55 protein-coding genes (1 of these 55 running past the window's edge) are annotated in these 54,230 nt (G+C 69.6%); 35 read left to right on the plus strand and 20 right to left on the minus strand.

Going from position 1 to position 54,230, the window contains the following annotated elements; all coding sequences use genetic code 11:
* Positions 1-216: 216 nt before the first annotated feature.
* Positions 217-579 carry a BA14K family protein gene (locus ACE3TA_RS11440; protein WP_374573705.1) on the plus strand — a complete coding sequence of 121 codons (363 nt, stop codon included), beginning with the start codon at positions 217-219 and terminating at the stop codon, positions 577-579.
* A 78-nt stretch (positions 580-657) separates the two neighbouring features.
* Here the strand turns inward: ACE3TA_RS11440 and ACE3TA_RS11445 are convergent, their stop codons facing one another.
* Entirely contained in the window at positions 658-870 is a 213-nt protein-coding gene (locus ACE3TA_RS11445) for an alkylphosphonate utilization protein (protein ID WP_374574804.1), read from the minus strand.
* Between the two features lie 250 nt (positions 871-1,120).
* Between ACE3TA_RS11445 and ACE3TA_RS11450 the strand changes: the two genes are divergently transcribed.
* Positions 1,121-1,423, plus strand: a complete 303-nt coding sequence (locus ACE3TA_RS11450) for a hypothetical protein (protein WP_374573707.1) — start codon at positions 1,121-1,123, stop codon at positions 1,421-1,423.
* A gap of 50 nt (positions 1,424-1,473) precedes the next feature.
* On the opposite strand, the gene ACE3TA_RS11455 is transcribed toward ACE3TA_RS11450, so the two are convergent.
* A complete protein-coding gene (locus tag ACE3TA_RS11455) occupies positions 1,474-2,382 on the minus strand; it encodes a hypothetical protein (protein ID WP_374573709.1) in 909 nt (302 codons plus the stop codon).
* A gap of 220 nt (positions 2,383-2,602) precedes the next feature.
* On the opposite strand from ACE3TA_RS11455, the gene ACE3TA_RS11460 reads away from it, so the two are divergent.
* Together ACE3TA_RS11460 and ACE3TA_RS11465 are read left to right on the plus strand one after the other, a co-directional pair.
* Positions 2,603-3,013 carry a hypothetical protein gene (locus ACE3TA_RS11460; protein WP_374573711.1) on the plus strand — a complete coding sequence of 137 codons (411 nt, stop codon included), beginning with the start codon at positions 2,603-2,605 and terminating at the stop codon, positions 3,011-3,013.
* 324 nt (positions 3,014-3,337) lie between these two features.
* Positions 3,338-3,679 carry a hypothetical protein gene (locus ACE3TA_RS11465; protein WP_374573713.1) on the plus strand — a complete coding sequence of 114 codons (342 nt, stop codon included), beginning with the start codon at positions 3,338-3,340 and terminating at the stop codon, positions 3,677-3,679.
* A gap of 12 nt (positions 3,680-3,691) precedes the next feature.
* Here ACE3TA_RS11465 and ACE3TA_RS11470 read toward each other — a convergent pair whose 3' ends face one another.
* A complete protein-coding gene (locus tag ACE3TA_RS11470; RefSeq protein WP_374573715.1) occupies positions 3,692-4,576 on the minus strand; it encodes a LysR substrate-binding domain-containing protein in 885 nt (294 codons plus the stop codon).
* Positions 4,577-5,020: 444 nt separating this feature from the next.
* On the opposite strand from ACE3TA_RS11470, the gene sdhC reads away from it, so the two are divergent.
* Genes sdhC through ACE3TA_RS11500 form a run of 6 tightly spaced genes read left to right on the plus strand, consistent with a single transcriptional unit; the run spans position 5,021 to position 10,081 of the window.
* On the plus strand, positions 5,021-5,428 hold the full coding sequence (gene sdhC, locus ACE3TA_RS11475; protein WP_374573717.1) for a succinate dehydrogenase, cytochrome b556 subunit: 408 nt from the start codon (positions 5,021-5,023) through the stop codon (positions 5,426-5,428).
* Positions 5,428-5,817 carry a succinate dehydrogenase, hydrophobic membrane anchor protein gene (gene sdhD / locus ACE3TA_RS11480; protein ID WP_374573719.1) on the plus strand — a complete coding sequence of 130 codons (390 nt, stop codon included), beginning with the start codon at positions 5,428-5,430 and terminating at the stop codon, positions 5,815-5,817. Before sdhC ends, sdhD begins: the two co-directional genes overlap by 1 nt.
* Before the next feature lie 8 nt (positions 5,818-5,825).
* Positions 5,826-7,613: a succinate dehydrogenase flavoprotein subunit gene (gene sdhA, locus ACE3TA_RS11485; RefSeq protein WP_374573721.1), complete on the plus strand. Its 1,788-nt coding sequence runs from the start codon at positions 5,826-5,828 to the stop codon at positions 7,611-7,613.
* Between the two features lie 55 nt (positions 7,614-7,668).
* On the plus strand, positions 7,669-8,451 hold the full coding sequence (locus tag ACE3TA_RS11490) for a succinate dehydrogenase iron-sulfur subunit (protein WP_374573723.1): 783 nt from the start codon (positions 7,669-7,671) through the stop codon (positions 8,449-8,451).
* Positions 8,452-8,511: 60 nt separating this feature from the next.
* Positions 8,512-9,741 carry an NAD(P)/FAD-dependent oxidoreductase gene (locus tag ACE3TA_RS11495; protein ID WP_374573725.1) on the plus strand — a complete coding sequence of 410 codons (1,230 nt, stop codon included), beginning with the start codon at positions 8,512-8,514 and terminating at the stop codon, positions 9,739-9,741.
* A 19-nt stretch (positions 9,742-9,760) separates the two neighbouring features.
* Complete coding sequence (locus ACE3TA_RS11500) at positions 9,761-10,081, plus strand: 2Fe-2S iron-sulfur cluster-binding protein (RefSeq protein WP_374573727.1); 321 nt, start codon at positions 9,761-9,763, stop codon at positions 10,079-10,081.
* A 124-nt stretch (positions 10,082-10,205) separates the two neighbouring features.
* Here ACE3TA_RS11500 and ACE3TA_RS11505 read toward each other — a convergent pair whose 3' ends face one another.
* Positions 10,206-11,507: a hypothetical protein gene (locus ACE3TA_RS11505; RefSeq protein WP_374573729.1), complete on the minus strand. Its 1,302-nt coding sequence runs from the start codon at positions 11,505-11,507 to the stop codon at positions 10,206-10,208.
* Between the two features lie 310 nt (positions 11,508-11,817).
* Positions 11,818-12,558, minus strand: a complete 741-nt coding sequence (locus ACE3TA_RS11510; RefSeq protein WP_374573731.1) for an SDR family oxidoreductase — start codon at positions 12,556-12,558, stop codon at positions 11,818-11,820.
* 114 nt (positions 12,559-12,672) lie between these two features.
* Here ACE3TA_RS11510 and ACE3TA_RS11515 point away from each other — a divergent pair, with 114 nt between their 5' ends.
* Positions 12,673-13,242: a TetR/AcrR family transcriptional regulator gene (locus ACE3TA_RS11515; RefSeq protein ID WP_374573733.1), complete on the plus strand. Its 570-nt coding sequence runs from the start codon at positions 12,673-12,675 to the stop codon at positions 13,240-13,242.
* A 90-nt stretch (positions 13,243-13,332) separates the two neighbouring features.
* Here ACE3TA_RS11515 and ACE3TA_RS11520 read toward each other — a convergent pair whose 3' ends face one another.
* The 3 genes from ACE3TA_RS11520 to ACE3TA_RS11530 are packed head-to-tail and all read right to left on the minus strand — an operon-like array spanning position 13,333 to position 17,622.
* Positions 13,333-14,730, minus strand: coding sequence for an amidase (locus ACE3TA_RS11520; RefSeq protein ID WP_374573735.1), 1,398 nt, complete (start codon positions 14,728-14,730; stop codon positions 13,333-13,335).
* Between the two features lie 9 nt (positions 14,731-14,739).
* Positions 14,740-15,447 carry a cysteine hydrolase family protein gene (locus ACE3TA_RS11525; RefSeq protein WP_374573737.1) on the minus strand — a complete coding sequence of 236 codons (708 nt, stop codon included), beginning with the start codon at positions 15,445-15,447 and terminating at the stop codon, positions 14,740-14,742.
* A gap of 30 nt (positions 15,448-15,477) precedes the next feature.
* Complete coding sequence (locus ACE3TA_RS11530; protein WP_374573739.1) at positions 15,478-17,622, minus strand: TonB-dependent receptor; 2,145 nt, start codon at positions 17,620-17,622, stop codon at positions 15,478-15,480.
* Positions 17,623-17,893: 271 nt separating this feature from the next.
* On the opposite strand from ACE3TA_RS11530, the gene ACE3TA_RS11535 reads away from it, so the two are divergent.
* The 3 genes from ACE3TA_RS11535 to ACE3TA_RS11545 all read left to right on the plus strand — a co-directional run bounded on the left by ACE3TA_RS11535 (position 17,894) and on the right by ACE3TA_RS11545 (position 20,192).
* Positions 17,894-18,523: a TetR/AcrR family transcriptional regulator gene (locus tag ACE3TA_RS11535; RefSeq protein ID WP_374573741.1), complete on the plus strand. Its 630-nt coding sequence runs from the start codon at positions 17,894-17,896 to the stop codon at positions 18,521-18,523.
* A gap of 86 nt (positions 18,524-18,609) precedes the next feature.
* Complete coding sequence (locus ACE3TA_RS11540; protein ID WP_374573743.1) at positions 18,610-19,188, plus strand: histidine phosphatase family protein; 579 nt, start codon at positions 18,610-18,612, stop codon at positions 19,186-19,188.
* Positions 19,189-19,268: 80 nt separating this feature from the next.
* On the plus strand, positions 19,269-20,192 hold the full coding sequence (locus ACE3TA_RS11545; RefSeq protein WP_374573745.1) for an alpha/beta fold hydrolase: 924 nt from the start codon (positions 19,269-19,271) through the stop codon (positions 20,190-20,192).
* Here ACE3TA_RS11545 and ACE3TA_RS11550 read toward each other — a convergent pair.
* The 3 genes from ACE3TA_RS11550 to ACE3TA_RS11560 all read right to left on the minus strand — a co-directional run bounded on the left by ACE3TA_RS11550 (position 20,189) and on the right by ACE3TA_RS11560 (position 23,924).
* A complete protein-coding gene (locus tag ACE3TA_RS11550) occupies positions 20,189-21,163 on the minus strand; it encodes an amidohydrolase family protein (protein WP_374573747.1) in 975 nt (324 codons plus the stop codon). The genes ACE3TA_RS11545 and ACE3TA_RS11550 overlap by 4 nt on opposite strands.
* Positions 21,164-21,182: 19 nt before the next feature.
* Entirely contained in the window at positions 21,183-22,148 is a 966-nt protein-coding gene (locus ACE3TA_RS11555) for an MBL fold metallo-hydrolase (RefSeq protein WP_374573749.1), read from the minus strand.
* 159 nt (positions 22,149-22,307) lie between these two features.
* Positions 22,308-23,924 carry a sulfatase-like hydrolase/transferase gene (locus ACE3TA_RS11560; protein ID WP_374573751.1) on the minus strand — a complete coding sequence of 539 codons (1,617 nt, stop codon included), beginning with the start codon at positions 23,922-23,924 and terminating at the stop codon, positions 22,308-22,310.
* Between the two features lie 111 nt (positions 23,925-24,035).
* Between ACE3TA_RS11560 and ACE3TA_RS11565 the strand changes: the two genes are divergently transcribed.
* Positions 24,036-24,686, plus strand: a complete 651-nt coding sequence (locus ACE3TA_RS11565; protein WP_374573753.1) for a TetR/AcrR family transcriptional regulator — start codon at positions 24,036-24,038, stop codon at positions 24,684-24,686.
* A 28-nt stretch (positions 24,687-24,714) separates the two neighbouring features.
* The gene (locus ACE3TA_RS11570) at positions 24,715-25,527 is read left to right on the plus strand and encodes an acyl-CoA thioesterase (protein ID WP_374573755.1); all 813 of its coding nucleotides are present in this window, start codon (positions 24,715-24,717) and stop codon (positions 25,525-25,527) included.
* On the opposite strand, the gene ACE3TA_RS11575 is transcribed toward ACE3TA_RS11570, so the two are convergent.
* On the minus strand, positions 25,511-26,137 hold the full coding sequence (locus tag ACE3TA_RS11575; RefSeq protein ID WP_374573757.1) for a TetR/AcrR family transcriptional regulator: 627 nt from the start codon (positions 26,135-26,137) through the stop codon (positions 25,511-25,513). The genes ACE3TA_RS11570 and ACE3TA_RS11575 overlap by 17 nt on opposite strands.
* A 69-nt stretch (positions 26,138-26,206) precedes the next feature.
* Between ACE3TA_RS11575 and ACE3TA_RS11580 the strand changes: the two genes are divergently transcribed.
* The 3 genes from ACE3TA_RS11580 to ACE3TA_RS11590 all read left to right on the plus strand — a co-directional run bounded on the left by ACE3TA_RS11580 (position 26,207) and on the right by ACE3TA_RS11590 (position 30,635).
* A complete protein-coding gene (locus ACE3TA_RS11580; protein ID WP_374573759.1) occupies positions 26,207-27,061 on the plus strand; it encodes a metal-dependent hydrolase in 855 nt (284 codons plus the stop codon).
* Between the two features lie 168 nt (positions 27,062-27,229).
* Positions 27,230-29,308 (plus strand): TonB-dependent siderophore receptor, encoded by a 2,079-nt coding sequence (locus tag ACE3TA_RS11585; protein WP_374573761.1) that lies wholly within the window; start codon positions 27,230-27,232, stop codon positions 29,306-29,308.
* A 4-nt stretch (positions 29,309-29,312) separates the two neighbouring features.
* A complete protein-coding gene (locus ACE3TA_RS11590) occupies positions 29,313-30,635 on the plus strand; it encodes a PepSY-associated TM helix domain-containing protein (protein ID WP_374573763.1) in 1,323 nt (440 codons plus the stop codon).
* Here the strand turns inward: ACE3TA_RS11590 and ACE3TA_RS11595 are convergent.
* Positions 30,632-32,953, minus strand: a complete 2,322-nt coding sequence (locus tag ACE3TA_RS11595; RefSeq protein ID WP_374573765.1) for a PAS-domain containing protein — start codon at positions 32,951-32,953, stop codon at positions 30,632-30,634. The genes ACE3TA_RS11590 and ACE3TA_RS11595 overlap by 4 nt on opposite strands.
* Before the next feature lie 143 nt (positions 32,954-33,096).
* Here ACE3TA_RS11595 and ACE3TA_RS11600 point away from each other — a divergent pair, with 143 nt between their 5' ends.
* The 5 genes from ACE3TA_RS11600 to mmcB all read left to right on the plus strand — a co-directional run bounded on the left by ACE3TA_RS11600 (position 33,097) and on the right by mmcB (position 36,651).
* Positions 33,097-33,666 (plus strand): hypothetical protein, encoded by a 570-nt coding sequence (locus ACE3TA_RS11600; RefSeq protein ID WP_374573767.1) that lies wholly within the window; start codon positions 33,097-33,099, stop codon positions 33,664-33,666.
* 14 nt (positions 33,667-33,680) lie between these two features.
* The gene (locus tag ACE3TA_RS11605) at positions 33,681-34,091 is read left to right on the plus strand and encodes a metallopeptidase family protein (protein WP_374573769.1); all 411 of its coding nucleotides are present in this window, start codon (positions 33,681-33,683) and stop codon (positions 34,089-34,091) included.
* Positions 34,092-34,258: 167 nt separating this feature from the next.
* On the plus strand, positions 34,259-35,386 hold the full coding sequence (locus ACE3TA_RS11610; RefSeq protein ID WP_374573771.1) for a ferritin-like domain-containing protein: 1,128 nt from the start codon (positions 34,259-34,261) through the stop codon (positions 35,384-35,386).
* Between the two features lie 189 nt (positions 35,387-35,575).
* The gene (locus ACE3TA_RS11615) at positions 35,576-36,100 is read left to right on the plus strand and encodes a lipocalin family protein (RefSeq protein ID WP_374573773.1); all 525 of its coding nucleotides are present in this window, start codon (positions 35,576-35,578) and stop codon (positions 36,098-36,100) included.
* Between the two features lie 92 nt (positions 36,101-36,192).
* Positions 36,193-36,651, plus strand: a complete 459-nt coding sequence (gene mmcB / locus ACE3TA_RS11620; RefSeq protein ID WP_374573775.1) for a DNA repair putative endonuclease MmcB — start codon at positions 36,193-36,195, stop codon at positions 36,649-36,651.
* Positions 36,652-36,778: 127 nt separating this feature from the next.
* On the opposite strand, the gene ACE3TA_RS11625 is transcribed toward mmcB, so the two are convergent.
* The 3 genes from ACE3TA_RS11625 to ACE3TA_RS11635 form a co-directional block, all read right to left on the minus strand.
* Positions 36,779-38,914 (minus strand): M3 family metallopeptidase, encoded by a 2,136-nt coding sequence (locus tag ACE3TA_RS11625; RefSeq protein WP_374573777.1) that lies wholly within the window; start codon positions 38,912-38,914, stop codon positions 36,779-36,781.
* A gap of 83 nt (positions 38,915-38,997) precedes the next feature.
* Complete coding sequence (locus ACE3TA_RS11630) at positions 38,998-39,651, minus strand: TetR/AcrR family transcriptional regulator (RefSeq protein ID WP_374573779.1); 654 nt, start codon at positions 39,649-39,651, stop codon at positions 38,998-39,000.
* The gene (locus ACE3TA_RS11635) at positions 39,648-39,896 is read right to left on the minus strand and encodes a hypothetical protein (protein WP_374573781.1); all 249 of its coding nucleotides are present in this window, start codon (positions 39,894-39,896) and stop codon (positions 39,648-39,650) included. Before ACE3TA_RS11635 ends, ACE3TA_RS11630 begins: the two co-directional genes overlap by 4 nt.
* A gap of 218 nt (positions 39,897-40,114) precedes the next feature.
* On the opposite strand from ACE3TA_RS11635, the gene ACE3TA_RS11640 reads away from it, so the two are divergent.
* Complete coding sequence (locus tag ACE3TA_RS11640) at positions 40,115-40,966, plus strand: glutamate racemase (RefSeq protein WP_374573782.1); 852 nt, start codon at positions 40,115-40,117, stop codon at positions 40,964-40,966.
* Between the two features lie 71 nt (positions 40,967-41,037).
* Positions 41,038-41,934, plus strand: coding sequence for a hydrogen peroxide-inducible genes activator (locus ACE3TA_RS11645; RefSeq protein WP_374573784.1), 897 nt, complete (start codon positions 41,038-41,040; stop codon positions 41,932-41,934).
* 159 nt (positions 41,935-42,093) lie between these two features.
* On the opposite strand, the gene ACE3TA_RS11650 is transcribed toward ACE3TA_RS11645, so the two are convergent.
* Positions 42,094-42,732 carry a COQ9 family protein gene (locus ACE3TA_RS11650; RefSeq protein WP_374573787.1) on the minus strand — a complete coding sequence of 213 codons (639 nt, stop codon included), beginning with the start codon at positions 42,730-42,732 and terminating at the stop codon, positions 42,094-42,096.
* Positions 42,733-42,905: 173 nt separating this feature from the next.
* On the opposite strand from ACE3TA_RS11650, the gene rpsU reads away from it, so the two are divergent.
* The 5 genes from rpsU (at position 42,906) to ACE3TA_RS11675 (ending at position 47,575) form a co-directional block, all read left to right on the plus strand.
* A complete protein-coding gene (rpsU, locus tag ACE3TA_RS11655; RefSeq protein WP_374574806.1) occupies positions 42,906-43,139 on the plus strand; it encodes a 30S ribosomal protein S21 in 234 nt (77 codons plus the stop codon).
* 200 nt (positions 43,140-43,339) lie between these two features.
* The gene (ftsH, locus tag ACE3TA_RS11660) at positions 43,340-45,223 is read left to right on the plus strand and encodes an ATP-dependent zinc metalloprotease FtsH (RefSeq protein ID WP_374573789.1); all 1,884 of its coding nucleotides are present in this window, start codon (positions 43,340-43,342) and stop codon (positions 45,221-45,223) included.
* Between the two features lie 98 nt (positions 45,224-45,321).
* Complete coding sequence (gene folP / locus ACE3TA_RS11665) at positions 45,322-46,143, plus strand: dihydropteroate synthase (RefSeq protein WP_374573791.1); 822 nt, start codon at positions 45,322-45,324, stop codon at positions 46,141-46,143.
* 44 nt (positions 46,144-46,187) lie between these two features.
* Positions 46,188-47,009 carry a bifunctional hydroxymethylpyrimidine kinase/phosphomethylpyrimidine kinase gene (gene thiD / locus ACE3TA_RS11670; protein WP_374573794.1) on the plus strand — a complete coding sequence of 274 codons (822 nt, stop codon included), beginning with the start codon at positions 46,188-46,190 and terminating at the stop codon, positions 47,007-47,009.
* Positions 47,006-47,575: a nucleotidyltransferase family protein gene (locus ACE3TA_RS11675; RefSeq protein WP_374573796.1), complete on the plus strand. Its 570-nt coding sequence runs from the start codon at positions 47,006-47,008 to the stop codon at positions 47,573-47,575. Before thiD ends, ACE3TA_RS11675 begins: the two co-directional genes overlap by 4 nt.
* A gap of 59 nt (positions 47,576-47,634) precedes the next feature.
* Here ACE3TA_RS11675 and ACE3TA_RS11680 read toward each other — a convergent pair whose 3' ends face one another.
* The 3 genes from ACE3TA_RS11680 to ACE3TA_RS11690 all read right to left on the minus strand — a co-directional run bounded on the left by ACE3TA_RS11680 (position 47,635) and on the right by ACE3TA_RS11690 (position 51,299).
* Positions 47,635-48,003, minus strand: a complete 369-nt coding sequence (locus ACE3TA_RS11680) for a hypothetical protein (protein WP_374573798.1) — start codon at positions 48,001-48,003, stop codon at positions 47,635-47,637.
* 121 nt (positions 48,004-48,124) lie between these two features.
* A complete protein-coding gene (locus ACE3TA_RS11685; protein WP_374573800.1) occupies positions 48,125-49,336 on the minus strand; it encodes a cytochrome P450 in 1,212 nt (403 codons plus the stop codon).
* Positions 49,337-49,409: 73 nt separating this feature from the next.
* Entirely contained in the window at positions 49,410-51,299 is a 1,890-nt protein-coding gene (locus tag ACE3TA_RS11690) for an ATP-binding protein (protein WP_374573802.1), read from the minus strand.
* A 198-nt stretch (positions 51,300-51,497) separates the two neighbouring features.
* On the opposite strand from ACE3TA_RS11690, the gene ACE3TA_RS11695 reads away from it, so the two are divergent.
* The 4 genes from ACE3TA_RS11695 to serA all read left to right on the plus strand — a co-directional run.
* Positions 51,498-51,830, plus strand: a complete 333-nt coding sequence (locus tag ACE3TA_RS11695; RefSeq protein WP_374573804.1) for a hypothetical protein — start codon at positions 51,498-51,500, stop codon at positions 51,828-51,830.
* Positions 51,831-51,896: 66 nt separating this feature from the next.
* Entirely contained in the window at positions 51,897-52,331 is a 435-nt protein-coding gene (locus ACE3TA_RS11700; RefSeq protein ID WP_374573806.1) for a hypothetical protein, read from the plus strand.
* A gap of 124 nt (positions 52,332-52,455) precedes the next feature.
* On the plus strand, positions 52,456-53,640 hold the full coding sequence (locus tag ACE3TA_RS11705) for a phosphoserine transaminase (RefSeq protein ID WP_374573808.1): 1,185 nt from the start codon (positions 52,456-52,458) through the stop codon (positions 53,638-53,640).
* Between the two features lie 117 nt (positions 53,641-53,757).
* Positions 53,758-54,230: the start of a phosphoglycerate dehydrogenase gene (serA, locus tag ACE3TA_RS11710; RefSeq protein WP_374573810.1), read on the plus strand. Its footprint extends 1,108 nt past the window's final position; 473 of the gene's 1,581 nt are visible here — the first part of the coding sequence; its start codon is at positions 53,758-53,760; its stop codon lies beyond the right edge, outside the window.

Here is a 54,230-nt window from a genome sequence, read left to right on the forward strand (position 1 = left end):
GCGGCCCGCCCCCCTGCAAGGCGGGGCCAGGAGTCGAAGTCCCCCTCAGTCCCTGCGGGACAGCTCCCCCAGAGGGGGAGCATCTTGGCCGGCGCGCGGGCGGCGGGGGGGGATGTGGCGGCGGCGTTACATGGCGTCGGCTTGCGGTCGCACGACGGCCCCAGTGGGCCGTCAGGGTGGCCGGCGATGAAAGACCTAGAAGGAGACTGTCACCCTATGCGCCGTTTCGCCCTGATCGGCCTGGCCGCCGCCGGCCTCGCCCTCCCGTCCGCCGCCGCGTTCGCCCAGGCGCCCCGCCAGGACCAGCCCAAGGCCGAGACGGCCAAGCCGCAAACCGGCAAGCAGGAGGCGCCCGGCAAGCCGGCGGCGCAGGCCGCGCCGGGCAAGGGCGAGACCGAGCGCTACGGCCGCTGGGAGACGAGCTGGGGCGCCAAGCCGCCGGCCCCGCCGAAGACCTTCGCCAAGCCCGCCGACTGGCATCGCCACGTGCGCGCCTGCCAGCTGCGCTACAAGAGCTACAACCCGCGCACCGACACCTTCATGATCCGTCCGGGCGTCGCCCGGCGCTGCACCCGCTGAGGCGGGCGGGGCGGCGGCGGGGATGGCCGCCGCCTCATGCGCCGGCCCCCGAGTCTTCGGCCCAGCGGGCCGGGGGCCTCAGGCCTTCTTGACGAACTCGGCGCGCAGGACGAGGCCCTTGATGGTGTCGTGCCGGCAGTCGATCTCCTGCGGATCGCCGGTCAGGCGGATCGACTTGATCACCGTGCCGCGCTTCAGCGTCTGGCCCGCGCCCTTGACCTCCAGATCCTTGATCAGGGTCACCTTGTCGCCGTCGGCCAGGAGATTGCCGGCGCTGTCACGGACTTCCACGCGAGACGCCGCCTCGGCCTTGGCCTTCGCCTCGGCCGCGCTGATCCACTCGCCGGTCTCCTCGTCGTAGACGTAGTCCTCGTCGCTCATGGCCGGGCCCCTTGGTGTTGCGTGGCGGGCCTTATGGGACGTTGGGGGCGCCTTTGTCACCCCTCTCCCCTTGCGGGAGAGGGTGGCCCCACGGATGTGGGGTCGGGTGAGGGGTCGAAGACGACCTCCGCCTCGAAAGCGCGATGTCGGGCGGAGGCGGATGGGTCTGAGAGACCCCTCATCCGACCTGCATGCGCAGGCCACCTTCTCCCGCAAGGGGAGAAGGATAAGGTGGGCGCTGAAGCCCGGCGGGGCGATGTTCGCCTCCTTCAAGCGCGGCGAGACCGAGCGGGAAAAGGGCGGGCGGCTGTTCACCGACATGACCGAAGAGGGCCTTTCCGCCCTGTTCGACGGGGCGGGACTTCAGGTCGTGGACCTTTGGACCTCAGGCGACGCGCGGGCGGGGCGCGAGGGCGAGATGTGGGTGGGGGCTGTGGGCGCGACAGCAACGGCAGGACGTTAGTGTGCTTGACGGCTGATCGCCCTAAGTCCACATCCATCGTTGGAGTTCAATCAGGTCGCTTTTGCGCCTTTTACAGCGCCAACAGACACCAGAATTCTTGCTCCAAATTCCATCGTGTCAAATAGGGGCGACTTGCCCGCGCTATTCCAAAATAGGTCTAGCTCGTTCCCCGGTATCTCTTGATAGCTTCTCAGTAGCATGCCGGGAGTTCTGTCGATCACAATGGCGTTGAAGACATTCGTTTGATCAAAGTTCAGTATGAGAATTGGAGAGAGTTCGGTCCACCCTTCATATAGGGCGTCCCGAAGTAGCGTGCCCTCCGTTAAAGCCTGGACGAGCAAGGCGCTTATCACTAAGCTAAGGGCCCGTTGCTTCTTCGGGGGGCTGTTCTCTATAGAGAACACGAACGAGCCAATAACGTACGCCAGTATAAGCGCGTTTGAGTACCACCTGAGAAGCGTCGTCTGATCGTCCGACTCCATCACGCCCATTTCGACGTTTGCGCAGGCCCAAGCTGAAAGGGTGTCGGCAGCTATATCAAGAATTGGAAGGCCGTACACGGGCAATCCATTCTTTATATGCTCAACGCTCGCGAAATGTGGGAAATTTTGGCTAATATGTAGAAGTTCGTGTACAATAAACAAATTTATCGACATTTGCATAAGGCGAAGTCTATCGTACCCGGGTTCGTATCCAAATTCGCCAGCTAGTCGATCGGACTCCTGTAATATGCGTTTTATCGTGCGTGCGCGAAAAGCAATTGTGCCTTCCTGCTCGTTCAATATGAAGGCGTTATCCCCTTTTTCTTTCGTGACGCAGAGTCTAACTCGATCCAACAACGTGCAGATGGCCATCAATGGGTAGGCGAGCTGTTCGCGGATCGCCATGCGGCCCAGGTAGGTGCGAATCTCGGCTCCGGCTCGCGCGACCTCGGCAAGCGCCAAGTCTTCGTCCGTCATAATATCCCCCTCGTATCCGACGCCCTCCCCCAGCGCCCACCTATCCGACGAGTCGAGGTACCCGTCAAGGGGTCCAATTTGCGCCGAGGCGTTGGCTGCAGGTACCCCAAAAAGTATTTGGAAAGGTTCGCAGCGCAGTATATCGGTGTGCCGTCGGAACTTGGGGGGTCCTCGACGGTTACTCCGTAATTCACCCCTCGTGGCACAAGGAGGGTTACCTATGGACACGGACGCGGTTTGGGAGGCGACCGCTCAATCTCCGCATGCAGGCCCAGTGGCCGCTGGCGACAGTACAGCATGCGACCCACGTGACGCTGGTGTCGACTGTGACAGGGAAAGTCGCCAGTGGACGATTAAAGGGCTGCCGCCCGCTACTGTCGAAGTGACGCGGGAGGCGGCTAAACGGAGCGGAATGCGGCTCAACTCCTTCGTGAGCTTGGCGCTAGAACGCGCGGCTGCGGATGCGATGCCGGGAAAGCCAGTGGGTGCTCGCTTATCTGAAGTTGCTTTGGATGATCTCAACGAGATTAAATCGCAGTTGGCTCAAATTCGCGAAAAAGGTGAGCAACTTGAGTCGACGATAAATAGTATTAGCGCTATTCTTTTAAAATTATACACTGAAAAACCCTAGGCGCGGTGTGCGCCTCGGAGCTGTTGTGGCAATTGGCTAGGCAGCCGGGCTGCGTGAGGAGCAGACTAGCGCTCCTCACGTCCTACTTAGGCTTCCGCACCAATTCCTGCGTACAGGGCTGAGCGCCGCGAGCTTCGCCGCGCACGGGGTAGGGTTACATAAAGCCCATAGTCGTCGAGCCAGATGGCGGACAGATGCGTGGTGTCGGCGCGCTTTCGGCTGTGGTGTGAGAAGCCATGGTGAAGCTCCCGTCCCTTGAGCCAAGTCAACGCCACCCTCGCCTCGTGCGTCTACCCAAACGCACGGGGGCGCGGAGGTGATGCGATGAGACATGCACTGTTGGCGGCCTTGGCGGCGGGCGGGGCGCTCGCCCTTTCCGGTTGCGCGACCGATGGGGCCTATGGGCCGCCGCGGCCCTACGCGGGCGTCGCCTATGGCGGCTATTACGACGGCTACTACGGCGCCTTCAACGGCGGCTATTGGGGGCCGCGCGGGTACTTCTACTACTGGAGCCCGCAGACCAACCGCTACCACCGCGACGACGGCCATCATTTCCGGCGCGACGCCGGGCCCGGCTTCAAGCCGATCCAGGGACGCGCGCCGGCGGCGGGCATGCGCGGCCACCCGTCCGGTCCCCCGCCGGCCGGCCCGTACGAGCGTCACTGAGGCCGCGCGGGCTCACGCCCTTCTGAGGCTGCGCACCAGGTCCTGCGCGTAGGGGCGCAGGGCGTCGAGGTTGCGCACACACAGGGTCAGGTCGCGCACGGCCCAGTCGTCGTTGAGCTCGACGACGGACAGGCCCATGGGGCCGGCGACCCGCTCGGCGGTGGTGTGAGGGACGACGCCCACGCCGACGCCGGCCTGGACGAGGCGGCAGACCGCGTCGAACGAGCGGAGCTGCACGCGCAGCAGCAGCGAGCGGCCCAGGCGCGCGGCCTTGTCCGACAGGAACCGCTGCAGGGCGCTGGCGCGGTCCAGGCCGACGAACTCGTAGTCCAGCACCTCGGCGAAATCGACGGTCGGCCGGCCGGCCAGGGCGTGATGCAGCGGCGCGACGACCACGAAGCGGTCGGAGCGGAAGGGGTAGGTCTCCAGCGCGCCCATCTGCACCGTGCCGGCGACGATGCCGACGTCGGCCGCGCCCTCGGCGATCAGGCCGACGATCTCGTCGGAGAGCCGCTCCTCCAGGTCGATGCGCACGTTGGGGTGTTCGGCCAGGAAGGCGGCCAGGGCCTCGGGCAGGAACTCGGTGGAGGCGTTGGTGTTGGCCAGGATGCGCACCTCGCCGGAGACGCCCTTGGTGTAGGCGTCCAGGTCCTCGCGCAGGCGCGCGTTCATCTCCAGCATGGCGCGGGCGTGCTTGACCAGGGTGCGGCCGGCGGCGGTGGGGACCGCGCCGGCGCGCGAGCGGACGAGCAGGGCCGAGCCGATCTCCTCCTCCATCGCCCGGATGCGCGCCGAGGCCGCCCCCAGCGCCAGCCGCGCGCGCTCGGCCCCATGGGTGATGGAGCCGGCCTCCACCACCTCCACGAACAGGCGAAGATCGGTCAGGTCGAAGCGCATGGGGCGGCTTTCATCATCCTTGTCGGCAGGTGCAAGGGGCCGCCTTCCGGCGCCGCCTCCAGATGCTCCCCCGCTGGGGGAGCTGTCGGCGAAGCCGACTGAGGGGGACTATAGCCTTCGCCTCTTCGGCCGCCGTCAAAGTCCCCCTCCACCCCTTCGGGGTCCCCCTCCCCCAAGAGGGGAGGATCTGGACGCCGCCGGCTCGCGCGCAATCGGCGTGGGGGAGAGGGGAGCTGGGCTGGTCTTCCTTCGTGTTTCACGAAGGGAGCATACCGCATTTGTGCATTGTCATGGGCTTTGCGGCGGATAATCGTTCGCCGTGGGCGAAGTGCGGGCGGTTTTGGTTCACGTAGCGGCAGCCGCGCGCCTTCGTTGACAGCCTGGGGGCCGGGCTTAAAAGCGGACCCGCCTAAAGCCTTGTCCGCCGCCTTTCGGAAAGCCGAGATGACCGACGCACCCGCCCGCCTCCGGGCCCGCCCGCTATCGCCGCACGTACAGGTCTGGCGCTGGCACATCACCATGGCCACCTCGATCCTGCACCGGGTGAGCGGCATGGGGCTCTACGCCGGCGCGCTGATCCTGGCCGGATGGGCGATCAGCCTGGCCGCCGGGCCGGACGCCTACGGCCTGTTCAAGGCCTGCCTCGGCTCGCCGCTGGGCAAGCTGGTGCTGTTCCTGCTGACGCTCGGGGTGTTCTACCACCTGGCCAACGGCATCCGGCACCTGACCTGGGACGCGGGCAAGGGCCTGGACATCAAGAGCGCCAACGCCTCGGCGGTGTTCACCTTCGCCTTCACCATCGTGGCCACCCTGGCGGTGTGGGCCATCGCCTTCATGACGGGAGCGGCCTGATGACCAGCTATCGCACGCCCCTTTCGCGGGCCCGCGGCCTGGGCGCGGCGCGCCACGGCGCGGCCCACTGGATCGCCGAGCGGGTCAGCGCCATCGCCCTGGTCCCGCTGGTGCTGTGGGCGGTGTTCGCCGCCCTGGGCCTGGCCGGGACCGACTATGACGGGGCGGTGGGCTGGCTCTCCTCCAACCCGCTGAACCCGACGCTGCTGGTGCTGCTGATCGCCGTCGGCTTCTGGCACATGCATTCCGGCGCGCGGGTGGTGATCGAGGATTACCTGTCCAAGCCGTCGACGCGGGCGGCGGTGCTGATCCTGAACCTCTTCGTCTGCACGCTGGCGGGCGCGCTGGCGATCTTCTCCATCCTCAAGGTCGCGCTGGGAGGCGCTTGAGAAGTCCCATGGCGACGTACGAATTCACCGATCACAAGTTCGACGTGGTGGTCGTCGGCGCGGGCGGCTCGGGCCTGCGCGCGGCGCTGGGCTGCGCCCAGGCCGGGCTGAAGACCGCCTGCATCACCAAGGTCTTCCCGACCCGCTCGCACACCGTGGCCGCCCAGGGCGGCATCTCGGCGAGCCTGGGCAACATGGGCGAGGACGACTGGCGCTGGCACATGTACGACACCGTCAAGGGGTCGGACTGGCTGGGCGACCAGGACGCCATCGAATACCTGTGCCGCAACGCGCCGGCCGCGGTCTACGAGCTGGAGCACTGGGGCGTGCCGTTCAGCCGCACGCCCGAGGGCAAGATCTACCAGCGCGCCTTCGGCGGCATGACCCGCAACTACGGCGAGGCGCCGATCCAGCGCACCTGCGCGGCGGCCGACCGCACCGGCCACGCCATGCTGCACACCATGTACGGGCAGAGCCTGGCGCACGACACCGAGTTCTTCATCGAGTACTTCGCCCTCGACCTGATCATGGACGAGGGCGCCTGCCGGGGCGTGACCGCCTGGAAGCTCGACGACGGGACCATGCACCGCTTCCAGGCGCAGCTCGTGATCCTGGCGACCGGCGGCTACGGGCGGGCCTACTTCTCGGCCACCAGCGCCCACACCTGCACCGGCGACGGCAACGCCATGGTGCTGCGCGCCGGCCTGCCGCTGCAGGACATGGAGTTCGTGCAGTTCCACCCGACCGGCATCTACGGCGCCGGCTGCCTGATCACCGAGGGCGCGCGGGGCGAGGGCGGCTACCTGACCAACTCCGCGGGCGAGCGCTTCATGGAGCGCTATGCGCCGAGCGTGAAGGACCTGGCGCCGCGCGACATGGTCAGCCGCGCCATGACCATGGAAATCCGCGAAGGCCGCGGCGTGGGCCCGAACAAGGACCACATCTTCCTGCACCTGGACCACCTGGACCCGAAGATCCTGCACCAGCGCCTGCCGGGCATCTCCGAGAGCGCGCGGATCTTCGCCGGGGTCGACGTGACCAAGGAGCCGATCCCGGTGCTGCCGACCGTGCACTACAACATGGGCGGCATCCCGACGAACTTCTACTCCGAAGTGGTCACCCGCGAGGGCAAGGACCCGGACAAGGTGGTGCCGGGCCTGATGGCCGTGGGCGAGGCCGCGTGCGTCTCCGTGCACGGCGCCAACCGCCTGGGCTCCAACTCGCTGATCGACCTGGTCGTGTTCGGCCGCTCGGCGGCCCTGCGCGCGGCCGACACGGTCAAGGCCGGGGCCACCCAGCCGGAGCTGAAGCCGGCGATGACCGAGACGCACATGGCCCGCTTCGACAAGCTGCGCAACGCCTCGGGCGGCACGCCCACGGCCAAGCTGCGCCTTGAGATGCAGCGCGCCATGCAGGAGGACGCCGCCGTCTTCCGCACCCAGGAGGCGCTGGAAAGCGGCGTCAAGCGGCTGGCCGCCGTGCACGACAAGCGCGCGGACCTGGGCGTCACCGACCGCGGGCTGGTGTGGAACACCGACCTGATGGAGACGCTGGAGCTGGACAACCTGATCGGCCAGGCGACGGTGACGGTGAACGGGGCGCTGAACCGCACCGAGAGCCGCGGCGCCCACGCCCGCGAGGACTATCCGGACCGCGACGACGCCAACTGGATGAAGCACACCCTGGCCTGGTTCGACGACGCCAGCGGCAAGGTGAAGCTGGACGACCGTCCGGTGCACAGCTTCACCATGACCAACGACATCGCCTACATCCCGCCGAAGGCCCGGGTCTACTGATGTCCGCGTCCGCCCAAGCCCAACGTCCGACCGTCTCCATCGAGGATCGCGCCTGATGGTCCAGCTTTCGCTGCCGAAGAACTCCCGCGTCACCAAGGGCCGTCACCACCCGGCGCCGGCGGGGGCCAAGAACGTTAAGACCTTCCGCATCTACCGCTACGATCCGGAAGGGACCGAGAACCCGCGCTGGGACACCTACGACGTGGACGTGGACGCCTGCGGGCCGATGGTCCTGGACGTGCTGATCCACATCAAGAACACCATGGACTCGACCCTGGCGTTCCGCCGCTCGTGCCGCGAAGGCGTGTGCGGCTCCTGCGCGATGAACATCGGCGGGCGCAACACCCTGGCCTGCACCCACGGCCACGCCGACGAGCCGGCCCGCGAGGTGCAGATCAGCCCCTTGCCGTCGATGCCGGTGGTCAAGGACCTGATCCCGGACCTGACGCTGTTCTACGCCCAGTACGCCTCGATCGAGCCGTGGCTGCACACCGAGACGCCGGAACCGCAGCGCGAGTGGATCCAGAGCCCCGAGGACCGCGAGAAGCTGGACGGGCTCTACGAGTGCATCCTGTGCGCGTGCTGCACCACCTCGTGCCCGAGCTACTGGTGGAACGGCGACCGCTACCTGGGCCCGGCGGCCCTGCTGCACGCCTATCGCTGGCTGATCGACAGCCGCGACGAGGCCACCGGCGAGCGGCTGGACGAGCTGGAGGATCCCTTCAAGCTCTACCGTTGCCACACGATCATGAACTGCGCTCAGGTGTGTCCCAAGGGGCTCAACCCCGCCAAAGCCATCGCCGAGGTGAAGAAGATGCTGGCGGATCGTCTCGTCTGATCCCAAAAAAATAGGCGTCAACAAGTTGACGCCAGCGTCACTTTTGGGCATCGGGGAGGGATGAACGACGTGACCGCACATGTGGTGATCCTGGGCGCCGGCCATGCGGGCGGCACCGCGGCCGCTCTGCTGCGCCAATACGGTCACGAGGGGCCGATCACCCTGGTCGGCGAAGAGCCGATCGCCCCCTACCAGCGGCCGCCGCTTTCCAAGGCCTGGCTGAAGGGCGAGGCCGACGCCGACTCCCTGGCGCTCAAGCCGGTGGAATTCTACGCCGAGAACAACATCGACTTCCGCTCCGGCGTGCGGGCCGTCTCCATCGACCGCGGCAAGAAGACCGTGGCCCTCTCCAACGGCGAGGCCGTTTCCTACGACATCCTGATCATCGCCACCGGCGCGCGGCCGATCGTGCTGCCGATCGAGGGCAAGGATCTTGCCGGCGTGCTCTTCCTGCGCACCGCCGAGGACGCCGAGAAGCTGAAGGCCGCGCTCGGCCCGGGCAAGCGGCTGGCGGTGGTGGGCGGCGGCTACATCGGTCTGGAGGCGGCGGCCAGCGCCCGCGCCCTGGGCGCCGAGGCGGTGGTGATCGAGCGCGAGCCGCGCCTGCTGGCCCGCGTGGCCTGCGAGGCCCTGTCGACCTTCTTCAAGGACTATCACGAGAAGCACGGCGTCACCTTCGAGCTCGGCGCGGAGGTGACCGGTTTCAAGGGCGAGGGCGGCCATGTCACGGGCGTGGCCCTGGCCGACGGGCGCGTGATCGCCTGCGACGCGGCCCTGGTCGGCGTGGGCGCGCGGCCCAACGACGAGATCGCTTCCGAGGCCGGGCTGGAATGCGCCCGCGGCGTGGTGGTGAACCTGGAGGCGCGCACCTCCGATCCGGCGATCTTCGCCATCGGCGACGTGGCCCACCGGCCGATGCCGATCTACGGCCGCATGTTCCGCATGGAAAGCGTGCCCAACGCCCTGGAACAGGCCAAGCAGGCCGCCAGCGCCATCACCGGCCGCCCCGCGCCGGCGGGCGAGACGCCCTGGCAGTGGTCGGACCAGTACGACATCAAGCTGCAGATCGCCGGCTATCCCTTCGACGTGGACAGCCTGGTGCTGCGCGGCGACCCCAAGAGCGCCAAGTTCGCCGTGTTCCATCTGAAGGGCGACCAGGTGCAGGCGGTCGAGGCGATCAACTCGCCGCCCGAGTTCATGATGGGCCGCCAGCTCATCGGAAACCGCAAGCCCGTTTCGCGTGAGAAGCTTGCGGACACAACCGTTTCCATGAAAGAGGTCGCGCTATAGGCGCGCGAAAAGGGAAGAAATGGCCAAGATCACCTACATCGAACACAACGGCGCCGAGCACGTGGTCGACGTCAAGACCGGGCTGTCGGTGATGGAAGGCGCGGTGAAGAACAACATCCCGGGCATCGACGCCGACTGCGGCGGCGCCTGCGCCTGCGCCACCTGCCACGTCTATGTGGACCCGGCCTGGCTGGAGAAGACCGGCGAGAAGTCGGCCATGGAGGAGTCGATGCTCGACTTCGCCGAGGGCGTCGAGGACAACAGCCGCCTGTCCTGCCAGATCAAGGTGAGCGACGCCCTGGACGGCCTGGTCGTGCGCATGCCGGAAAGCCAGCACTAAGCGCCGGCGCGGTTCCGGCTGGGCCGGAGCCGAGGTCGGATAAGGGTTTGCAGCGGTCGGCTCGGAAGGGCCGGCCGTTTTGCGTTTGGGGACGGGGCGTCAATTCGCCGGCGGAATCCGTGCTTCAATTGCGCGGAGATGCAGCAGGGCCGTCGCTCCAGCGGGCCTGGCGACTCCCCATCGCCACCATGTCCATGATCCTGCCGTTCCTCTTCTGGCCATCGTGGGCCATGGCCGGATCGGCCACCAGAAACCACAGCCAGATCCGCGTGAACGGAGCCACCACATTGATCGTGGGGACCCCTAGGAGCATTTCTGTCGCCGGGCTCGCATTGTAGAACGTCAGCTGATCATTCGGATCGTGGTAGGCCACGACTTCGATGGAGGGCTTGGAAAGAGGCCTCACCTGCGATGTCAGACAGCTCTTCATCTCAGCTCCGCCAAGGCCGACCTGCATCTGCGACAGGCGCAGCAGTGTGATCTGGTTGGCCAGCATGTGGAACTGCTGCGTCCGACAGAGGATGTTCTCCGCAGCGGTGAGGCGCAGGTCACGCGTCTGATCGGCCGTGTCCGTCGGCGCTGGCGTCGCCAGCTCGTCCGCCGAAGCGGGGGCTGCAAGCGCATCGAGCAGGACGAAGCCTCCCAGGCTTTCGGTGATGACGGCAAACCGCTGGTCAGGCTCATCCAGCGCCTCGATGCTCGGCCGGCCTCGCGCACGGTCGGGATGCAGTGCAGCCACCCTCCGGGAGACATCGCTGATCTCCACAGCCATGGCGTCTCGCGCCGCCGTTCGGATGACGGCCTCGAACTTCGACATCACGATTGTGGCGTCGCCGAAGCCCCAGTCCATGATTTCGGACTTCAGCCATTTGTTTCCGACGAGCGGCGTCGTCGCCTCTGCTTTGCCCGGCATGGGCTCGTGCATGAAGTCGCGGCACCATCGGGAGCGGTCGGACGGCCCGATCAGGTGCGCATCATAGGCGATGAGTTCGCGGCATTTTATTCGCGCGAGCGGTCGCCAATAGTTGAAACTGTAAAACGCGACGTGCTTGCCGCCAGGCGCGTCGTAGATCGCGACGTCGACGTACGGAAGGTCGCGCCCCCAATCGGCGTCGGTCTTCCAGACCTCATTTCCGTCGATACGCACTGACGGCCTTTCCTTCTCAAGCAGAAGGACCTGTCGGGGTGCGCCCTGCAACGTCAGGTGAAGCTTCTGGGCGAGGTGGCCCCTGACGTCGGCCTGATCCTGGTCTTCGTCCGCCCGCATCCCGTGCGCCACGAGGATGTTGAGAGACCCGCCGGGCGGCGTGTCGTTGAGCAGGTCGGCGACGCCCTTCAATGATTGATCCGGCCGAATGGCCACCGGCCCCGTCGTCGCGCAACCGCACAAGGTCGCCGCCGCGGCCAGCGCCATGATCGCAGTCATCGCTCGCAAGCCGATGGCTCGGCCAAATCCGTTCGGCACAAAGCCCCCCATATTCTATGGCGTCAGCGATTTGAGAACGCCGTTCTTTGAAATTCAACCAAAGGGGGTTTGCTGTCAATATGCTCGTCATAAGCGCGGCCGCTGCCCCGTCTGGAGACGTCTTCCAGACCGGCGCCGTTGAACAATCGCTCAAACTCTGGCGGGTGCGGATCAAGATTCCCGAAGCGCCCTGGGCCGAGGCGCGTTCCGGCGACGGCGCTGCGCTAGTGGGCTGGCCTGCAGGGCCTGAGCGCTTCCATCCCTTCGCGCCTCACGCCGAATAGCCGCCGTCGATCGTCAGGCTGGCGCCGGTGACGAAGCCGGCTTCCTCGCGCGCCAGGTAGCTGACGAGGCCGGCGATCTCGCGCGGCTCGCCCATGCGGCCCAAGGGGACGAGCGGGAGCACCATGCCGGCGTGGTCGGCGGTCATGTCGGTGGCGGTGGGGCCGGGCTGGATGTTGTTGACGGTGACGCCGCGGGGGGCGAGGTCGATCGCCGCGCCCCTGACCAGGGCGGCGACGGCCGCCTTGGTCATGGCGTAGACGCCCGCCCCCGGAAAGCCGACGCGCTCGGCGACGTTGCTGCCGATGGTGATGATCCGGCCGCCCGCGGGCAGGTGCGGGGCGGCGTAGCGCAGGGCCACGAACACCCCGCGGACGTTGACAGCGACCATCCGGTCGAAGTCGTCCAGCGCATAGGTGTCGATGGTCGCCAGCTGCAGGATGCCGGCATTGACCGCGAGGATGTCGAGGCGGCCGAACTCGGCGAGGGTGCGCGCGACGGCGGCCTCGATCTGCGCGGGCTCGCCGCTGTCGGCGCGGATGGCGATCGCCGCGCCGCCGTCCCGCACGACCTCGGCGGCGAGGGCCTCGGCGCTCTCGGCCGAGGCGGCGTAGGTGAAGGCCAGCCTGGCGCCGTCGGCGGCGAGGCGGCGGACGACGCCAGCCCCGATCCCGCGCGAGCCGCCCAGCACCAGGGCGACCTTGCCGTTCAATTCGCGTTCGTCGTTCATCGCAAAGCCTCGTTCTTGACCGATCAGTCCGAAATTGGCCGCGCCTTAGCCCGTTACGGATCAATCAGTCAAGAACGTTTTGGACAGATCGGTCCAATATGATAGGAACCGGCCATGGCCAGACCCGTCGAATTCGATCCCGACGCCGCGCTCGAGGCGGCGATCGAGGTGTTCTCGGACCACGGCTACGAGGGCTCGTCCACCACGGCCCTGCTCGCGCGCATGGGCATCGCGCGGCAGAGCCTCTACTGCGCTTTCGGCGACAAGCGCCGGCTCTTCCTGAAGGCGCTGGAGCGCCACGTCGACGACAGCCTGGCCGAGATGGCCAGGGCCCTGCGCTCGACGGACGGCCACATCGAGGCGCTGGAGGCGGCGCTGCTGGCCTTCGCCGGTCCGGCCGCCGGCTGCCTGGGCCTGGGGGCGGTCACCGAGTTCGGCCGGTCGGACCCGCAAATCAACGCCGTCAACGACGCTGGCGCCCAGGCGATGCGGTCTCTGCTGGCGGCGCACCTGCGCGCCGGCATGGCGGCCGGCGAGATCGGCGAGGTGGACGCCGAGGCGGCCGCCGGTTTCCTGCTGGCCGTTCGCGCCGGCCTGAAGATCGCCGCGCGTAACGGCGCGCCGCCGGACGAGCTGCGCTCCACCGCGCGCATGGCGCTGCGCGGCCTGCGCGCTCGGTCCTGAACCTTCGCAGCCGCGCGCGGCGTCCGCTCGCGAGGCTACCGCCTCCTGTTCACGCGGGCGCTCGTCGGCCCGCTACAGCCGCCCGCGCCGTCAGTCGAGGTTCGGCCGGCGGGTGTGGAAGTCGGTCACCTGTTGGTAGGCGTGGCCGGCCCGGCAGAGCAGCCCTTCCTGCAGATGGCGGCCGATGAGCTGGAGGCTGAGCGGCAGGCCGTCCGGATCGAAGCCGCAGGGCACGCTGAGCGTGGGGCTGCCGGTGAGGTTGAACGGCACGGTGTAGGGCATCAGCGCCGCCGTGAGGGCGGCCATGTCGTCGCCCAGGGCCGCGACCTCGTCCCAGGTCGGCGCGCCGCGCGGCAGGGTGGGCGTGGCGATCAGGTCCACCTGGGCGAAGATCCGCGCCATTTCACCTCGATACCGCTCGCGGGCCAGCACGCCCTGGGCGACGTGCGGTCCCGGAATCCGGGCGCCGTCCTCCAGCATGTGGCGAAGGGAGGGGCCGTAGTCGTCGGCGCGGGCCGGGAAGGTGGCCTGGTGCGCCAGGACGACCTCGGCGGTCATCGCGGCCATGGCTTCGCCCACGGGCGCGGGGGGCATGGTCACCGGGACCGTGCGGGCGCCCAGCGCCTCGAGCGTGGCGAGCGCGGCCCTGAAGGCCTCGACCATGGCCGGCGCGCAGCCCGTGGTCGCGAAGTCCCAGTCGACGCCGACGACCACGCCTTCGATCCCCGCGCCGATCGTGGCCAGGTAGTCCGGCGTCGGGGCCGGCAGGGCGGTGGGGTCGTCGGCGTCGGCCCCGGCGATCGCGCGCAGGATGGCGGCGGCGTCGGCGGCGCTGCGCGCCAGGGGGCCGATGTGGTCGAAGCTCTCGGCCAGGGGGAAGAGGCCATGGCGGCTGACCCGGCCCCAGGTGGGCTTGATCCCCGACAGGCCGCAGGCGGCGGACGGCATGCGGATGGAGCCGCCGGTGTCGGTGCCGAGGGCGCCGTAGCAGAAGCCCGCCGCCGGGGCGACGCCGGAGCCGCTCGACGACACGCCGGTCCAGCGCCCGGCTTTCCAGGGATTGTCCGGCCGCGGGAAGTCCGGGTGATGGTCCAGGGTCGCCCCTTCGGTCATGTGCAGCTTGCCGATGATCACCGCGCCGGCCCGCCGCAGCCGCGTGACCGCCGTGGCGTCGTAGTCCGGCCGGAAATCGCGGTGGACGGCCATGCCGGCGCTGGTGGGCAGGCCCTTCGTGAACAGCAGGTCCTTCAGGCCGATGGGCACGCCGTGCAACGGCCCGCGCCACTGGCCCGCGGCGATCTCGCGGTCGGCCTGGTCGGCCTCGGCGAGGGCGCTCTCCGGCAGGACGCGCAGGAAGCTGTTCAGGCCGCCGTCCAGGCGGTGGATGCGGTCCAGCAGGGCCTGGCAGACCTCGCGGGCGGAGACCTCGCGGCGGCGGATGCGCTCGGAGACCTCCAGCAGGCCGGCGTAGTGCAGATCGCTCGACATCTTCGCCCCCTACGCCGCGGCGCCGGAGACGGCGGCCCGGCCGGCGCCCAGCCGCGAGATCGCCGTGTCCGAGGTGCAGACGTCGGCGAAGAACAGGCCGGCCATGTTGGCGAGGGTGGCGTTGTGCTGTTCGTCGTCGAGGGTGGCGTTGGCGTCCTCGACGAACAGCACCTTGTAGCCGAGCTGCATGGCGTCGCGGACGGTGGACTCGCAGCAGCAGTTGCTGAGGGTTCCCGTGACGATGAGGGTGTCGACGCCCGCGGCCTGCAGGCGCTCGTGCAGGTCGCAGGTCCCCGGGATGAAGGCGCTGAAGCGGGTCTTGTCGGCGATCCAGTCCTCGGGCCGCACGTCCAGCTCCGGCCACAGGGCGAACTGGTCGGCGCCGCGGGCGAAGGCGTCCACGAAGGCGTCGCGCTGGGCCGAGGTCATCCGGTCGTACATCGAGCCCCAGTAGCGCGGCTCGTCCAGGTCGACGAGGAAGCGGATGAAGACGTTGCGGGCGCCGGCCTCGCGCACCGCCGCGCACAGGCGGTTCACCCGCGGCACGATCTGGCGGGCGACCGGCACCTCGGCGATGGCGCCCTCGGCCAGGAAGCCGATCTGCAGATCGACCACCAGGTGGGCGGTGCGGGCGGGGTCGACGAGGATCTGCTGGTCCTCGCCTCGATAGGCGGCGACGCGCTCAAGCACCGCGGCGGGAATCTCGGAATTGTGCATCTGGTTTTCCTCCTGTGTCTTCGGGCGCGCTCAGAAGAAGTGGCGCGTGACGGTCACGCCGTAGGTGCGCGGCGGCGCGGGCGACTCCTCGTCGCCGACCACGTTGGCGGTGGTGTAGATCGAGTACTGGACGTCGGTGAGGTTCTTGCCCCAGACGGTCACCTGCCAGCCGGCGTCGTCGGGCGACCAGGCCACCGAGGCGTTGACCAGGCCGTAGGGCTTTTCCTTCAGCCGGTTGTCGGCGTCCCAGGCGAAGCTGCTGGTGTAGCTGTAGTTCACGGCCCCAGTGAACTGGCCCACCGCGGTCGCCACCCGGTACTCCGCCCCCAGGTTGCCGCTGAAGTCCGGCGAGTGCGGCGTCATCAGCCCCTTGGCGTCGCCGGACACGGTGATGTTGCCGCCGGTGGCCAGGGGCACCGAGATGGTGGCGGTCGGGAACTCGACGAAGCGCGAATGCATGACCTCGACGCCGCCCCGCAGGGTCAGGGCGCCGGTGGGATGGGCCTCGAAGTCGGCCTCGAAGCCGGTGTTGCGGGCGGAGGCGGCGTTCTGCAGCGACGAGCTGGTCTGGCCGGTGTCGGCGCGGGTCAGGGAGGTGACCTGCAGGTCCTTGTATTCGTAGTGGTAGACGGCGAGGTTCAGGCGCAGGCGCCGGTCGAACAGCTCGGTCTTCAGCCCCGCTTCCAGGTCCGTGAGCTTCTCCGGCTTCACCGGCGGCGCGAACACGTCGTTGCTGTTGAAGATCCCGCCCTTGAAGCCGGTGGAGTAGCCCAGGTAGGCCGACACGCCGGGTGCCAGGTCCTTGGCCAGGTTGACCTTGTAGGTCCAGGCGCTCTCGCTGGTGCGGTCGGTGTCGGCCACGGCGAAGAGCGGCGCCAGGGTCTGCCAGGCGTTCTTGCGCAGCTCGTCCTTGGTGTAGCGGAGCCCGCCGGTCAGGTGGAAGCCGGCCGGCAGGTCGTAGGTGGCCTGGCCGAACGCGGCGTAGGAATTGATCTGCTGCTTGAAGCGGCCTTCCAGGGTCAGGCCGCCGAGCGCGTCGCCGGTGTCGCTGAGCTTCAGGTCCGACAGGTCGTGGAAGTAGAAGACGCCGACGAGCCAGTGCAGCGGGCCGGGCGTCTTGGAGACCAGGCGCAGCTCCTCGCTGAACGAGTCCAGGTCGTCGTGGATCGGCAGGTACTGCGACGGATCGCGGGTCTGGTCCTCGTCGGAGTTGTTGAAGGCCTGGCTGCGCCGCAGGGCGCTGACGCTGATCGCGTCGGCGAAGCCCAGGTCGCGATCGACCTTCAGGCTGAGGCCGCCCTGCTTGGTGTGGACGTAGCTCTGCACGTTCTCGTCCACATTGTAGAAGCCCTCGAACACCTGGCCGTTGGGGAACAGGGCCCCGCGCACCGGGCGCATGGCGATGCCCTCGTCGTACTTGGTGTCGGTGTAGTCGGCGATCAGGGTGATGGTGGTCAGGTCGTCGGGGGTGAACACCCACTTGCTGCGCGCCGAGAGGCTGCGCTCGGTGAAGGCGTCGTGGCCGTTGAAGAGGTTCGTGCCCCAGCCGTCGACCTGCCGGTCGGCGGTCACGGCGAGATCGGCCTTCAGCCAGTCGGTGAAGCCGTAGCTGCCGTAGAAGGCGCCCGAATAGGTCTGGTAGGCGCCATAGCCCAGGCTGAGATCCGCCTGGGGCTCGGAGCCCGGCGTGCGGGTCGTGATGTTGATCACCCCGGCCATGGCGTTGCGGCCGAACAGGGTGCCCTGCGGGCCCTTCAGCACCTCGATCTGCTCGATGTTGTTGAACGAGAAGGTCGTGGCCGAGGGCGAGGCCAGATAGACGTCGTCGATGTAGAGGGCGACCACGTTCTCCTGGCCGCCGATGCCGAAGCTGGTGCCGATGCCGCGCAGGGCCGGCGAAGACCCGGAGAACAGCCGCGGGAACTGCAGGCCCGGCACGGTCTGCTGCAGCGAGCTGACGTCGGTGACGCCGACCGCCGCCGCCGTTTCGGCGGTGATGGCGGTGACGGCGATCGGCACGTCCTGCAGGGATTCCTTGCGCTTGTTGGCGGTGACCACGACCTCCTCGACCTGGAGGCCGCTCGTGTCTGCGGCCGCGTCGGCCGCCCAGACCTGGTGCGGAAGGAAGAGCGCCGTGCTGCCCAGCAGCACAGCCAGGCGGAGCTTGGTCTGCATGATGTATCCCCTTCATCGTGCTGGCCCCCGGCGTGGTGGGAGACGCCGGAGGCCGTTCCATTAATGATGCGAGCGTGAGTAATTATGCCCGACGGGGATCGCGGAAGCGTCGCATACGCATCAAAGCGTCGCAGGCATGAGTCTGCTTAATGATGCGACAATGTGCTATTAGAAATTGCGCGTACATTGATCATTGACGCTGCGCGCGCTCGCGGGCATCGAGAGGACGGCGGCCCGGACGAACAGCGGCGTCTGCGCGGGGCGGGAGAGAATGCGGAAGACCAGACGGGCGGGACGGCCGACAGCCGAGGAGACGGAGCAGCTCAACGAAGCCATCGTCCGCGCGGCCCTGGAGCTGTTCACCGAGCACGGCGTCGCCGAGACCACCTTCGAGATGATCGCGAAGGCCTGCGGCACCACCCGGCGCAGCATCAGCCATCGTTTCGCGGACAAGAGCGCCCTGCTGATCGCGGCGATCGAACTCGTCAGCGCGGAGTACCGGCAGAGGGTCTTCACGCCCGCCGCCGTGCTGGTGGGCAAGCCCCTGGAAGCCGTCCGCCACGCCTGCCGGGCCACCTTCGACTACGTGTGCGACGGCGAGTTCGTGGCCTTCTACCGCCTGGCGATCGCCGAGTCGGCGCGCAGCCCCGTGGCCGGCGAAGTGCTGATCCGGCTCAACGACCGGTTCGCCGACGAACTCGAAGTCCTCGTGGTGCGCGCCCAGCGGGAGGGCCTGTTCGCCGACCAGGACCCGGCGTCGACGGCGACGGCCCTGATCGGCGTCTTCCTGTCCAATCCGCTCAACCGCCGGGCCTTCGGCGACCCGCAGTTCCGCGACGACGCCCTGCGGACGCAATATTTCGAGTCCCTGTGGACGCTGGTCGCGCGCCACTCCGCCTAGCCGCCTGCCCTGGCCTGCCGCAGGGGCAGGCGCTCTAAGCGGGGGAGGCCGCCGGGGCCGCCGGCGCGTCGTGTGGGGGAGCCGCCATGGAACTGATCCTTGTCCGTCACGGGCTGCCGGTGCGCAGCGACGAAAGCTCGGACCCGGAGCTGTCGGCCGAGGGCCACGAGCAGGCGAGGAAGGCGGCCGACTGGCTGCGGCACGAGGGTGTCGGCGCGGTGTGGTCGAGCCCGATGTGCCGGGCGGTGCAGACCGCCGAGCCGTTCGCCGCCCTGACGGGCCACGAGATTCGCCGCCACGAGGGGGTGGCCGAGTTCGACCGCGACGCCGGCGCCTATGTGCCGATGGAAGTGCTGAAGCGCGAGAACTACGAGGCCTGGCTGGCCTTCGCCCGCGGCGAGCACGCCATGGACATCGACGCCTTCCAGAAGGCGGTGGTGGACGCCCTGGAGGAGGTGATCGCCGCCCATCCCGGCGAGCGGGTGGCGGTGTTCTGCCACGGCGGGGTGATCAACGTGTGGACCGCCCACGTGCTGGGCATGGCGCCCAGGCTGTTCTTCGAGCCGGGCTACACCAGCATCCACCGCTACATGTGCGCCCGCTCCGGGCAAAGGAACGTGCTGGCGCTGAACGAGCGCGCCCACCTGCGGCCGGCCGCGTCCTAGCCTTCTCGTCAGTTGACGATTTAGTCAAATCTCTCGCATGATCCCCCTCGCGCGGCGGGCCGCGCCTTGGGAGGGATGCGATGGACGACCTGCCGGACGTGTTCGTGCCGCACGCCTATGAGGAGCGCACGATCGACCTGGGCGAGGTTCGCATGAACCACGTGGTCGTGGGCGGCGCCGACAAGCCGGCGCTGCTGCTGATCCCTGGCCAGACTGAATCCTGGTGGGGGTTCGAGCGGGCGATTCCCCATCTGGAGCGGGACTTCCAGGTGTTCGCCGTGGACCTGCGCGGCCAGGGGCGGACCACGCGGACGCCGGGCCGCTATTCGCTGAACACCATGGGGAACGATCTGGTGCGGTTCATCGCCCTGGCGATCGGCCGGCCGGTGGTGGTGAGCGGCAATTCCTCGGGCGGGGTGCTGGCGGCGTGGCTGTCGGCCTACGCCATGCCGGGGCAGGTGCGCGGCGTGCACTGCGAGGACGCCCCGTTCTTCGCCTCGGAGGTCAACCCGGCCTACGGCCACTCCATCCGCCAGGCGGCCGGGCCGCTGTTCGCCCTGATGAGCCGCCACCTGGGTGACCAGTGGAGCATCGGCGACACCGAGGGGCTGAAGGCGGCGCGGGCGAAGGACCCCTATCCGCTGAACCAGCTCCTCAGCCACGCGCCGGGCACGCCGCAGAACATCAAGGAATACGACCCGGAATGGAGCCGCGCCTTCGTCTCCGGGACGGTGGCGGTGAACTGCCCGCACGAGCGGATGCTGGCGAGCGCCAGGACGCCGATGCTGTACACCCACCACATGCGCTCGATCGACCCGGCGTCCGGCGCGCTGTTGGGGGCGGCGAGCGATTTCCAGGTGGCCAAGGCGCGCGAGCTGGTGACCGGGGCGGGCCAGCCGTTCGAGCTGGTGGACGCGCCGGACGCCGGCCACAGCATGCACGCCAGCGAGCCGGAGCGGTTCGCGAAGATCCTGACGGACTGGGCCGGGCGGTTGGCTGCCTAGGCCGGCGTCTTCAGGCGGGGGAAGACGCGCTCGGCGTTCTCGCGGGCGATGGCCGCGGCGTCGGCCTCGCTCAGGCCCTGGGAAAGCTGGGCGATGTTGCGGGCGACGCCGATCTCCGGGGTGAAGGGCCAGTCGCTGCCGAACAGGATATGGTCGAGGGGCGCCAGGCCGCGAAGGGCGTTCAGGGCGATCGGATGGCCGGAGAGCGCCACGTCGTAGTAGAGCCCCTTCAGCGCCTCGAACGCCTCCTCCTCGGAGACGGGGCGCGGGGCGATGAACGGCAGGTTGGCGAAGGCGGCGATGCGCGCGGCCAGCGCCGGCAGGGCGCCGCCGGCGTGGGGCACGATCACCTTGATGTCGGGATGGGTCTGCAGGACGCGGTTGTAGATCAGGTCCGTGACCGTGCGCGCGGTGTCGAGGGGGAACTCCAGCAGCGGCGCCGGCCGGCCGAGGGCCACCGCCTCGAAGCAGGCCGGGCTGGTGGGGTGCAGGAAGACCGTGGCGGCGCGCCGGTTCAGCTCGGCGAACACCGGGGCGAAGCGGGGCGAGCCCAGGTATTCGCCGTCGACGTTGGTCTCCAGGATGACGCCGTCCGCGCCCAGGGTCTCGAAGGCGTGGCCGATCTCGGCGAGGCAGGCCTCGATGTCCGGCATGGGCAGGCTGGCGAAATAGCCGAAGCGGTCCGGCCGCGCCTTCACCAGGGCCGCGCCGGCCTCGTTGACCTGGCGGATCAGGGCGGGGCGCTGGTCGAGCGGCAGGAAGTGGGCCGCCGGCGAGGAGAGCGAGACCATCGCCGTGGCGATGGACTGGCGGTCCATCACCTCCAGGGCGGCCGCCTCGCTCCAGGCCGGGACCGGCATGCCGCCGTCCACGGTCTTCAGGCCCGCCCGCCCCAGCGCCTCGACGTAGACGTCGGGCAGGAAGTGGGCGTGGACGTCGATGCGCCCGCAGGGGCAGCCGCCGTTGGTCATGTCGCCCTCCCGCGCCGGGCTAGAAGGTGTCCAGGTCGTTGGCGAAGGTGATCTTGCCGCCGAAGCGCGCGGCGATGGCCTGGGTCGCGCCGGGGATCTCGTCCGGCAAGAGGGGGATGTGGGTCAGGACCACCCGCTTGGCCTGGCAGGCGGCGGCGAGCTTGCCGACCTCGTCGGGCGCCATGTGCTCCTTGCGGAAGTGCGACTCGACGATCGGCAGGGCGAAGGCCGGGATGTCCGGGCGGCGCTCGCGGATGTGCTTGATGGCCAGGCTCGGGTCCATGATCTCGCTGACCAGCAGGTCGACGCCCTGGCAGAGCTTGGCGACGTTTTCGCTGGGCCCGGTGTCGCCGGTGAACAGGATCGAGCGGCCCGGCGCGTCGAAGCGGTAGGCGAAGGACAGCGGACGGTTCGCCGCCGGCAGGGTGGCGTAGTGGGTGTTCTCGGTCGCCGTGACCGTGATGTCGCCGACGACGGTCTTGGAGCCGGGCTCCAGCTCGACCACGCTCAGACCGGCCGCGGGGCCGCCGGAGCCCTTGGCGTGCATCGTGCCGACGGCGCTGACGCCGGGCTCGATCGCCTGGAGGAGACTGTCGACCGTGGCCTTGATTCCGGGCGGGCCATAGATGGTCAGCGGCTCGGCGTAGCCGGCCTGGTAGCGCAGGCTGACGAGGCCGAAGAGCCCGCCGGTGTGGTCGAAGTGCAGGTGGCTGATGAAGACCGCCTTCAAGGCGCCGATCTCCAACCCCGCGCGGGCGAGCTGATCGGCCGCGCCGTCGCCAGCGTCGACCAGGATCGCTTCATCGCCGTAGCGGACAAGGCTGGAGGCCTCGAAGCGCTTGGGATCGGGGATCGGGCCGGAATTGGTGCCCAGGGTGGTGAAGGTGAGCCGGGGCGTTTCGCCGGCCGCGTTCGCCGCCGCCGTCGGCATGGCCAGCGCCGCCGCCAGCGCCAGCCCCGCAAGGCCCTTCCAGGCGTCGACCATGATCCATCCTCCCGCGCGGTTCTTTCTGTGCTTGCGAGATGGGTATCATAGATGACGATTTAGTCAATTATAGAGGGTGATCGGCAAAAGGCTCAATCTGACCCTAGGTTCTGGCCGAATATATCCGGACGAAATCGTCAGTCGAAGCGGCCAGCGGCGCTAGGCGAGCTGGTAGATCGCCGGGTCGCCGGGAAATTCGCGGCCGTCGTCGGCGCCGACCTCGATGTCGATGAGCCGGTTCACCATCCCGTTCAGCCGCAGGATGTTGTCCTTCTGCGCCGGGTCGGCGGCCAGGTTCACGATCTCATGGGGATCGGCCTCGACGTCGTAGAGCTCCAGGTCGTTGTGGGCCGCGAGCGTCTCCCAGTCCTCGGGCCGGTGGTGCTCGGCCGGGGCGAAATAGCGGGCGAACTTGTAGCGGCCGTCGTGCACGCCGCGGTGCAGGCGCCGCTTGGTCAGGTCGTAGGGCAGGGGGCCGGCCGGCTTCACGCCCCTTGGCAGGCGGCCCCACATGTAGGCCACCGCGTAGTCGAACAGATGGCCGCGTTCGTCGCGCTCGGTCGGGCCCAGCGGGTCGGCCAGCAGGCCCGAGACGTCGATCCCCGGCAGGTCGGGGAAGCGCGTCTTGCGCCAGGCCGCGTCCTTGCCGGCGAAGGCCATCAGGGTGGGCGCAAGGTCGATGGCGCTCATCAGCCGCGAGGAGGCGCCGCCGCCCTTCACGTCGGGGTGGGCGATGATCATCGGGACGTTGGTCTCCTCCCGATAGATGGTGCCGGCCTTCTGGCGCAGGCCGTGGGCGGCGGCGCGCTCGCCGTGGTCGCTGGTGTAGACGATGATGGTGTTGTCGAGCTGGCCGCTCCGGCGCAGGGCCCAGATGAGCTGGGTCAGCCGGCGGTCCACGTCGCGCAGGCAGTTGTAGTAGTAGTTGGTGAACCGCCTCCAGGACGCCAGGTCGTCCATCGGCATCTTGCCGAAGAAGAAGTCGTTGTTCTCGCGAATGCCCATGTGGGCCTCCGGCTTGGTCGACAGGTCGTCCTTGTAGAAGCTCTCGGGCAGGTCGAAGCCCAGGTCCTCGGCGTAGAGCGGGTCGCCCGGCTCCGGGCGCAGCGGGCCGATCAGGTCGGGGATCGGACGCGACCTGGTCTGCTCGCCGGTGGCGTCGAAGAACATGATGTCGTGCGGATTGACCAGGCCGACGACCATGAACCACGGCTTGCCGTCCGAGCGGCCGGGGTCCTCGAAGTCCAGGATCAGGCGGGCGGCGTCGCCGGCCACCACGCGGTCGGAGTGGTAGCCGGCCCAGGTCAGGCCGACCTCCTCGCCGTTGAAGCCGTAGTCTGAGAAGCCGAACCGCTCCATGCAGTCGGTGGTGTTCGGATAGGCGAAGCTCGGCTTGCCCGGCACGCCCGGCCAGTCGCGCTCCTCGTTGATCCCCGACAGGTGCCACTTGCCCTTGTAGACCGTGTAGTAGTCGGCCGCCCGCAGCATGTGGCCGAGGGTGGGGATGTCGGCCAGCCGCGGATTGGGCGGGGTGTCGTTGTTGGAGTAGACGCCCGTGGTCTGGGTGTGGCGGCCGGTGACGATGGTCGAGCGCGACGGGCTGCAGGGCGTGGTCTGCACGTGGTAGCCGTCGATGCTGGTCCCCAGGCTCATCAGCTCCAGGTGGCCCGGCAGCTTGTCCAGCATGCCCTTGGGCAGGGTGGCGGCGCTCATCTCCTGATCGGTCATGATCATCAGGATGTTGGGGCGGCGGGCGCGGTCCGGGGCGGCGGTCATTGGGGCTCCAGGGGCGGCGGGCTTGTTCAGCCGCCGAGCCTATGCAAGCGTCCGACGCGTTCCTACTCGCGTTCCCGGCAAGGGCTTCGCGGCTTGGCGTCAGGGGGGCAAGTGGCTGAACAGAAACGTAGAACGCCGCGACAGGCGCGGGCTGTCTCCACCGTCGACGTGATCTGCGACGCCGCGTTTCAGCTCCTGGAGGCCGAGGGGGCGGAGCGGCTGACCACCAACCGCGTCGCCGCGCGGGCCGGGGTGAGCGTGGGCACGATCTACCAGTACTTCCGCGACAAGCACGACATCCTGGCCGCCCTCGCCGAGCGGCGCGGGGAGGCCGCGCGCGAAAGCGTCGTCGAGCTGGTGATCCATCGGCGCGAAGAAGGAACGCTGCGGCGCATCGTCAGCGAGATCGGCGACAGCTTCCGCGACGCGCCGAGGCCGCCGCGCGCGCCGGGCCGGCGCGGCGGGGGGCTGCTGCGGCGCCACCAGGCGTTCCTGGCGGCGATCGACGGCAAGGCCGGCCACAGGCTGGGGCTGACCCCGGAGCGGGCGTTCGTGCTGACCCATACGCCGCTCTGCCTGCTGCGCGCGGCCGCCGCTGAGCCGGAGCTCGGCCTTGATCCGGCGCGGCTGGAAGACGAGCTGACGCGCCTGTTGGAAGCCTATCTGACGGCCCTGGCGGGGGAGGCCGGACAGGCGCCGGCGGCTGCGGAGGACAGGGACGCCGACAGGGGGCTGGCGCAATCGGCGGGGATCATCGAATAAGGCCCATCCCCACGCCGAGGCCCCGTCCATGTCCCCACGCACCCTGATCGAGAAGCTGTCGCTGGAGCGGTTGGAGGTGAACCTGTTCCGCGGCTTCACGCCGGGCGGGGAAGGCCGGCGGCGGATCTACGGCGGCCAGGTGATCGCCCAGTCGCTGCTGGCCGCCTTCGAGACGGTGGAGGACCGGCTGTGCCATTCGCTGCACTGCTATTTCATCCGGCCGGGCGATCCCTCGATCCCGATCATCTTCGAGGTGGACCGGGCCCGCGACGGGGGCAGCTTCACCACGCGGCGGGTGATCGCCGTGCAGAAGGGTCGGCAGATCTTCAACCTGGCCTGTTCGTTCCAGGCGGCCGAGGAGGGCTTCGAGCACCAGCGGCCCATGCCCGAGGCGCCGGGCTGGGACCAGACGCCGATCGACGAGGACGACGACCCGGACGTCGAGCCGCTGGAGATCCGCCGCGCCGGCGGCCATGTGGCGCGCGGCGGCCCGCCGCTGGAGCCGCGCCAGCAGGTGTGGATGCGCGCCCGCGATCGGTTGCCGGCCGACCAGAAGATCCACCAGGTGGTGCTGGCCTACGCCTCGGACATGACGCTGCTCGGCACCTCGCTGCGCCCGCACGGGGTGCACTGGGACGAGCTGCAGTCGGCGAGCCTGGACCACGCCATGTGGTTCCACCGGCCGATCGACGCCAACGCCTGGCACCTGTTCGACCAGGAGAGCCCCTCGGCCAGCGGCGGGCGGGGGATGAACTTCGGCTACCTCTACGGACCCGGCGGCGTGCTGGTGGCGACCTGCGCGCAGGAAGGGCTGATGCGGCGGCTCAAGTCTCCGGGCTAGAGGCGCGCGCGAGCCAGGCGGCCTCGCGCACCTTGAGCCAGGCCTGGGCGAGCTCGCGCGCGCGGCCGGGCGGCTGGCCCATCAGCTCCGACAGCGAGGGACCGAACAGGCCCACGCCCACGGCCAGGATGACGCTGACCAGGATGAAGTCGCGGGCCACGGCCGGATCGAGGCCGGCGGCGGCCATCCGCGCGGAGACCACCTCGTCGACCGCCGCGCGCACGGTGGTCAGGCGCCTGGCCTCGCCGGTCAGCTCCAGCCAGGCGGCGAGCCGCGCGGCCCCGCGCGATTCGAAGGCGTCGAACAGGGCGGTGGCGCCGGCCTCGGCGCGGGCCATCGGATCGTCGGACGGCGCCTCCATCGCCAGGATCTGGTCCACCAACTGACGGATCATCCGCTCCATCAGCGCCGCCTGCACGCCGTCGATGGAGCCGAAGTGGTGCAGCACCGTGGCGTGGACCACGCCGGCGGCGGCGGCCACGTCCGCCAGCTTCAGGGCCTGGGGGCCCTTCTCCACCAACAGCGCCTCGGCCGCCGCCAGGATGTTCTCCCGCGATTCCTCGGGCGATCGGCGGGTGCGCTTGCGCGCTGGCGGCGTTCCTATTGACATTTTTGTCAGTATGATCCCATATGACGGTCAAAGCGATCCCTGTCCTAGCTTGAAGGCTCGAGCCACGCCATGAGCGCCAAGACCACCCCGGCCGACCTGGCCGTCGAACCCCGCGACATCCACTTCGACCTGGAGGCGGCCCGCAAAGGCCACTGGCTGGCCGGCGACCCGGTGGGCACGGCCGTGTTCAACGCCCTGTCGCTGACCTTCCCCGACGGGGAGCGGCTGTTCATCGACGCGGTGAAGCACTACCGCGGGCAACTGAAGGGCAAGCTGGCCGAGGACGTGAAGGGCTTCATCGCCCAGGAAGCGATCCACTCGCGCGAGCACCACGTGCTGAACCAGCTGATCGACCGCGACCGCTATCCGGTGGCGGAGATCGAGGCGCAGATCCGCGGGCGCGTGAAGGAGAGCCGCAATCGCGGGCCGATGGCCATGCTGATCTCCACCATCGCCCTGGAACACTTCACCGCGATGATGGCCGAGATGCACATGGCCCATCGGGACCTGTTCGACGGCGCCGCGCCCGACATCGAGCGGCTGTGGCGCTGGCACGCCATGGAGGAGACCGAGCACAAGGCGGTGGCCTTCGACGTGTTCATGGAGGTGACCAAGGACTGGTCGCCGTTCCTGCGCTACCGGCGCCGGGTGATCTCGATGGCGATCATCACCTTCATGTTCAGCCGCAACATCTCCCGCTACGCCGCGCGCCTCTTGGAGGCCGACGGCTATTCGCCGGAGGCCGCGCTCAAGGCGGTGAAGGCCTATGTCTGGAAGAAGCCTGGCCTCTTCAGCCGCGGCTGGAAGACCTATTTCGCCTGGTACCGCCCCGGCTTCCATCCCTGGGACCAGGACAGCCGCGCCGAGGTGGCCGTCTGGAAGGCCGAGTTCGACTCGGCCGCGGGCCGGCCGGCGGCGGCGTAGCCGCCGCTCGAACCCGTTCAGCATCGAGTTTCCCGACGGGCGGCGCGAGCCGCCCGTCTTGCGTTGCGCGTCGGTCAAGGCTGTGGATCGGCCGTTAGATGATATTGACTCGCAATAGCGAGGAATCTAGGGACATCTGCAAATAACTCCTAATAGCAGGTCTCTCCCATGGTTTCGTTCTCCCGCTCCCTCCTCCTGGCCGGCGTCGCCGCCTGCGCGCTGTCCGGGGCCGCCCGCGCCGAGGAGGCCGATGCGGCCGACGCGCCGACCGTGAGCGGGGTGGTGGTGGAGGGCGCGCGCGCCGAATCGACGGCGGCCACCGGGCTGGACCTGACGCTGAAGGAGACGCCGCAGTCGGTGAGCGTGCTGACCGCCGAGCAGATCGACGCCTTCGCCCTGGACACAGCGAACGACCTTCTGGCCTTCGTGCCCGGGATCAATGTGGAGAAGGTCGAGACCGACCGGACCTATTACAACGCCCGCGGCTTCGACATCACCAACTTCCAGGTGGACGGGCTGGGCCTGCCGCTGATCTGGGGCATCCAGTTCGGCGACCTGGACACGGCGATGTTCGAGAAGGTCGAGGCGGTGAAGGGCGCCAACGCCCTGATGACCGGCACGGGCAACCCCTCGGCCACCATCAACTACGTGCGCAAGCGGCCCACCGACACCTTCCAGGGCGAGCTGTCGGCCCAGATCGGCTCATGGGACGACCGGCGGGTCGAAGCCGACGTCTCCGGTCCGCTGAACGCGGCGGGCACGGTGCGCGGGCGGATGGTGCTGGCCGGCCAGGACCGCGATTCCTACCTCGACCACTACGGCGTCCGGCGCGACGTCGAATACGGCGTGCTCTCCTGGGACGTGACGCCGAGGCTGACCCTGACCGGCGGCTACTCGCGCCAGGACAACCGCGCCACCGGCGTGCTCTGGGGTGCGCTGCCGCTGCTCTACGCCGACGGGACGCGCATCAGCTATCCGACCTCGGCCTCGACCTCGGCCGATTGGACCCACTGGAACGTCGAGGACCAGACCGCCTTCGGCGAGGCGGTCTACGCCTTCGACGGCGGCTGGAAGATCAAGGGCGTGGCCACCTACAAGCGCTTCGAGGAGAACGCCCAACTGCTCTACGCCTACGGCGCGCCGGACCCGGCCACGGGCCTGGGCGTCTACGGCATGAGCGGGATCTATCCCTCGCTCTATGAGCAATACATGGCCGACGTGCAGGCGAGCGGGCCGTTCAGCCTGTTCGGCCGCACCCACGAGCTGGTGGTCGGCGCGCACGCCTCGCGCGCCGAGGGCAAGGAGTGGGAGAACTTCTCCGCCGACACGCTGGTCTATCCGGCGGTGGATGAATGGGGCCAGATGCAGGTGGCCGAGCCGAGCTATCCGGGCGCCTATCTGGCGGCCCGCTCGACCGAGCGGCTGCGCCGGCTCTACGCGGCGGCGCACCTGAACCTGACCGACCGGCTGAAGGCGGTGGCCGGCGTGAGCTGGGCGCAGCTGAAGACCCGCGGCTACTCCTACGGGACCGACACCACGCGCGACGAGGACAAGGCCAGCCCCTACGCCGGCCTGGTGTTCGACCTGACGCCGAACCTGGCGCTCTATGCGAGCTACACCGACATCTTCAATCCGCAGTCCGAGATCGACATCAACCAGCAGCGGCTGGCCCCCGCGCACGGCAAGGCCTACGAGGGCGGGATCAAGAGCCAGTGGCTGGACGGGCGGCTCTACGCCACCGCGGCGGTGTTCAAGTCCGAACAGGACGGCCTGGCCGAGTACGCCGGCGTGCTGCCGAACCTGAAGAGCTACTACGTCGGGGTCGACACCGTCGTGAAGGGCTTCGAGCTGGAGGCGGCGGGGCGGCTGACCGACCGCTGGAGCCTGAACGGCGGCTACACCGACCTGTCGATCGAGGACGGCGACGGAAACACCGCGCGCACCTACATCCCGCGGCGCACCTTCAAGCTGGCCACGACCTATCAGATCCCGGAGCTGCGCAACCTCAAGCTCGGCGCGGCGGTGCGCTGGCAGAGCGACGTCCACATCGTCGACCTGGCGACCATCGAGCAGCCGGCCTGGACCGAGCTGGACCTGAGCGCGGCGGTGGACCTGAGCGACCACGTGCGCGCGACGCTGGTGGTGAAGAACGCCACCGACGAGACGCACCTGACCAGCCTGATGTGGAACCAGTCGTACTACGCCGCGCCACGCAGCGCCTATTTCAAGCTCGCCTACACGTTCTAGGACGATGGCGGACCAGAGCGCCCGAACGGTCCGCGCCGGGGCCGCCCGACTGGAGCGTCCCCGGCTGGCCCTGCGCCAGGCGGTGGGCTTCATGCACCGCTGGGTCGGCCTGTTCATGGCCGGCTTCCTGGTGATCACCGGGCTGACGGGCGCGGTGATCTCGTGGGACCACGAGCTGGACGACCTGCTCAACCCGCAGCTCACCCACGCCCGGACCAAGGGGCCGCCGCTGCCCTCGCTGGCGCTGGCCCGCCAGATCGCCGAGCGCGACCCGCGGGTGTGGGTCACCTATGCGCCCCTGGCGGCCGAGCCGGGCGAGTCCCTGGCTTTCGGCGTCGATCCGAAGATCGACCCGGCGAGCGGCAAGCCCTATGCGACGGGCTACAATCAGGTGTTCGTCGACCCGGCGAGCGGCGAGGAGCTGGGCCGGCGCGAGTGGGGCGCGGCCTGGCCGATCAGCCGCAAGACCTTCGTCTCGTTTCTCTACGTGCTGCACTACAGCCTGCACATCCCGCCGATCGCCGGGATCGACCGCTGGGGGGTCTGGCTCTTGGGCGTGGTGGCGATGCTGTGGACCATCGACTGCTTCGCCGGCTTCTACCTGACCCTGCCGCCGCGACAGGCCAGGACGCGCGAGACCGGGGCCGGGGCGGCGGGATCGGGCGCCAAGGGCGGGTTCTGGGCGCGCTGGGCGCCGGCCTGGCGGATCAAGACGAGCGCCAGCGCCTACCGGATCAACTTCGACATCCACCGCGCCTTCGGCCTGTGGCTGTGGGGCGTTCTGTTCACCGTGGCGTTCACGGCCTTCTCGCTGAACCTCTACAGCGAGGTGTTCTATCCGGCGATGTCGCGCATCTCGCAGGTGACGCCGACGCCGTTCGACGTGCGCACGCCCGCGCCGTTGAACGCGCCGATCCCGCCCAGGAAGACCTACGCCGAGGTGATCGGCCAGGCCCGCCAGGAAGCGGGCCGGCGGGGCTGGACGGCGCCGGCCGGCAGCGCCTTTTACAGCCCCGCCTACGGCGTCTACGGGGTGGCGTTCCACGAGCCCGGCGGCGACCACGGCGAGGCCGGCGTCGGTCCGCCCTACCTCTATTACGACGGGACCAGCGGGGCGTTCCTGGGCGCGCGCGAGCCGTGGAAGGGCACGGCGGCGGACATCTTCGTGCAGGCCCAGTTCCCGCTGCACTCGGGGCGGATCCTGGGGCTGCCCGGCCGCATCCTGATCTCGGCGACGGGGATCGCGGTGGCCGCGCTCAGCATCACTGGGGTCGTCATCTGGCTGCGCAAGCGCCGGGCGCGGCGGATGCGGCGGGTGAGGGCCTAGAACTCCAGCTCCGGGTGGGCGGCGTGGGCCGCCTGGGCTTCCTCGGGCAGGTGGCAGGTGAAGGCCGCGCCGGCGCCCGGCTCGCTCTCCAGGGCCACCCAGCCGCCGTGCAGCTCGGTGAGCGCCTTGACCAGCGCCAGGCCCAGGCCCGGCCCGCCCCGGTCGCGGCCGATGAAGCGGTCGAAGATGTGCGCCTGGACGTGGAAGGGGATGCCGCGGCCGGTGTCGGCCACCTGGAGCTGGATCTCGCCCAGCGCCCGGCGGGCGGAGATGGTGACCTGGCCCTCCGGCGGCGTCTGGCGAAGGGCGTTCTCCATCAGGTGGTCAAGGATCTGGTCGAGGCGATGGCGGTCGCCGCGGATCAGGCCGATGTCGTCCGGATGCTGCACGATCAGCTCGACGCGGCCGGCCTCGGCCTCGCGCGACCAGCGCTGGGCCGCGCCGGAAAGCAGCTCGGCCACGTGCACGTCGCCCACGTCCAGCGCCATCTCGTCGGCGTCGATCTGGGCCATGTCGAGCACGTCGTCGATGGAGCGGGCGAGCTGGGTGGCGGCGGTGCGCACGGCCCCGGCGTGGGCGCGGCCCCGCTCCGACAGGTTCTCGCCGGAGTGCTCCAGGAGCTCGGAATAGCCGATGATGGTGGTGAGCGGCGTGCGCAGCTCATAGGAGACGTTGCCGACGAAGTCGCGCTTCAGCCGCTCGGCCTCGGCCAGGGCCGCCGAGCGGGCGGCCAGCGCGCTCTCCAGCTTGCGCGCGTCGGTGACATCGGTGAAGGCGATCAGGGTCGCCCCGTCCGGCAGGGGGCGGGACTGGTAGACCACGATCCTGGAATCGGAGGTGCGCACCTCGCCGGACATGGGCGCGCGCGCGCCCGGGTCGGGATCGCCCACCCGGCCCTTCAGCTCGCGCCAGAAGGCCTGGTCGTGCAGGCGGCGCACGCACAGCTCCACCACGCCCTCGAAGTCGCCGGCCGCGTCGAGCTGCTGGGCGGTGACGTTCCAGAACTGCTCGAAGGCCTCGTTGTGCAGGCGCAGCCGCCCGTCGGAGCCGAACACGGCGACCGCGTCATTGAGCTTGTCGAGGGTGGCCTGCTGCACCTGGATCTGGGCGTTGTACTGGGCCTTCAGGCGCAGCTCGCCGGTGATGTCGGAGAACAGCAGCAGCATCCCGCCCATCGGGTGGGGCTGGCGCACCACGCGCAGGGTGCGCCCGTCGGGCAGGCTCCACAGCTCGTCGGGCGCGGGGCCGAGGGCCTCGTAGCGGCCGAGCTCGGCGGCCTTCCACTTGGCGTAGTCGGCGGTCTCGGGCAGGCGGCGGCGCTGGCGCAGGCGGTCGAGCACCTCGCCGTGGCTGGGCCGCTCGGCGAGCCAGGCCGGCTCCAGGCCCCACAGCTCGGCGAAGGCGGTGTTGTGGAAGGTCAGCCGCTTGGACTGGGAGAAGATCGCCACGGCGTCGGCGATGTGGTTGAGGGTCTCGTCGTGCGAGGCCACGTGGCGCTTGAGCGCCTCGCGCAGCTCCTCGGCCTCGGTGACGTCGTCGGTCCACACCCCCACGCCGCCGCCCTCCAGCGGCTGGGCGACCACGTGGAAGGCGCGGCGGCGGCCGGCGGCGGCCACCCAGCGCACGGCCTCGCGCACGGTCCCCATGTTGGCGGCCTCGGCGGCCAGCGCCTCCAGGGTGCGGTCGAAGCTCATCGACCGCCTGGCGGCCTCCTCCAGGCTGGCGGCGCCCACCGCCGAAAGCCAGGCGCGGTTGACCCAGGCGGCCGCGCCGTCGGCGGCGGCGATCCAGGCGGGGCTGGGACGAGCGTCGAGGAAGGCGGCGAAGCGCGGCGCGGTGGGCAGGCCGGCGTCCTCGCCGAGCACGGCCGACAGGCGCAGCCAGGCCAGCGCCCCGGCCGCGCGGCCCTCCACCGCCACCACGCCCTTGGGACCGCGCACCTCGAAGGCGCAGGGCTCGCCGCGCTCGAACAGGCCGCGCAGGCGCCGGGCGTGGTCGGGATCGGCCTTGGTGAGCGCGCCCACCAGGGCCTGGGCGTCGGCGCGCTTGAGGCCGAGCGCCTCGGCGCAGACGGCCAGGCTCTCCTCGCCGGAGGCCAGGGCGGCCACGCCGTCCTCCACCGACAGGAGCGCGGAATCGAAGGCTTCGGCCGAGGATTGGGCCGCCGAGGCGCGCGCCTCCAGCTCGGCGATCTGGTCCTGCAGGACCGCCAGCCGTTCCTGGTTCTGACGCCTCTGGATCAGAGCCCAGAGAATCGCGCAGATCGCAAGGCAGATGGACCCTAACGTCGCCGCCAGGATCAGGTGGGGGTCGCTCATTCCAGCTCCGTCGCCGCCTGGCCCGGACTAACTATAACGAATCATCAATCAGGCACGATAGGCCGGCGCAGGCCGTGTCGCACGCCCGCCGCATTCACATGGCCAAGGTTTTTGCGGCGCGATTTTCAGGCGATGATGGGCGCATGACGGCGATCCTCTATCCAGTGGCGACGAGCGGCGAGGCGGCCCTGGCCGCGCCCGCGGGCCGCGCCGCGCGGGCGCGGGAGGCGCAGGCGATCGCCGGCCAGGCCGTGGACTTCGTGACCGAGGCGGTGGGGCCTTCGTTCGCCACGCGCGAGGCGGCGCTGGACGCCTGGGCCGGGCGGCTGGAGGACGAGCGGCCGGGCCACGCCGCGAGCCTGCCGTCGGAGGACCGCTACTGCGTGCTGATGGAGACGGCGCTGGCGCGGCCGCCCGCGCCGGTGAGGCCGGCCTATCGCGACGGGCGCCGCTGGCCGGAGCCGCCGGCCGCGCCGAAGACCGTCTGGCGGCTGCAGGTCTCCTATTGGCGCCCGCAGAGCGCCGAGCGCGAGCTCGAGGCGCCGCAGGCCCGGCAGGCGCGGCGCGGCGTCGGCGAGGGGATGGCGGGCGAGATGCTGCGCGCCCTGACCCGCCAGCCGCTCAGGCCCGTGGAGCCGCAGCGGCCGCTGGACATCGGCCTGTTCGAGACGCGGCTGCCCGAGCGGCCGGACGTGGTCGTGCCCGATGAGTGAAGGGATCGCGCCTGATGAGTGACGCCTGGCCGGGCCAGTCCCGCGCGCCGAGCCTGGACGACCTGGCCGCCCTGGCCGAGGCCGCCTTCGCCGCCCTGCCCGAGACGTTCCGCCTGCAGGCGGGCGAGGTGGTGTTCCGGGTGGACGATTTCGCCGCCGACGAGGTGCTGGACGCCCTGGAACTGGACGATCCGTTCGAGCTGACCGGCCTCTACCACGGGGTGGACCTGCAGCACCGCTCGGTGCTGGACCCCATGCCGCATCCGTCGATGGTGTTCCTCTACCGCCGGCCGATCCTGGACGAGTGGGCCGCCCGCGGCGACGTGACCCTGGCCGAGCTGGTCACCCACGTGCTGATCCACGAGATCGGCCACCACTTCGGCCTGTCTGACGACGACATCCACGCGATCGAAGCCGAGGACTAGGCCCGCGGCTTCGCCGATCGCCGCCGCGTCCGCGTTCATTTCAGCTTCACCAAAATGACGCGTGCGTCACGTTCCTTGACGGCCACCGGAACGTGTGAAATCTTGACATTGATCAAATTCAGCGGCCGGGCGAGCGGCCGCGCAATCAGGGCGAGGAGGACGACCGGATGGCCGCCGACGGGAACATCACCAAGGACATCATCTACGACGCCGTGGCGCCGGACGACTTCGAGTCGATGCTCGAACTCGACCGCTACAACGCCCGCTCGACGGCCTTCGACAAGATCATCTCGGCCACCCACGACCACTTCTGGGATCCGCTCGACAAGAAGTACATCGACTTCGACGAGCCCTTCGACATGGAGAACGAGATGCTCCTGCCGGAGGACATGATCATCTCCATGAACACCGACTACGTCTCCAACCACCTGTCGGACTGGAAGACGCGGGTGCGGTTCGTGAACCAGTCGGCGCTGCGCTCGTTCTCCTCGATCCTGCACGGCGAGCAGGGCGCGCTGAACCTGTCGGCCAGCCTGTGCCACGTCCTGAAGGACCAGGGCGCGCAGGAGTACGCGGCCAACCAGACCCGCGAAGAGGCCCGCCACGTCACCGCCTTCGCCAAGTACATCAAGGCCCGCTGGGGCCGTCCGGTGGAATGCGGCCCGACCCTGAAGGCGCTCTTGGTCGACATCATCGGCAGCCCGGAGGTCTACAAGAAGATCATCGGCATGCAGATGCTGGTGGAGGGCCTGGCGATGGGCGCCTTCGCCACCTTCTTCAACAACATCCGCGACCCGATGGGCAAGAAGCTGCTGCAACTGGTGATGACGGACGAGGCCTTCCACCACAAGTTCGGGAAGATCTGGGCCGACCGCACCATTCCGAAGCTGACGCCCGAGGAGCACGCGATCATCGAGGACTGGGCGGCGCACTGCTTCCAGACCCTCTTGTTCAACCTGGTCTCTCCCAGCCAGCAGCGCGACCTCTATGAGGAGTTCGGCCTGGATCCGGACAAGGTGATCGCCGAGATGGCGGAGATGATCACCGACGAGACGCGCCGGGAGAACATGAAGGAGCAGACCAACATCTTCCGGGTGCTGGTGAAGACCCTGCTCAACGCCGGCATCATCACCGACCGCACCCGCGCCTTCTACGCCACCTATGTGGACATGGACGAGCTGAAGGGCGAGGGCGACCGCATGGTCGGCGACGACATCGCCGAGGAGGGCATCCGGTACCTCCAGGAGATCAACTTCAAGGATCGCGCGCAGCCGATCTCGATCGCCGCCGAGTAGGGGCCCGGTCCGCCGGGAGGCGCGACAGGCGCCTCCCGGATTCGACACCGCCGAAAGTTTTGTCACAATCGAAGCCGATTAAGCCATCGGCGGCGGCGTCTGCGCGATTCGGACGCCTTGATGTCGGCGCCGTCTTGTAGTTCAGCACCTGTTCATCCGCAGTGCCCGAACTTGCCCAAGATGACCACCATGCGCGCAGCCCTCGTCGTCACCCTCGCCGCCGTCGGCCTGATGGCCGCCGGACCCGTGGTGAAAGTCGAGCCCGAAGCCAAGAAGCTCGAGCTGACCAAGATGACCGGCCGCTGGTACGAGGTGGCGCGGATCCCCAACAGCATCCAGAGCAACTGCGAGGCCGCCACCTCGGACTGGCGCAAGACGCCCCAGGGCTACGCGGTGGTGCAGACCTGCCACAAGAACACGCCCGACGGGCCGACCGTGGAGTGGAAGGGCAAGGCCCAGGTGGCCAATCCCGGCGACAACACCCGCTTCAAGATGAGCTTCTTCGGCGGCCTGGTGAGCCAGGAATACTGGGTGCTGGCGCACCGGCCGGACGAGGGCTGGCTGATCCTGTCCACGCCGAACGGCCAGCACATGTGGCTGATGTCGCAGCGGCCCTCGCTCGCCGCCTCAGTCAAGGCCGAGGCCCTGGCGCGGGCGCGCCAGCTCGGCTTCGACGTCGGCCTGCTGGAATTCCCCGAGCAGACGCGCAACTGAGCCCAGCCGCGCGGGTCCGCGGCGGTTCCTCGCGCTCGGCCCCCCGAATCCGGCCCCTTGAATCCGGAACGAAGACGGAACAAGGTGGGCCGATGGATATACCGGCCAGCCTCGCCGCCTCGCGGCCCGAGATCACCGCGGCGGTGACCCGCGGGGCCGCGCGCCTGCTGGCGGACCTCGGCCACGCGCCGCTGGCGGAGGTGACCCTGCCGAACGGGCGGCGCGCCGACCTGATGGCCCTGGACCGCAAGGGGCGGATCTTCATCGTGGAAGTGAAGTCCTCGATCGAGGACTTCCGCGCCGACGCCAAGTGGCACGAGTACCTGCCGTTCTGCGACGCCTTCGCCTTCGCCGTGGCCCCGGAGTTCCCGCGCGAGGTGCTGCCCGAGGCGCCGGGGCTGATCATCGCCGACGGCTTCGGCGGGGCGGTGCTGCGCGAGGCCCCGGCCACGCCCCTGGCGGGGGCGCGGCGCAAGGCGCTGACCCTGTCGTTCGCCAGGCTCGCGGCGCTGCGCGCGGCCGGCGTGGCGGCCTGGACGCTGGAGCTGTAGCGTTCTCTTCGTCTTCCCCGGGCTTGTCCCGGGGACCCAGCCCGACGCATCGACGCCGCACGGCGTCGGGTTGGATGGCCGGGACAAGCCCGGCCATGACGATCCCTCTTGAGGGCCTAAGCCGCCCTCAGACGTCCGTCGGGAAGCCCTTGTCGCGCAGGTAGGCCTTCACGTCCGGATCGCGGCCGCGGAAGGCGCGGTAGCCCTCGGCCGGGTCGACGGTGTTGCCCACGGCCATGACGTGGTCGTGCAGGCGCTTGGCCACGGCCTTGTCGTACATGCCGCCGGGCGCCTCCTCGAACGCTTCCACCGCGTCGAGCGCCAGCACCTCGGCCCACAGGTAGCTGTAGTAGCCGGCCGAATAGCCGTCGTCGGCGAAGATGTGGGCGAACTGCGGGGTGCGGTGGCGCATGGGCAGCTCGTCGGGCATGCCGAGCTTCTTCAGCTCCTCGCGCTCGAAGGCGTCCGGATCGATGTCGGCGTCGCCGGCCAGGTGCAGCTTCATGTCGATCAGCGCCGAGGCCAGGTACTCGGTCACGTCGAAGCCCTTGCGGAAGGTGTGGGCGCGGTCGATCTTGGCCACGAGTTCGTCGGGGATCGGCTTGCCGGTCTGGTAGTGCAGGGCGAACTGCTCCAGCACCGGCTTGGTGGGCAGCCAGTGCTCGTTCACCTGGCTGGGGAACTCCACATAGTCGCGGAAGACGTTGGTCCCCGACAGCGACGGATAGGCCACCTGCGAGTTCAGGCCATGGATGGCGTGGCCGAACTCGTGGAACATGGTGGTGGCGTCGTCCCAGGAGACCAGCAGCGGCGCGCCGGCCACGCCCCTCACGAAGTTGGCGTTGTTGGAGACGATGGTGGCGACGGGGCCGTCGAACGTCTCCTGCTCGCGGTAGGCGTTCATCCAGGCGCCGGAGCGCTTGCCGGGGCGGGCGTAGGGATCGAAGTACCAAAGGCCCCGGTGCGAGCCGTCGGCGGCCTTGACCTCGAAGACGCGGATGTCGGGCTGGGCGACGGGCACGCCCTGCACCTGGGTGAAGGAGAAGCCGTAGATCTGGCCGGCGGCCCAGAACATCCCCTCGCGCAGCTTCTCAAGCTGCAGGTACGGCTTCACCTCGTTCATATCCAGGTCGTAGCGGGCCTGGCGCACCTTCTCGGCGTAGTAGCGGTAGTCCCAGGGGGCGATCTTGACGTTCGCCCCCTCCTTGTCGGCGATCGCCTGCATCTCGGCGACCTCCTGGTGGACGCGGGCGACGGCCGAGGGCCAGACCCGCATCATCAGCTCCATGGTCGCGTCCGGCGTCTTGGCCATGCTGTTGTCGGCCAGCTTCCAGTGGGCGTGGGTGGGGAAGCCCATCAGCTTGGCCCGCTCGGCGCGCAGCTTGAGGATCTTCTTGATGACGGCGTTGTTGTCGTGGGCGTCGCCGTTGTCGCCGCGGCTGTAGTAGGTGCGCCAGACCTTCTCGCGCAGGTCGCGGCGGTCGGAATAGGTGAGGAACGGGTCCATCGACGAGCGGGTGTTGAGGATCGCCCAGGCGCCCTTCCTGCCCCGGTCGGCGGCGGCCGCGGCGGCGGCGGCGCGCAGGTCGGCCGGCAGGCCGGCCAGCTCGTCCTCGCTGGTCAGGTAGAGGACGTAGTCGGTCTCGTCGGCCAGGAGGTTCTGGCTGAAGGTGGTGAAGTGGCCGGCCAGCTCGGTGTTGATCTCGGCCACCCGCGCCTTGTCGGCGGCCGACAGCTTGGCGCCGGCGCGCACGAAGCGGGTGTAGTAGAGCCACACCAGCCGCTGCTGCTCGGGGGTGAGGCTGGCGCTCGCGGGGTCGTCGTGCACGGCGGCGATGCGTTTGAACAGGGCCGCGTTCTGCAGGATCTTGTCGGAGTGGGCGGCCAGCTTCGGCTCCATCTCCTGCTCGACCTTCTGCATGGCCTCGTCGTCCATGGTGCTCGTCCAGACCCCGTAGAGGGCGTAGACGCGCGAGCTCATCCGGCCCGAGCGCTCCATGGCGGCGATGGTGTTGTCGAAGCTGGGCGCGGCGGGATTGTTCGCGATGGCGTCGACATCGGCCAGCTCGGCGGCCATGGCCGTCTCGAGGGCGGGCGCGAAGCCGGCGACCTCGACCTTGTCGAAGGGCGGCACGCCGCCGTAGGGGCCGGTCCACGGCGCGGTCATGGGACCAGCCGCGTCAGCGGCGAAGGCGGGGCGAAAGGACATAGCGGAAGCGGCGGCGAGCGCGGTGCTCGCGGCCAGGAAGGTGCGCCGATGCATGGGGGCTCCGAAAAGGTCGAATTGGCGGCGACCTTAGGGGGCTCGTCACGCGGCGTCACATGACAGGCTTGTAATGTGACGGATCAATCCGCGGCCCGCCGGGCGATCTCGGCGGTCAGCGCCTCGGCCTCGCCGGCGGCCAGGCCCAGGCCGGCCAGGATCAGCGCCGTGACGCCGACGGCGTGGTTGGCGGGGGCGGTCAGGGTGAGCACGTCGTGGATCGCCATGCGCACCGCGCCGGTGACCAGGGTGCGCGCGCTGCGCGGGTCGACCCGGCGGAAGCGGCCGCGGGCCAGGCCGTCGGTGATCGCCTGGTCGAAGACGTCCGGGTCGTCTGGCGAGCGCGTGGGGCGCAGGCGCTCCAGGCGCAGGGCCGCCCAGGCGTCGGTGGGATTGCGGCCGGCGTAGATGATCAGGCTGAGGCACAGGCCGGCGAGCCGGCCGGCGGGATCGTCGACGCCGTCCAGGGCGGTCTGCACGCTTTGGGTGGCGCGCCGCAGGATCAGCCGCCGCACGCCGTCGAGCAGGTCGGCGGCCGTGGGGAAGTAGTTGTAGACGGTGCCGCGGGCCACGCCGGCGGCCGCGGCGTAGTCCTCGATGGACGCCGCCTCGGGCCCCTTTTCGGCGATGACCTCCAGCGCCGCGTCAAGCAGCTTGGCGCGCGTCTGCCGGCGCCGGAGTTCGGCGTTGGCCGCGCGGGCCTCGAGATTGACCTTGATCGGCGCGCGCCGCGTCACGCGGCTTTGCGCAGGATGTCGAGGACGCCGCCGGCGGCGGCCAGGGACGTCGGCTCCTTCTGCGCCTGCAGCTCGTCGACCTCGCTGGCGAGGGCGTCGCGCACGATGGCGGCGGCGTGCGGCGACAGGGCCATGAGCGCGTTGATGGAGGCGCGGCTGAGCGCAAGCGCAAGCTGGGTGTCGACGTCGACGCTGACTTCCCAGGGCGTAGGCTCGGCGGCTACGGCCTTTTTCTTGGGCCGCATGGGGGGGCGGAAGATCATTCTGGCTTAACGTGGGGCTGTGGCGCACGGCAGGCGCGCGATTGTTGCGGCGCATATAAGTCGGAATGACAATGGCGTCAATATGACGGTCATGCGCAATACCGAAAAACTTCGCCTGTGAGGCGAGGGCCGGCGGCCGCGCGACGGGGCGGCCCGGCTCGCCACTGGACGCTCGCCGCGATGCTCGTTAAGCGCGGGACATGGCCATCGGCGTGTTCGATTCTGGGGTGGGCGGGCTGACGATCCACCGAACGCTCGTGGAGCGGCTGCCGCACGCCGACTTCATCTATCTGGGCGACCAGGCCAACATCCCCTACGGCGGGCGAAGCGGCGAGGAGATCGTCGAGCTGACCCGCGCCGGGTGCGAGCGGCTGTTCGACGCCGGCTGCAGCCTGGTGGTGCTGGCCTGCAACACCGCCTCGGGCGTGGCGCTGCGCCGGCTGCAGCAGACCTGGCTGCCGGACTACCGCAAGGCGCTGGGCCGGCCGGTGAACGTGCTGGGCATCATCGTGCCGACCATCGAGGCGGCGACCGGCCTGCCCTGGGAGCACGAGGCCGAGCGGCGCGGCGAGAAGGTGGAGAAGCTGGACGTGCTGGCGGTGTTCTGCACGCCCGCCACCGCCAGGAGCCGGGTCTACGAGATCGAGATCGACAAGCGCCGCCAGGACGTGGCGGTGTTCTCCGAGCCCTGTCCGAACATCGTGCCGCTGATCGAGTCCGGCGCGGGGGCGGCGGAGCTGGCCAAGGAGGTGGAGGGCCACGTCAAGGCGATCTCCACGCGGATCGGCCGGCCGCCCGACCGGGCGATCCTGGGCTGCACGCACTATGAGATCATCGCCGACCTGTTCCGCGCGGCCCTGCCGCCGGGCACGCCGCTGATCCACCAGCCGGGCGCGACGGCCGACGCCCTGATCCGCTATCTGGAGCGGCATCCGGAGTACGAGGCCGGGACCGGCGGGCTTCGCCGCTTCCTGACCACGGGCAGGCCGGGCGCGCAGCACGAGCTGGTCGAGGCGTTCTGGGGCGGGCCCTTGAGCTTCGAGCAGGCTTGAGGCGCGGCCCTCTTCCAAAGCTCGGTCGATAGCTTCTGGCGTTCTGATAGAGCGCGCCTATATTCGGCCGGATGCTTCCGACACTGCGACAGCTACAGTACCTGAAGGCGCTGGCGGAGCACGGCTCGTTCGGCCGTGCGGCGGAGGCGGCGCACGTGACCCAGCCGACCCTGTCGGCCGGCATCCAGGAGCTGGAGAAGATCCTGGGCGCGCCGGTGGTGGACCGGGCGCGTTCGGGCGTGATCCTGACGCCGGTGGGCTCGGAGGCGCTGCGGCGCGCGGCGGTGATCCTCAACGAGGCCGAGGCCCTGGTGCAGGCGGCCAAGAACGCCGGCCAGCCGCTGACCGGGCGTTTCCGCCTGGGCGTGATCCCGACGGTGGCCCCGTTCCTGTTGCCCCGCGCGCTGCCGGTGCTGCGCCAGCGGTTCCCGGCGCTGCGGCTGTTCCTGCGCGAGGACCTGACCCACCGGCTGATCGCGGCGCTGAAGGCCGGGCAACTGGACGCGGTGCTGATCGCCCTGCCCTACGACATGGCGGGCCTGGACTGGGCGCACGTGTCCGACGACGAGCTCATGGCCGCCGCGCCGGCCGACCACCCGCTGGCCAGCCAGAGCGAGATCCTGCCCTCGTCGATGGAGAACGGCGACCTGATCCTGCTGGAGGACGGCCACTGCCTGCGCGACCATGCGCTGGCCGCCTGCGGTCTGCGTCCGCCGCGGCCGACCGGCGACGAGGAGAGCTTCGCGGCCACCTCCCTGCCGACCCTGGTGCAGATGGTCGGCTCCGGCCTGGGCGTCAGTTTCCTGCCGGCGATGGCGGTGAACGCCGGGCTGACCGATTCCGCGCCGGTGGCGGTGCGGCCGCTGGCCGCCGACCACCCCAGCCGCGAGATCGTGGTGGCCTGGCGCGCGGGCTCCAGCCGCGCCTCGGAAGGCCGGCTGCTGGCCGAGGTGCTGCAGTCGGTCTAGGCCAGCTGGCGGATCGCGAGTTCGGCGCGAGCCCCTTCCACCGCTCCGCGGTCCCCCTCCCCCAGAGGGGGAGGAGAATTTGCGGCGGCGCAGTTTCGATCTCCTCCCCCGCGGAGCGGTGGAGGGGGTGACGCTGAGACTGGGCTTGGAACGCGGCCGTCAGCCGTAGCGGAGCTTGCCGAGGGCGGCGGCGACGTCGCGCAGGGCGTCCTGCGGCTTCAGGCCCGCCTTCCATTTCTCGAAGGCCATGACGTTGTCGATGCGGGCGTCGACGAAGGCCATGGCCGCGTCCTTGCCGTCCTTCAGGCGGATGGCGAGGGCCCCGGCGAGGATCGCCGAGAGGATCGTGCGCTTGGAGTAGTGGTTCTCGTCGGTGGCCGTGTCGCCGGCCCAGCGCCAGAGCTTGTCGGCGCTGTCCCACAGAAGGCGCAGCGCCAGCGGCAGGTGATGCGGCAGGGCCAGGAAGCCGGCCCAGCGGCGCAGGGCCTCGGGGCTCTCGGTCGCCGCGTCCAGGTGGGCCTCGACGGCCCGGCGGATGCGCTGGCGGATTTTCAGGGCCTGGACGTCGACCGCCGCCAGCTCGGCGAGGGCGCGCGCGTCGTGCCGCCGGGCGAGCAGGGCGGCCAGGTCGGCGCCGCCGTTGGGCAGCAGCAGTTCGACATCGGCGTCGGAGAGGCCGCAGGCGCGGCCGGCGGCGCCGGCGGCGGGCCGCGTCCAGCCCAGAGCCGGCGCCAGCTCCAGCGCCTTGTCCAGCACACGGTCTTCGGCCTCGCGGGCCCAGGCGTCGGGATCGATCATGCCCCATTCTAGCGTGGTGAATTGGCGCCGTCTCGCCGTGGACATCGCCGGCTTGTTCTGGTATCAGCGCCGCTTCCAACCCGTGGGTTTCCGCCTTCGGGCCACCTGTTTTTGTTCGCTCGCCGCCTTCGGGACCGTTTGGCCGAGCGGGAGCGACCAAAGGAGAGAGACCCCTGGTTCAGATTTTCGTCCGCGACAACAACGTCGACCAAGCCCTGAAGGCGCTTAAGAAGAAGATGCAGCGCGAGGGCTCGTTCCGCGAGATGAAGCGCCACGTCCACTATGAAAAGCCCTCCGAAAAGCGCGCGCGCCAAAAGGCCGAGGCGGTCCGCCGGGCCCGCAAGCTGGCCCGCAAGCGCGCCCAGCGCGAAGGCCTGATCGCCGGCCCGAAGAAGCCGTCGCGCTAAACCGGGTGTCCGGATCACCGGATCTGAAGGCCGTGCGGATCGCCGCGCGGCCTTTCTGCGTTTCTGGAGCCGGATTCGGGACCACGACGGGGGCGCCGGCGCGATGTTCGGTCGCGGGTGGCGCGCGCCTTGCTGGTGAAACCCCCGCCGGCGTCCTATCTTTAGCCGGAATGAGTTTCTGCGAGACGGTCTAAGCCATCATGAACCTACGCAATCTCGCCATCTGGGGCGTCATCGTCGTCGTCCTGATCGGCCTTTACAGCATGATGACGGGGGGCGGGCATGCGGCCGCCACCAGCGAGATCAGCTATTCGCAGCTCCTTAGCCGCGTGAATTCCGGCCAGGTGAAGTCGGCGGTGATCCGCGGCGCGGCCGTGGAGGTGCGCGACCAGTCCGGCAAGACCTATACGGCGGTGACGCCCAGCAACCAGGACGACCTGGTCAAGCGGCTGGAAAGCCAGGGCGCTGACATCCAGGTCAAGCCGGCCGGCGGCTTCACCGTGCTGGACTTCCTCTTGAACAGCCTGCCGATCCTGCTCTTGATCGGCGTGTGGATCTTCTTCATGCGCCAGATGCAGGGCGGCGCGCGCGGGGCCATGGGCTTCGGCAAGTCCAAGGCCCGGCTGCTGACCGAGAACAAGAACCGCGTCACCTTCGAGGACGTGGCCGGCGTGGACGAGGCCAAGGAAGAGCTGACCGAGATCGTCGACTTCCTGAAGGACCCGCAGAAGTTCCAGCGCCTGGGCGGCAAGATCCCGAAGGGCGCCCTGCTGGTCGGCCCGCCCGGCACCGGCAAGACCTTGCTGGCGCGCGCCGTGGCCGGCGAGGCGGGCGTGCCGTTCTTCACCATCTCCGGCTCTGACTTCGTGGAGATGTTCGTCGGCGTCGGCGCCAGCCGCGTGCGCGACATGTTCGAACAGGCCAAGAAGAACGCGCCCTGCATCATCTTCATCGACGAGATCGACGCGGTCGGCCGCCATCGCGGCGCGGGCCTGGGCGGCGGCAACGACGAGCGCGAGCAGACCCTGAACCAGCTCCTGGTCGAGATGGACGGCTTCGAGGCCAACGAGGGGATCATCCTGATCGCCGCCACCAACCGGCCCGACGTGCTGGACCCGGCGCTGCTGCGCCCCGGCCGCTTCGACCGCCAGGTGGTGGTGCCCAACCCGGACATCACCGGCCGCGAGCGGATCCTGCGCGTGCACATGAAGAACGTGCCGCTGGCCGCCGACGTGGACGTCAGGGTGATCGCCCGCGGCACGCCCGGCTTCTCCGGCGCGGACCTGTCGAACCTGGTCAACGAGGCGGCCCTGATGGCCGCGCGCAAGAACCGCCGCATGGTGACCATGCGCGACTTCGAGGACGCCAAGGACAAGGTGATGATGGGCGCCGAGCGGCGCTCCATGGCCATGACCGAGGACGAGAAGCGCCTGACCGCCTACCACGAGGGCGGCCACGCCCTGGTGGCGCTGAACGTGCCGGCCACCGACCCGGTGCACAAGGCGACCATCATCCCGCGCGGCCGGGCCCTCGGCATGGTCATGCAGCTTCCCGAGCGGGACAAGCTGTCGATGACCTACGAGCAGATGACCTCGCGCCTGGCGATCCTGATGGGCGGCCGGGTGGCCGAGGAGATCATCTTCGGCAAGGACAAGATCACCTCCGGCGCCTCGTCGGACATCGACCAGGCGACCAAGCTCGCCCGGGCGATGGTCACCAAGTGGGGCTACTCGGACAAGCTGGGCGTGGTGGCCTACGGCGAGAACCAGGACGAGGTGTTCCTGGGTCATTCGGTGAGCCGCACCCAGAACGTCTCCGAAGAGACCGCCCGGGTGATCGACGCCGAGGTCAAGCGCCTGGTGCAGGGCGGCTTCGACGAGGCCCGCCGGATCCTGACCGAAAAGCTGACCGACCTGCACACCCTGGCCAAGGCCCTGCTCGAGTACGAGACCCTGACCGGCGACGAGATCGTCAACGCGCTGAAGGGCGTGGCCCCCAAGCGCGACGAGCCGGAGACCAAGCGTCCGAGCGGCCCCAGCGCCGCCGTGCCGATCTCGCCGCGTCCCGGCGCGGAGCCGGCGTAGCCGTCATCAGAGGCGCACAAGGCCGCCTCCACCGCTTCGCGGTCCCCCTCCCCCAGAGGGGGAGGAGAGGGCGCGGCGCCGTTTGAGGGGGTGTTTGCATGTCCCGCGTCCGCGTGATGGGGATCGTCAACGTCACGCCGGACAGCTTCTCCGACGGAGGCCGGCACGACACGCCCGAGGCGGCGCTGGCGCACGCCCGGCGGCTGATCGCCGAGGGGGCCGACATCCTGGACATCGGCGGGGAATCCACCCGGCCGGGCGCGGCGGCGGTGGGCGAGGCCGAGGAGATCGGCCGCGTGGCGCCCCTGATCGCGGCGATCCGCGCCGAGAGCGACATTCCGATCAGCGTCGACACCATGAAGCCGGCCGTGGCCCGCGCGGCCATGGCGGCGGGGGCGGGCATCTGGAACGACGTGGCGGCCCTGCGCTGGGCGCCGGACGCGCTGGAGACCGCCGCCGAACTGGGCTGCGAGGTGATCCTGATGCACATGCAGGGCGAGCCCGGCACCATGCAGCGCGAGCCGCGCTATGACGACGTGGTGGGCGAGGTCGCCGCCTTCCTGGCCGAGCGGGCGGAGGCGGCGATGGCCGCCGGCGTCGCGCGCGAACGCATCTGGCTCGACCCGGGGATCGGCTTCGGCAAGCACATGATCCGCCACAACCTGCCGCTGATGGCCGGGCTCTCTCAGATCGTGGACCTGGGCTTCCCGGTGCTGCTGGGCGTCAGCCGCAAGAGCTTCATCGGCGCGCTGGACGGCGCCGCCGCGCCCGACGCGCGGCTCGGCGGCTCGATCGCCGCGGCCCTGGCCGGCGCGGCGGCGGGCGTGGCGGCGGTGCGCGTGCACGACGTGCGCGAGACCGCGCAGGCGCTGAAGGTGTGGGAAGCGATCGCCGAGGCGGGCCGTCCACAGGTTTCCTGACGCCGGGCCTGGATGAGCCTCGGGCGATGTGGAACAAACGGGGAATGAGCGCTCAGCCCCCCTCCGCGCAGGCCCTCGGCCGCGTGCTGATCATCGCCGGATCCGATTCCGGCGGGGGAGCGGGGATCCAGGCCGACATCAAGACGGTGACGGCGCTGGGCGGCTACGCGGCGACGGCGATCACGGCGATCACCGTGCAGAACACCCTGGGCGTCAGCGACGTGCATCCAGTTCCGCTGGAGATCGTGACGGCCCAGGCCTATGCGGTGCTGGACGACATCGGCGCCGACGCGATCAAGACCGGCATGCTGGGCGATGCGGCCATGGTGGCGGCGGCGGCCGAGATCCTGGACGTGGCGGCGGGCGTGCCGGCGGTGATCGACCCGGTGATGGCGGCCAAGGGCGGGGCGACGCTGCTGGCCGAGGAGGCGGTGGGCGCTGTGAAGGCGCTGCTGGTCCCGCGCGCGGCGCTGCTCACCCCCAACGCGCCGGAGGCCGAGGCGCTGACCGGGCTCAAGGTGGAGACCGCCGACGATCTGCTGAGGGCCGGCGAGGCGCTGCTGGAGGCGGGGGCGCGGGCGGTGCTGATGAAGGGCGGCCACGTGCCGGGCGACACGGTGGTGGACGTGCTGATGACGCCCCAGGGCGAAACCACCTTCGCCGCCGCGCGGATCGACACGCGCCACACCCACGGCACCGGCTGCACCCTGGCCTCGGCCTGCGCGGCGGGGCTGGCCCAGGGGCTGGAGCTGGCCGAGGCTGTCGCCCAGGCCTGGGGCTACACGCAGGAGGCCATCGCCCGCGCGCCCGGCTTCGGCGCGGGCCACGGGCCGCTGGACCACGCCTGGCCCGTGAGGGGCCGATGAGCGACAAGGCCGCCCGCCTGGAGGCGATCGTGCGCGCCACGCCCCGGCTGATGACGGTGCTGGAGACGGCGCGGGACCTCGCCCTGCCCGACTGGATGATCTTCTCCGGCGCGATCTACCAGCCGGTGCTGAACCACTTGACCGGGCGCGCGCCGGACTACGGGATCAAGGACTACGACCTCGGCTATTTCGACGCCTCCGACATCTCCTACGAGGCCGAGGACGTGGTGATCCGCCGTGTGGCCGAGGCGTTCGAGCCGCCGCTGAAGGAGATGGTGGAGGTGCGCAACCAGGCGCGCGTGCACCTGTGGTTTGAGCAGAAGTTCGGCGAGCCCTACGCGCCGCTGAAGTCCACCGCCGAGGCGCCGGGACGGTTCACCTCGACCCTGTTCGCGGTGGGCGTGCGGTTGGAGCCGGACGACGCCCTGACGGTGGTGGCGCCCTTCGGCCTTGAGGACCTGTTCGCCATGCGGCTGCGGCCCAATCCGACGCGGCGGACGGCCGGCTTTTCGCGCACCGCCGAGGCGGCGCTACGGCGCTGGCCGGAACTGGTGATCGTGAACTAGCGGCGGCGGTGCGACGAGGGCGGCCGAGGCCGCCCTCGCTCCAAGACACCGCCCGGGACCTAGCGGTGAGCGTAGGACGCGCCGGGACGATCGACGTCATGCCGGTCAATGCGGATCTGGCGGCTCAGGGCGTCCATCCGGCGGTCGAGGTCGGCCATCTCCCAGCGGCTGAGGCCGCCCTTGCGGTACTGGTGCTCCAGGCGCTCGATACGGTTGAACTCGGCGCGCAGGCGGGTGGCCTCGGCGCGGGTGAGGGTGTGCTGGCGCACGCCCATGTCGATGCGCCGGTCCAGTTCGGCCTGGCGCTGTTCGATCGGCGTCCAGGCGACGGCGTGGGCCGCGGCATGGGCGGCCGGCGCGGCGGCGGCGGGCAGGGCGGTCGTGGCCGCCGCCGACACGGCGGCGAGGGCGATCAGGATCTTCTTCATCAGTGCGGTCTCCAGTGCTTTGGACCGTCGTCCCGATGACGACGTCGCATGCAGGAAACGACACTGCGGCTGACCTCATCCTGAGGCCGCCGTTGTGCGGCGTTCAGCTTTCGCGGGTCCCTCAGCCCTGGACGATCAGGGCCTCCATGCCGCGGAAGAACGGCAGGGCCCGCCAGACCGGCTCGCCGCCGGCCAGCTTCAGGTCGGGGAAGCGCTGGAACAGCCGCGCCAGCGCCTGCTTGGCCTCGATGCGGGCGAGCGGCGCGCCGATGCACATGTGGCTGCCGCCGCCGAACGCCACGTGCGGCACGTGCTTGCGGGTGATGTCGAAGCTGTTGGGGTCCTCGAACACCGCCGGATCGCGGTTGGCCGCGTGCAGCGAGGTGATCACCGACTGGTGGGCGTGCATCGGACAGCCGCCCACTTCGCGGTCCTCGGACATCACCCGGTTGGTGATCGCCACCGGCGACTCGTAGCGCAGGATCTCCTCCACCGCCGCGGCGGCGAGGCTGGGGTCGGCCTTCAGCTTGGCGAGCTCGCCCGGGTGGCGCAGCAAGAGCCACACGCCGTTGCCGATCAGGTCGGTGGTGGTGAGGTTGCCGCCGATGAGCAGGGCGGTGAGGTTGGTTCGCACCTCGTCGTCGCTGAGCGGCGCGCCGGCGGCCTGCAGGGCGACCACGTCGCTGATCAGGTCGTCGCGCGGCTCGGCCCGGCGGGCGGCCATCAGCTCGGTGAAATAGGCGGTGAGCTGGGCCGAGCCCCATTCCATCAGCTCGGTCTGCTCGGGCGTGCGCAAGGGGTTGAGGCCGAGGATGGAGGCCTCCGACCATTCGCGGAACTCGCGGAAGCGTTCGGACTCGACGCCGAGGATGGCGGCGATCACCAGGATCGGGATCGGCACGGCGATCTCGCCGATCAGGTCGAAGGGCTCGCCGTGCGGGGCGGAATCGATGACCTCGTCGATGATCGCCTCGATCTTCGGCTTCATGGCGTTGATGCGGGCGTAGAAGGCCTTGGCCAGCGGCAGCCGCACTCGGCTGTGGTCGGGCTCGTCCATGGACAGGATGCTGTCGGTTCCCGGCTCGTCCGGGTCGCGGTCCATCCGGCGCAGCAGCGCGCCCTCTTCCGAATTCTTCCAGTGCCGCCACAGGGTGCGGTCGTTGACCGTGTCTCGCACGTCCTCGTAGCGGGTGAGGAACCAGGTCTTCACCGGCTCGTCGCGCATCACCGGGCAGGTTTCGCGCAAGTCTCTCAGGCGGGGGTGGGGATTGTCGCGCGCCACCTCGTCGAAGGCGGTGGTCTCGACGATGCTCCAGGTATGCTGGGCAGCCATCCGAACATCTCCCTAACGCGTGTCTCTTCCAATTGTGCGCCGATCGCAGCGCCGTTCAATCGGTGACGCAGCGTCAGGCGGCGACGGAAGTTTCGTTGGCGTTGGCCGCCAGGGCCTGGCCCATGGCCTCGTACAGCTTGGCGATCTCGATGGGCTTGGCCACGTGGCCGTCCATGCCCACGGCCAGGTACTCGTCCACCTGGTGGCTGAGGGCGTTGGCGGTGAGCGCGACGATGGGCGTGCGGCGGCGTTCGGTGTCGTGCTCCTCGGCGCGGATGGCGCGGGCCGCGTCCATGCCGTCCATCACCGGCATCTGGATGTCCATCAGGATCAGGTCGTAGGCGCCCTTGCGCCAGGCCTCCACGGCGGCCTTGCCGTCGGCGACGATGTCCACGTCGATGCCCAGCGACTCCATGACGGCCTTGAGCACCTGCTGGTTGGTGGGATTGTCCTCGGCGGCGAGCACGTGCAGCGCCTCCGGCTCGGTTTCGTCGACCTCCTCGGCGACGAACTCCTCGGCCGCGCCTTCGCCGCGCGGCAGGGGCAGTTCGACGGTGAAGGTCGAGCCCTCGCCCTCGTGGCTGGCGACGGTGATCACGCCGCCCATCATCTGGGTCAGCTCGCGGCAGATGGCCAGGCCCAGGCCCGTGCCGCCGAAGCGGCGGGTGGCCGAGTTGTCGGCCTGGGTGAACTTCTCGAAGAGGCTGGAGAGCTTCTCCTCGGGGATGCCGACGCCGGTGTCAGCCACCGACAGGCGAAGCGCGCCGGTGTCGGGATTGACGTCGAACGCCACCGAGACCGCGCCCTCGGCCGTGAACTTGACGGCGTTGGAGATGAGGTTGCCGGCGATCTGGCGCAGGCGGTCGGGGTCGCCGCGCCACCAGCCGCGCGCGGCCTCGTCGATGCGCAGGCTGAAATCGAGCCCCTTGGCCTTGGCCAGGACCGCATAGCTTTCGCGGGCGGGATTGACCACCCGCTCCAGGTCGAAGTCGTCGTTGAGCAGGGTGAGCTTGCCGGCCTCGATCTTCGACAGGTCGAGCACGTCGTTGAGCACCGACAGCAGCAGGCCGCCCGACTGGCGGATCACGTCCAGGCGCTCGCGCTGGGCGTCGGACAGCTCGCCCATGGACATGACCTCGGCCATGGCCAGCACGCCGTTCAGCGGGGTGCGGATCTCATGGCTCATGTTGGCCAGGAACTGGGACTTCAGCACGTTGGCGGTGTTGGCCGCGTCGCGGGCCACCACCAGCTCCTGCAGGGTGTGCTGCAGGTCCTTCTCGCGGGCGTCGAGCCGCTCGAGCAGGTGGTTGAAGCTTTCGGTGAGGCTGCGGAACAGCTCGTCCTGGGCGGTGACCGGGATCGGCGCGAAGCTGCCGGAGGCGGCGACCTCGTGCATGGCCTCGGACAGGCTCTGCACCGGCGCGATCACCCGGTGCGCCAGGCCGCGCGCCAGGAACAGGGCCACCCCCACCCCGCCGAAGAACAGCGCGGCGGTGAGCGCCAGGAACTGGGGCAGCATGGCGGTGAGCGTCGGCGGCTGGATCGTCAGCACCAGCCGCCCGATGGTGCGGTCATCGGAGACGATGTTGGCGCTGAGGGCGGTGGTGCCGGCCTCCAGCGCCTCGCCCGGGCGCGTGTAGCCGGCCGCGGTGCGGCCGTCGGCGTCGATCACGCGGGCGGCGACCACCCGCTGGGCGTGCGACAGCACCGAGATGGCTCGTTCGACGGCCGGGCCGTCGTGAGCGGCCAGGCCCGGGGCGGCCGCGGCGGCGGTGACCTCGGCCAGGGCCTGGTGGGCGGCGTGCGATTGTTCGCGCGCCACGGCCCATTGCTGCAGCATGAACGTCAGGCACGCGGCCATGAGCACCGCGATCGTGGTTATCAAGGCCACGCCGGCGACGCGCGCGTGGAACGTCGCGTGCTGCTGGGCGCCTTTCAACTGGGGCTGGTCGGTCGTGCTCATGGTCTGTCAAGACCACCACCTAACCCAATAATCCTAACGCTTCGCTTCGCCCGGGCGCCTGTATTCCCATCGGTTTGCGCGACGGAACGACGCGTCTGCAAGCGTCGCAACCTCTGCGCGCGATTGACGCAGAGTTTTCGTTAGACGGAGTTTAAGCTTTCATTTACCTTCCTTGATGTCTGGTTAATGGAGGGTTCCATGGAGAAGGCGTTTGTCGCGCAGCGGGTCGCCACCAAGCTGTTCGTGACCGAAGATTCGGTGGATACGGCCCTGGCCCAAGCCACGGAGCTGATGGGTGACATGCTGCAGGCCCGCAAGGACCTGGGCGCGTCGCTGGTGTTCGGGGACGAAGCCGCCTCGAAGCTGATCGAAGCCATCAAGGCCCTGGGCGAAGCCCGCACGGCCATGGTCAGCGTGCACAACGAACTCAACGAAGCCAAGCTGCGCCTCGGCGTCCGCACGAAGATGGACACGCCGGCGAAGTTCCTGATGCGTCAGGAAAGCCGCACCACGATGCGCGAAGTCGGCTGACCGACCCGTTTGGTTGCGATGGATTAACTGGTGTTGCGCCCCTAATCTCGGTTAGGGGCGCAATGCATGTTAAGTCTCATTGGCGAGATCATCTGGGTAGGTCTGTGGCTCCTGGTCTTCGGGGTCTGCGGATTCGCGCTCTGGAAAGGCGGCGCGCCTGAGCGGCTCGGCGCCGGTCTCGTATTGCTGGTGGCGCTGGGCGGCGCCCTGGTGAATTTCCTGCCAAGCGAAGGGGCCCAGCAGGTGGGCCATCTGGCGGCCGACGGGGTCCTGGCCCTGGGCTTCCTGATCTTCGCCGTGCGCTACGCGAGCCTGTGGCTCGGCGGGGCAATGCTGTTCCAGGCCGTTCAGTTCAGCCTGCACGCGTTCTTCTTCGTGCTGCAGCGGCCGCACAACACCCTCTACGCCATCGTCAACAACATCGACCTGTTCGGCGTGCTGATCTGCCTGCTGGCCGGCGCGCTTGCGGCCGACGGTCGCGCGCGGCAGGCAGCGCGTTGATTTCCAAGGGCTTTCAGGCGGCCTAACGGAGCTCCCAGAAAAGTTTCGCTTGCGCGCGGCGCGAAACCGGCGTTTCTCCGCGCCGGGCCACGCCCCCCCAACGGGGCGCTGCCCATCTGCAAGGATGGGAGACATCGCAGTGACGACCCTCGCCAAGCCGGCCATGCGTCCGGCTCGCCCCGAGTTCTCTTCCGGCCCGTGCGCCAAGCGCCCCGGATGGACCCCCGAAAATCTCCAGAACGCCGTGCTCGGCCGTTCGCACCGCTCCAAGCTCGGCAAGGGCCGGCTGAAGGAAGCGATCGACCGCACCCGCGCTGTGCTGGAAGTGCCCGACGACTACCTCGTCGGCATCGTCGCCGGTTCGGACACCGGCGCGGTGGAAATGGCCCTGTGGTCGATGCTCGGCCCCAAGCCCGTGCAACTGCTCGCCTTCGAGAGCTTCGGCAAGGATTGGGTGACGGACGTCGTCAAGCAGCTGAAGCTGCCGGCCGAGGTGCTGGACGCGCCCTACGGCGAGCTGCCCGACCTGACCAAGGTGCGCAAGGACGCCGACCTGGTCTTCACCTGGAACGGCACGACCTCGGGCGTGCGCGTGCCCAACGCCGACTTCATCGCCGCCGACCGTGAAGGGATCACGATCTGCGACGCCACCAGCGCCGCCTTCGCCCAGCCGCTCGACTGGACCAAGCTCGATGTGGTGACCTTCTCCTGGCAGAAGGCGCTGGGCGGCGAGGCCGCGCACGGCGTCTTGATCCTGGGCCCGCGGGCCGTGGAGCGGCTGGAAAGCTACACGCCGGCCTGGCCGATGCCGAAGCTCTTCCGCATGACCAAGTCCGGCAAGCTGAACCGCGACATCTTCGAGGGTGCGACGATCAACACGCCGTCGATGCTGTGCGTGGAGGACGCCGTCGACGCCCTGAAGTGGGCCGAGTCCATCGGCGGCCTGGCCGAGATGCAGCGCCGCGCCGACGCCAACCTGGCGATCCTGGCCGACTGGGTGGCCAAGACCGACTGGGTCGAGTTCCTGGCCACGGACGCGGCCGCGCGGTCGAACACCTCGGTGTGCCTGAAGGTGGTGGACCCGCGGGTCACCGGCCTGTCCGACGACGCCCAGGCCGACTTCGCCAAGAAGCTGGCCTCGGCGCTGGAGAAGGAAGGCGTGGCCCTGGACGTCGGCGGCTACCGCGACGCCCCTCCCGGGCTGCGGATCTGGTGCGGCGCCACGGTCGAGACCTCCGACCTCGACGCGGTCACGCCCTGGCTCGACTGGGCCTTCGAGACCACCATCGCCCAACTGGCCGCCGCCTAAGGCGCAAGCCGTCTCAATCCCCCTTCGTCGCGTCGCGGCGGCTCCCCCGCGGGGGAGCGTCCCGCTGACGCCGGCGAGGGGGCGATCCTCCACACCCCATTCGCAAGGATGAAGCCCATGGCTCCCCGCGTACTCATCGCTGACAAGCTTTCCCCCGCCGCCGTCGAGATCTTCAAGCAGCGCGGCGTCGAGACCGACGTGAAGACCGGCCTTCCCAAGGAAGAGCTGCTGAAGATCATCGGCGACTACGACGGCCTGGCCGTCCGCTCGGCCACCAAGGCCGACAAGGACGTGCTGGCCGCCGCCAAGAACCTGAAGGTGATCGGCCGCGCCGGCATCGGCGTGGACAACGTCGACATCCCGGCCGCCACCGCCGCCGGGATCGTGGTGATGAACACCCCGTTCGGCAACTCGATCACCACCGCCGAACACGCCATCGCCATGCTGTTCGCCCTGGCCCGCCAGCTTCCCGCCGCCGACGCCTCCACCCAGGCCGGCAAGTGGGAGAAGAACCGCTTCATGGGCGTGGAGCTCTACGGCAAGACGCTGGGCCTGATCGGCGCGGGCAACATCGGCTCGATCGTCGCCGA

Origin of the sequence: Phenylobacterium sp., from assembly GCF_041916435.1 — a bacterium.
Taxonomy (GTDB): Bacteria; Pseudomonadota; Alphaproteobacteria; order Caulobacterales; family Caulobacteraceae; genus Phenylobacterium.

Bases quoted from the DNA above. Each gene is read 5' to 3' on its own strand.
- ACE3TA_RS11440 (WP_374573705.1), top strand. From the start codon at position 217: ATGCGCCGTTTCGCCCTGATCGGCCTGGCCGCCGCCGGCCTCGCCCTC.
- ACE3TA_RS11450 (WP_374573707.1), top strand. From the start codon at position 1,121: ATGGGTCTGAGAGACCCCTCATCCGACCTGCATGCGCAGGCCACCTTC.
- ACE3TA_RS11455 (WP_374573709.1), bottom strand. From the start codon at position 2,382: ATGACGGACGAAGACTTGGCGCTTGCCGAGGTCGCGCGAGCCGGAGCC.
- ACE3TA_RS11460 (WP_374573711.1), top strand. From the start codon at position 2,603: ATGGACACGGACGCGGTTTGGGAGGCGACCGCTCAATCTCCGCATGCA.
- ACE3TA_RS11465 (WP_374573713.1), top strand. From the start codon at position 3,338: ATGAGACATGCACTGTTGGCGGCCTTGGCGGCGGGCGGGGCGCTCGCC.
- ACE3TA_RS11470 (WP_374573715.1), bottom strand. From the start codon at position 4,576: ATGCGCTTCGACCTGACCGATCTTCGCCTGTTCGTGGAGGTGGTGGAG.
- sdhC (WP_374573717.1), top strand. From the start codon at position 5,021: ATGACCGACGCACCCGCCCGCCTCCGGGCCCGCCCGCTATCGCCGCAC.
- sdhD (WP_374573719.1), top strand. From the start codon at position 5,428: ATGACCAGCTATCGCACGCCCCTTTCGCGGGCCCGCGGCCTGGGCGCG.
- sdhA (WP_374573721.1), top strand. From the start codon at position 5,826: ATGGCGACGTACGAATTCACCGATCACAAGTTCGACGTGGTGGTCGTC.
- ACE3TA_RS11490 (WP_374573723.1), top strand. From the start codon at position 7,669: ATGGTCCAGCTTTCGCTGCCGAAGAACTCCCGCGTCACCAAGGGCCGT.
- ACE3TA_RS11495 (WP_374573725.1), top strand. From the start codon at position 8,512: ATGAACGACGTGACCGCACATGTGGTGATCCTGGGCGCCGGCCATGCG.
- ACE3TA_RS11500 (WP_374573727.1), top strand. From the start codon at position 9,761: ATGGCCAAGATCACCTACATCGAACACAACGGCGCCGAGCACGTGGTC.
- ACE3TA_RS11505 (WP_374573729.1), bottom strand. From the start codon at position 11,507: ATGACTGCGATCATGGCGCTGGCCGCGGCGGCGACCTTGTGCGGTTGC.
- ACE3TA_RS11510 (WP_374573731.1), bottom strand. From the start codon at position 12,558: ATGAACGACGAACGCGAATTGAACGGCAAGGTCGCCCTGGTGCTGGGC.
- ACE3TA_RS11515 (WP_374573733.1), top strand. From the start codon at position 12,673: ATGGCCAGACCCGTCGAATTCGATCCCGACGCCGCGCTCGAGGCGGCG.
- ACE3TA_RS11520 (WP_374573735.1), bottom strand. From the start codon at position 14,730: ATGTCGAGCGATCTGCACTACGCCGGCCTGCTGGAGGTCTCCGAGCGC.
- ACE3TA_RS11525 (WP_374573737.1), bottom strand. From the start codon at position 15,447: ATGCACAATTCCGAGATTCCCGCCGCGGTGCTTGAGCGCGTCGCCGCC.
- ACE3TA_RS11530 (WP_374573739.1), bottom strand. From the start codon at position 17,622: ATGCAGACCAAGCTCCGCCTGGCTGTGCTGCTGGGCAGCACGGCGCTC.
- ACE3TA_RS11535 (WP_374573741.1), top strand. From the start codon at position 17,894: ATGCGGAAGACCAGACGGGCGGGACGGCCGACAGCCGAGGAGACGGAG.
- ACE3TA_RS11540 (WP_374573743.1), top strand. From the start codon at position 18,610: ATGGAACTGATCCTTGTCCGTCACGGGCTGCCGGTGCGCAGCGACGAA.
- ACE3TA_RS11545 (WP_374573745.1), top strand. From the start codon at position 19,269: ATGGACGACCTGCCGGACGTGTTCGTGCCGCACGCCTATGAGGAGCGC.
- ACE3TA_RS11550 (WP_374573747.1), bottom strand. From the start codon at position 21,163: ATGACCAACGGCGGCTGCCCCTGCGGGCGCATCGACGTCCACGCCCAC.
- ACE3TA_RS11555 (WP_374573749.1), bottom strand. From the start codon at position 22,148: ATGGTCGACGCCTGGAAGGGCCTTGCGGGGCTGGCGCTGGCGGCGGCG.
- ACE3TA_RS11560 (WP_374573751.1), bottom strand. From the start codon at position 23,924: ATGACCGCCGCCCCGGACCGCGCCCGCCGCCCCAACATCCTGATGATC.
- ACE3TA_RS11570 (WP_374573755.1), top strand. From the start codon at position 24,715: ATGTCCCCACGCACCCTGATCGAGAAGCTGTCGCTGGAGCGGTTGGAG.
- ACE3TA_RS11575 (WP_374573757.1), bottom strand. From the start codon at position 26,137: ATGTCAATAGGAACGCCGCCAGCGCGCAAGCGCACCCGCCGATCGCCC.
- ACE3TA_RS11580 (WP_374573759.1), top strand. From the start codon at position 26,207: ATGAGCGCCAAGACCACCCCGGCCGACCTGGCCGTCGAACCCCGCGAC.
- ACE3TA_RS11585 (WP_374573761.1), top strand. From the start codon at position 27,230: ATGGTTTCGTTCTCCCGCTCCCTCCTCCTGGCCGGCGTCGCCGCCTGC.
- ACE3TA_RS11590 (WP_374573763.1), top strand. From the start codon at position 29,313: ATGGCGGACCAGAGCGCCCGAACGGTCCGCGCCGGGGCCGCCCGACTG.
- ACE3TA_RS11595 (WP_374573765.1), bottom strand. From the start codon at position 32,953: ATGAGCGACCCCCACCTGATCCTGGCGGCGACGTTAGGGTCCATCTGC.
- ACE3TA_RS11600 (WP_374573767.1), top strand. From the start codon at position 33,097: ATGACGGCGATCCTCTATCCAGTGGCGACGAGCGGCGAGGCGGCCCTG.
- ACE3TA_RS11605 (WP_374573769.1), top strand. From the start codon at position 33,681: ATGAGTGACGCCTGGCCGGGCCAGTCCCGCGCGCCGAGCCTGGACGAC.
- ACE3TA_RS11610 (WP_374573771.1), top strand. From the start codon at position 34,259: ATGGCCGCCGACGGGAACATCACCAAGGACATCATCTACGACGCCGTG.
- ACE3TA_RS11615 (WP_374573773.1), top strand. From the start codon at position 35,576: ATGCGCGCAGCCCTCGTCGTCACCCTCGCCGCCGTCGGCCTGATGGCC.
- mmcB (WP_374573775.1), top strand. From the start codon at position 36,193: ATGGATATACCGGCCAGCCTCGCCGCCTCGCGGCCCGAGATCACCGCG.
- ACE3TA_RS11625 (WP_374573777.1), bottom strand. From the start codon at position 38,914: ATGCATCGGCGCACCTTCCTGGCCGCGAGCACCGCGCTCGCCGCCGCT.
- ACE3TA_RS11635 (WP_374573781.1), bottom strand. From the start codon at position 39,896: ATGCGGCCCAAGAAAAAGGCCGTAGCCGCCGAGCCTACGCCCTGGGAA.
- ACE3TA_RS11640 (WP_374573782.1), top strand. From the start codon at position 40,115: ATGGCCATCGGCGTGTTCGATTCTGGGGTGGGCGGGCTGACGATCCAC.
- ACE3TA_RS11645 (WP_374573784.1), top strand. From the start codon at position 41,038: ATGCTTCCGACACTGCGACAGCTACAGTACCTGAAGGCGCTGGCGGAG.
- ACE3TA_RS11650 (WP_374573787.1), bottom strand. From the start codon at position 42,732: ATGATCGATCCCGACGCCTGGGCCCGCGAGGCCGAAGACCGTGTGCTG.
- ftsH (WP_374573789.1), top strand. From the start codon at position 43,340: ATGAACCTACGCAATCTCGCCATCTGGGGCGTCATCGTCGTCGTCCTG.
- folP (WP_374573791.1), top strand. From the start codon at position 45,322: ATGTCCCGCGTCCGCGTGATGGGGATCGTCAACGTCACGCCGGACAGC.
- thiD (WP_374573794.1), top strand. From the start codon at position 46,188: ATGAGCGCTCAGCCCCCCTCCGCGCAGGCCCTCGGCCGCGTGCTGATC.
- ACE3TA_RS11675 (WP_374573796.1), top strand. From the start codon at position 47,006: ATGAGCGACAAGGCCGCCCGCCTGGAGGCGATCGTGCGCGCCACGCCC.
- ACE3TA_RS11680 (WP_374573798.1), bottom strand. From the start codon at position 48,003: ATGAAGAAGATCCTGATCGCCCTCGCCGCCGTGTCGGCGGCGGCCACG.
- ACE3TA_RS11685 (WP_374573800.1), bottom strand. From the start codon at position 49,336: ATGGCTGCCCAGCATACCTGGAGCATCGTCGAGACCACCGCCTTCGAC.
- ACE3TA_RS11690 (WP_374573802.1), bottom strand. From the start codon at position 51,299: ATGAGCACGACCGACCAGCCCCAGTTGAAAGGCGCCCAGCAGCACGCG.
- ACE3TA_RS11695 (WP_374573804.1), top strand. From the start codon at position 51,498: ATGGAGAAGGCGTTTGTCGCGCAGCGGGTCGCCACCAAGCTGTTCGTG.
- ACE3TA_RS11700 (WP_374573806.1), top strand. From the start codon at position 51,897: ATGTTAAGTCTCATTGGCGAGATCATCTGGGTAGGTCTGTGGCTCCTG.
- ACE3TA_RS11705 (WP_374573808.1), top strand. From the start codon at position 52,456: ATGGGAGACATCGCAGTGACGACCCTCGCCAAGCCGGCCATGCGTCCG.